The organism is Flavobacterium sp. KS-LB2, assembly GCF_036895565.1.
Classification (GTDB): Bacteria; Bacteroidota; Bacteroidia; order Flavobacteriales; family Flavobacteriaceae; genus Flavobacterium.
In genome coordinates this window covers 173,015-230,685 of the sequence record NZ_CP145904.1, presented here as the reverse complement: position 1 = coordinate 230,685, position 57,671 = coordinate 173,015, and the positions used below count along the sequence as shown (strand labels likewise).

General features: G+C 34.0%; 49 protein-coding genes (2 of these 49 running past the window's edge). 23 read left to right on the top strand and 26 right to left on the bottom strand.

The features are described from left to right. Positions 1-358: the 5' portion of a helix-turn-helix domain-containing protein gene (locus V5J73_RS01045; RefSeq protein ID WP_338646986.1), read on the bottom strand. It extends 1,124 nt beyond the left edge of the window; only the first 358 of its 1,482 coding nucleotides appear in the window; it begins with the start codon at positions 356-358; its stop codon lies beyond the left edge, outside the window. Between the two features lie 118 nt (positions 359-476). On the opposite strand from V5J73_RS01045, the gene aceB reads away from it, so the two are divergent. Both aceB and aceA read left to right on the top strand, forming a co-directional pair. Beyond that, positions 477-2,078, top strand: coding sequence for a malate synthase A (gene aceB / locus V5J73_RS01040; RefSeq protein WP_338646984.1), 1,602 nt, complete (start codon positions 477-479; stop codon positions 2,076-2,078). Positions 2,079-2,125: 47 nt separating this feature from the next. After that, positions 2,126-3,406 (top strand): isocitrate lyase, encoded by a 1,281-nt coding sequence (gene aceA / locus V5J73_RS01035; RefSeq protein WP_338646982.1) that lies wholly within the window; start codon positions 2,126-2,128, stop codon positions 3,404-3,406. A 72-nt stretch (positions 3,407-3,478) separates the two neighbouring features. Here aceA and V5J73_RS01030 read toward each other — a convergent pair whose 3' ends face one another. After that, entirely contained in the window at positions 3,479-6,316 is a 2,838-nt protein-coding gene (locus V5J73_RS01030; RefSeq protein WP_338646980.1) for a WD40/YVTN/BNR-like repeat-containing protein, read from the bottom strand. 203 nt (positions 6,317-6,519) lie between these two features. Here V5J73_RS01030 and V5J73_RS01025 point away from each other — a divergent pair, with 203 nt between their 5' ends. Together V5J73_RS01025 and V5J73_RS01020 are read left to right on the top strand one after the other, a co-directional pair. Next, positions 6,520-7,812, top strand: a complete 1,293-nt coding sequence (locus V5J73_RS01025) for an aminopeptidase P family protein (protein ID WP_338646979.1) — start codon at positions 6,520-6,522, stop codon at positions 7,810-7,812. Between the two features lie 278 nt (positions 7,813-8,090). Beyond that, positions 8,091-8,891 (top strand): TIGR00266 family protein, encoded by an 801-nt coding sequence (locus V5J73_RS01020; RefSeq protein ID WP_338646977.1) that lies wholly within the window; start codon positions 8,091-8,093, stop codon positions 8,889-8,891. Between the two features lie 37 nt (positions 8,892-8,928). Here V5J73_RS01020 and V5J73_RS01015 read toward each other — a convergent pair whose 3' ends face one another. Continuing rightward, positions 8,929-10,134: an AbiH family protein gene (locus V5J73_RS01015; RefSeq protein WP_338646976.1), complete on the bottom strand. Its 1,206-nt coding sequence runs from the start codon at positions 10,132-10,134 to the stop codon at positions 8,929-8,931. 129 nt (positions 10,135-10,263) lie between these two features. Between V5J73_RS01015 and V5J73_RS01010 the strand changes: the two genes are divergently transcribed. Continuing rightward, positions 10,264-11,046, top strand: coding sequence for an alpha/beta fold hydrolase (locus V5J73_RS01010; protein ID WP_338646975.1), 783 nt, complete (start codon positions 10,264-10,266; stop codon positions 11,044-11,046). On the opposite strand, the gene V5J73_RS01005 is transcribed toward V5J73_RS01010, so the two are convergent. From V5J73_RS01005 to V5J73_RS00980, 6 genes are all read right to left on the bottom strand, one after another. Beyond that, a complete protein-coding gene (locus tag V5J73_RS01005) occupies positions 11,043-11,714 on the bottom strand; it encodes an ATP-binding cassette domain-containing protein (protein WP_338646973.1) in 672 nt (223 codons plus the stop codon). The two genes, V5J73_RS01010 and V5J73_RS01005, sit on opposite strands and share 4 nt — an antisense overlap. Further along, positions 11,711-11,950, bottom strand: coding sequence for a hypothetical protein (locus V5J73_RS01000; protein WP_338646971.1), 240 nt, complete (start codon positions 11,948-11,950; stop codon positions 11,711-11,713). The genes V5J73_RS01005 and V5J73_RS01000 overlap by 4 nt, the downstream gene beginning before the upstream one ends. A 66-nt stretch (positions 11,951-12,016) precedes the next feature. Continuing rightward, positions 12,017-14,782, bottom strand: coding sequence for a PD-(D/E)XK nuclease family protein (locus V5J73_RS00995; RefSeq protein ID WP_338646969.1), 2,766 nt, complete (start codon positions 14,780-14,782; stop codon positions 12,017-12,019). Positions 14,783-14,846: 64 nt separating this feature from the next. After that, positions 14,847-16,280, bottom strand: a complete 1,434-nt coding sequence (locus tag V5J73_RS00990; RefSeq protein WP_338646968.1) for an OmpA family protein — start codon at positions 16,278-16,280, stop codon at positions 14,847-14,849. Positions 16,281-16,413: 133 nt separating this feature from the next. After that, on the bottom strand, positions 16,414-17,607 hold the full coding sequence (gene kbl, locus V5J73_RS00985; RefSeq protein WP_338646966.1) for a glycine C-acetyltransferase: 1,194 nt from the start codon (positions 17,605-17,607) through the stop codon (positions 16,414-16,416). Between the two features lie 45 nt (positions 17,608-17,652). After that, positions 17,653-20,820, bottom strand: a complete 3,168-nt coding sequence (locus V5J73_RS00980) for a UvrD-helicase domain-containing protein (RefSeq protein ID WP_338646964.1) — start codon at positions 20,818-20,820, stop codon at positions 17,653-17,655. 263 nt (positions 20,821-21,083) lie between these two features. On the opposite strand from V5J73_RS00980, the gene rbfA reads away from it, so the two are divergent. The 3 genes from rbfA to V5J73_RS00965 all read left to right on the top strand — a co-directional run bounded on the left by rbfA (position 21,084) and on the right by V5J73_RS00965 (position 24,272). After that, a complete protein-coding gene (rbfA, locus tag V5J73_RS00975) occupies positions 21,084-21,476 on the top strand; it encodes a 30S ribosome-binding factor RbfA (RefSeq protein WP_338646961.1) in 393 nt (130 codons plus the stop codon). A 3-nt stretch (positions 21,477-21,479) separates the two neighbouring features. Beyond that, the gene (locus V5J73_RS00970) at positions 21,480-22,679 is read left to right on the top strand and encodes an ABC transporter permease (protein ID WP_338646959.1); all 1,200 of its coding nucleotides are present in this window, start codon (positions 21,480-21,482) and stop codon (positions 22,677-22,679) included. A 165-nt stretch (positions 22,680-22,844) separates the two neighbouring features. Then, positions 22,845-24,272, top strand: coding sequence for an MATE family efflux transporter (locus tag V5J73_RS00965; protein WP_338646958.1), 1,428 nt, complete (start codon positions 22,845-22,847; stop codon positions 24,270-24,272). A gap of 36 nt (positions 24,273-24,308) precedes the next feature. Here the strand turns inward: V5J73_RS00965 and dusB are convergent, their stop codons facing one another. Next, positions 24,309-25,301, bottom strand: coding sequence for a tRNA dihydrouridine synthase DusB (dusB, locus tag V5J73_RS00960; protein WP_338646956.1), 993 nt, complete (start codon positions 25,299-25,301; stop codon positions 24,309-24,311). Positions 25,302-25,406: 105 nt separating this feature from the next. Here dusB and V5J73_RS00955 point away from each other — a divergent pair, with 105 nt between their 5' ends. The 5 genes from V5J73_RS00955 to lepA all read left to right on the top strand — a co-directional run bounded on the left by V5J73_RS00955 (position 25,407) and on the right by lepA (position 30,188). Continuing rightward, on the top strand, positions 25,407-26,612 hold the full coding sequence (locus V5J73_RS00955) for a helix-turn-helix domain-containing protein (RefSeq protein WP_338646954.1): 1,206 nt from the start codon (positions 25,407-25,409) through the stop codon (positions 26,610-26,612). A 116-nt stretch (positions 26,613-26,728) separates the two neighbouring features. Further along, positions 26,729-27,433, top strand: coding sequence for a GIN domain-containing protein (locus V5J73_RS00950; RefSeq protein ID WP_338646952.1), 705 nt, complete (start codon positions 26,729-26,731; stop codon positions 27,431-27,433). Between the two features lie 2 nt (positions 27,434-27,435). Further along, positions 27,436-27,918, top strand: a complete 483-nt coding sequence (locus tag V5J73_RS00945; protein ID WP_338646950.1) for a DoxX family protein — start codon at positions 27,436-27,438, stop codon at positions 27,916-27,918. 2 nt (positions 27,919-27,920) lie between these two features. Beyond that, positions 27,921-28,280, top strand: coding sequence for a hypothetical protein (locus V5J73_RS00940; RefSeq protein WP_338646948.1), 360 nt, complete (start codon positions 27,921-27,923; stop codon positions 28,278-28,280). Positions 28,281-28,391: 111 nt separating this feature from the next. After that, on the top strand, positions 28,392-30,188 hold the full coding sequence (lepA, locus tag V5J73_RS00935; protein ID WP_338646947.1) for a translation elongation factor 4: 1,797 nt from the start codon (positions 28,392-28,394) through the stop codon (positions 30,186-30,188). A gap of 80 nt (positions 30,189-30,268) precedes the next feature. On the opposite strand, the gene V5J73_RS00930 is transcribed toward lepA, so the two are convergent. Beyond that, positions 30,269-31,201, bottom strand: coding sequence for a 1-phosphofructokinase family hexose kinase (locus V5J73_RS00930; protein WP_338646946.1), 933 nt, complete (start codon positions 31,199-31,201; stop codon positions 30,269-30,271). A gap of 150 nt (positions 31,202-31,351) precedes the next feature. On the opposite strand from V5J73_RS00930, the gene thiL reads away from it, so the two are divergent. Continuing rightward, positions 31,352-32,398: a thiamine-phosphate kinase gene (gene thiL, locus V5J73_RS00925; protein WP_338648637.1), complete on the top strand. Its 1,047-nt coding sequence runs from the start codon at positions 31,352-31,354 to the stop codon at positions 32,396-32,398. Between the two features lie 63 nt (positions 32,399-32,461). On the opposite strand, the gene V5J73_RS00920 is transcribed toward thiL, so the two are convergent. The 5 genes from V5J73_RS00920 to V5J73_RS00900 all read right to left on the bottom strand — a co-directional run bounded on the left by V5J73_RS00920 (position 32,462) and on the right by V5J73_RS00900 (position 38,464). Next, positions 32,462-33,148: a response regulator gene (locus V5J73_RS00920; protein WP_338646944.1), complete on the bottom strand. Its 687-nt coding sequence runs from the start codon at positions 33,146-33,148 to the stop codon at positions 32,462-32,464. Between the two features lie 20 nt (positions 33,149-33,168). After that, entirely contained in the window at positions 33,169-35,193 is a 2,025-nt protein-coding gene (locus V5J73_RS00915) for a tetratricopeptide repeat protein (protein WP_338646943.1), read from the bottom strand. A gap of 105 nt (positions 35,194-35,298) precedes the next feature. Beyond that, complete coding sequence (locus V5J73_RS00910; protein ID WP_338646941.1) at positions 35,299-35,583, bottom strand: 3-oxoacyl-ACP reductase; 285 nt, start codon at positions 35,581-35,583, stop codon at positions 35,299-35,301. Between the two features lie 175 nt (positions 35,584-35,758). Continuing rightward, positions 35,759-36,571: a LytR/AlgR family response regulator transcription factor gene (locus V5J73_RS00905; RefSeq protein ID WP_338646940.1), complete on the bottom strand. Its 813-nt coding sequence runs from the start codon at positions 36,569-36,571 to the stop codon at positions 35,759-35,761. A gap of 351 nt (positions 36,572-36,922) precedes the next feature. Continuing rightward, the gene (locus V5J73_RS00900; protein WP_338646939.1) at positions 36,923-38,464 is read right to left on the bottom strand and encodes a glycine--tRNA ligase; all 1,542 of its coding nucleotides are present in this window, start codon (positions 38,462-38,464) and stop codon (positions 36,923-36,925) included. A gap of 97 nt (positions 38,465-38,561) precedes the next feature. On the opposite strand from V5J73_RS00900, the gene V5J73_RS00895 reads away from it, so the two are divergent. Both V5J73_RS00895 and V5J73_RS00890 read left to right on the top strand, forming a co-directional pair. Beyond that, entirely contained in the window at positions 38,562-39,245 is a 684-nt protein-coding gene (locus tag V5J73_RS00895; RefSeq protein WP_338646938.1) for a ComF family protein, read from the top strand. Between the two features lie 282 nt (positions 39,246-39,527). After that, entirely contained in the window at positions 39,528-40,136 is a 609-nt protein-coding gene (locus V5J73_RS00890) for a superoxide dismutase (RefSeq protein ID WP_338646937.1), read from the top strand. A gap of 303 nt (positions 40,137-40,439) precedes the next feature. On the opposite strand, the gene V5J73_RS00885 is transcribed toward V5J73_RS00890, so the two are convergent. The 4 genes from V5J73_RS00885 to purN form a co-directional block, all read right to left on the bottom strand. Continuing rightward, positions 40,440-42,338 carry an amidophosphoribosyltransferase gene (locus V5J73_RS00885; RefSeq protein ID WP_338646936.1) on the bottom strand — a complete coding sequence of 633 codons (1,899 nt, stop codon included), beginning with the start codon at positions 42,336-42,338 and terminating at the stop codon, positions 40,440-40,442. A gap of 129 nt (positions 42,339-42,467) precedes the next feature. Further along, positions 42,468-43,391, bottom strand: a complete 924-nt coding sequence (locus V5J73_RS00880) for a PfkB family carbohydrate kinase (RefSeq protein WP_338646935.1) — start codon at positions 43,389-43,391, stop codon at positions 42,468-42,470. 95 nt (positions 43,392-43,486) lie between these two features. Next, a complete protein-coding gene (rnhA, locus tag V5J73_RS00875) occupies positions 43,487-43,966 on the bottom strand; it encodes a ribonuclease HI (protein WP_338646933.1) in 480 nt (159 codons plus the stop codon). Positions 43,967-43,973: 7 nt separating this feature from the next. Beyond that, on the bottom strand, positions 43,974-44,543 hold the full coding sequence (purN, locus tag V5J73_RS00870; protein ID WP_338646932.1) for a phosphoribosylglycinamide formyltransferase: 570 nt from the start codon (positions 44,541-44,543) through the stop codon (positions 43,974-43,976). 176 nt (positions 44,544-44,719) lie between these two features. Between purN and V5J73_RS00865 the strand changes: the two genes are divergently transcribed. The 6 genes from V5J73_RS00865 to V5J73_RS00840 all read left to right on the top strand — a co-directional run bounded on the left by V5J73_RS00865 (position 44,720) and on the right by V5J73_RS00840 (position 50,128). Beyond that, a complete protein-coding gene (locus V5J73_RS00865) occupies positions 44,720-44,956 on the top strand; it encodes an acyl carrier protein (RefSeq protein ID WP_007137004.1) in 237 nt (78 codons plus the stop codon). Positions 44,957-45,137: 181 nt separating this feature from the next. Then, positions 45,138-46,391: a beta-ketoacyl-ACP synthase II gene (fabF, locus tag V5J73_RS00860; RefSeq protein ID WP_338646931.1), complete on the top strand. Its 1,254-nt coding sequence runs from the start codon at positions 45,138-45,140 to the stop codon at positions 46,389-46,391. 9 nt (positions 46,392-46,400) lie between these two features. Further along, on the top strand, positions 46,401-47,141 hold the full coding sequence (locus tag V5J73_RS00855) for a ribonuclease III family protein (RefSeq protein WP_338646930.1): 741 nt from the start codon (positions 46,401-46,403) through the stop codon (positions 47,139-47,141). Between the two features lie 114 nt (positions 47,142-47,255). Continuing rightward, complete coding sequence (locus tag V5J73_RS00850; protein ID WP_338646929.1) at positions 47,256-47,744, top strand: IPExxxVDY family protein; 489 nt, start codon at positions 47,256-47,258, stop codon at positions 47,742-47,744. Between the two features lie 5 nt (positions 47,745-47,749). Beyond that, positions 47,750-49,180, top strand: coding sequence for a pyruvate kinase (pyk, locus tag V5J73_RS00845; protein ID WP_338646928.1), 1,431 nt, complete (start codon positions 47,750-47,752; stop codon positions 49,178-49,180). 177 nt (positions 49,181-49,357) lie between these two features. After that, positions 49,358-50,128, top strand: coding sequence for a Bax inhibitor-1/YccA family protein (locus tag V5J73_RS00840; RefSeq protein WP_338646926.1), 771 nt, complete (start codon positions 49,358-49,360; stop codon positions 50,126-50,128). Positions 50,129-50,181: 53 nt separating this feature from the next. Here V5J73_RS00840 and V5J73_RS00835 read toward each other — a convergent pair whose 3' ends face one another. The 3 genes from V5J73_RS00835 to V5J73_RS00825 form a co-directional block, all read right to left on the bottom strand. Next, positions 50,182-50,697 (bottom strand): PAS domain-containing protein, encoded by a 516-nt coding sequence (locus V5J73_RS00835; RefSeq protein WP_338646923.1) that lies wholly within the window; start codon positions 50,695-50,697, stop codon positions 50,182-50,184. Between the two features lie 96 nt (positions 50,698-50,793). Continuing rightward, positions 50,794-51,876 (bottom strand): DNA polymerase IV, encoded by a 1,083-nt coding sequence (gene dinB / locus V5J73_RS00830; protein ID WP_338646922.1) that lies wholly within the window; start codon positions 51,874-51,876, stop codon positions 50,794-50,796. Between the two features lie 53 nt (positions 51,877-51,929). Next, complete coding sequence (locus V5J73_RS00825; protein ID WP_338646920.1) at positions 51,930-54,008, bottom strand: recombinase; 2,079 nt, start codon at positions 54,006-54,008, stop codon at positions 51,930-51,932. A gap of 407 nt (positions 54,009-54,415) precedes the next feature. On the opposite strand from V5J73_RS00825, the gene V5J73_RS00820 reads away from it, so the two are divergent. Further along, positions 54,416-54,883, top strand: coding sequence for a CYTH domain-containing protein (locus V5J73_RS00820; RefSeq protein ID WP_338646918.1), 468 nt, complete (start codon positions 54,416-54,418; stop codon positions 54,881-54,883). A 1-nt stretch (position 54,884) separates the two neighbouring features. Here V5J73_RS00820 and V5J73_RS00815 read toward each other — a convergent pair whose 3' ends face one another. From V5J73_RS00815 to V5J73_RS00805, 3 genes are all read right to left on the bottom strand, one after another. After that, on the bottom strand, positions 54,885-55,367 hold the full coding sequence (locus V5J73_RS00815) for a septal ring lytic transglycosylase RlpA family protein (RefSeq protein WP_338646917.1): 483 nt from the start codon (positions 55,365-55,367) through the stop codon (positions 54,885-54,887). Between the two features lie 82 nt (positions 55,368-55,449). Next, positions 55,450-55,884 (bottom strand): hypothetical protein, encoded by a 435-nt coding sequence (locus tag V5J73_RS00810; protein ID WP_338646915.1) that lies wholly within the window; start codon positions 55,882-55,884, stop codon positions 55,450-55,452. 92 nt (positions 55,885-55,976) lie between these two features. After that, a protein-coding gene (locus V5J73_RS00805; RefSeq protein ID WP_338646913.1) for a TonB-dependent receptor crosses the window boundary here: on the bottom strand, positions 55,977-57,671 show its 3' portion. The gene runs 1,551 nt beyond the window's last position; the window shows 1,695 of its 3,246 coding nt (coding positions 1,552-3,246); the start codon falls outside the window, past its right edge; the stop codon is at positions 55,977-55,979.

Genomic DNA, 57,671 nt, shown 5'->3' with positions numbered 1-57,671 from the left:
ACGCATTGACTTTTGCAGGAGCGTTAGCAATAATATCGATAAGGTCATTTTCCTGAATCCCAAAAATCTCCAGAGGAATTTCTTTTAGAATTCCCGATTTTAGAATTTCTCCAATGGGTGCCAGATTATTATCCAGCTTCAATGAAACCATATTATCATAGGAAACATCTAACTTTTCAGATAACAGAATGATTTTATCCGTTTTAGGATATTTTTTGCCTTTTTCAATTTCGTTCAAATACGATTTTGACAGGTCCGTGATTTTCGCCAAACCAAACAATGACAGATTCTTATTGGTGCGAGCCTGCTTCAGTTTTAATCCAAAAATTAACTTGATATAATCCTTTTCTATGTTCATATCTCAAAGATATACTAAAAAAATATTTTCGCCAAAAAAAATATTTTTAATTTTTAGCGTACGTTCGCTTGTTTTGTAAAAAACTTTTTGTAACATTGTCGTGTAAAACATTTTAACCATGAAAACTAATATTGAAATAACCGAAAAAACGTTACAGTTTTCAACTGAAACAAAAGAACATTATCCAGAAATTTTGACGGATGAAGCTATTGATTTAATAACGGAATTGCATCACAGATTCAATGACAAAAGACTTTTGCTATTAGCCGAAAGAAAAAATCAACAGCATTTATTTGATGCAGGCACGTTACCAACATTTCCTTCTGAAACAAAAAGCATCAGAGAAAGTAATTGGGAAGCTGCAACAACACCCGAGGATTTATTAGACCGAAGAGTCGAAATAACCGGACCGGTCGATAGAAAAATGGTTATCAATGCATTGAATTCGGGGGCAAAAACATTCATGGCTGATTTTGAAGACAGCACTTCTCCTACTTGGAGCAACTTAATGACGGGTCAACAAAACCTGAAAGACGCGGTAAATAAAACCATTGCTCTTGAAGATACTATAAAGAATAAAAAATACAGTCTGAACAACGAAACTGCCGTACTGATTGTTCGACCAAGAGGCTTGCATTTGCCGGAGAAAAATATTTTGATTGATGGAGAACAAACTTCGGGTTCCTTAATTGACTTTGGTTTGTATGCTTTTCACAATCACAAACAACTTATTGAGGATGGAACGGCACCTTATTTTTACATTCCAAAACTGGAACATTATCTGGAAGCAAGATGGTGGAATGAAGTTTTCGAATTCACGCAGGAATATTTAGGCGTGAAAAACGGAACATTCAAAGCCACGGTTTTAATCGAAACTATAACTGCCAGTTTTCAATTGGACGAAATCATTTTTGAATTGAAAGATCATATTGTTGGCCTTAATTGCGGGCGATGGGATTACATTTTTTCATACATCAAAAAACTAAGAAAAAACCCGGCTTTCATTGTTCCAAACAGAGATCAGGTGACGATGACTGCACCATTTATGAGTGCATATTCCCAATTGGTTATTCAAAGATGCCACAAACGAAATATTCATGCAATTGGTGGAATGGCGGCACAAATTCCAATAAAAAATAACGAAGAAGCTAATAAAATTGCTTTCGACAAAGTAATAGCCGACAAAGAACGGGAAGTAAAAAATGGTCATGACGGCACTTGGGTCGCACATCCGGATTTGGTTTCACTTGCCATGACGGTTTTCGATAAATACATGCCGACCAAAAATCAGATTCATGTAAAAAGAGAAGATGTACACGTTACCGAAAGTGATTTGCTCGAAACTCCCAAAGGAACTATAACTGAAGAAGGTGTTCGAAAAAACATCAGTATTTCAGTTTTATATATCGCTTCATGGCTCAACGGACAAGGTGCAGCAGCGTTACATAATTTAATGGAAGATGCAGCTACTGCTGAGATTTCGAGATCACAATTGTGGCAATGGCTACAAAACGAAGTCGTTTTAGACAATCAAAAAGTCCTGACCGAAAAATACTATCACCGACTAGCGATGGAAGAATTTGAAAAAATCAGAAAACTTGTTGGAAACGAAAATCACGAAAAACATAAATACAGATTGGCCGAACAATTATTAGACATTTTGGTCGTGAACGACAATTTTATCGAATTTTTGACAATTCCAGGATACAAATACATTTAAAAAATCAATTGCAATACCTATTAACAAACAACCAAAAAAAAAGAAAAATGAAAACTACAGAAACAAGAATTCAAGAATTAGTTACCGACTGGATTACGAACCCAAGATGGAATGGCATTGAGCGACCTTACACTGCTGAAGAAGTGGTAAAATTGCAAGGTTCGTATCAAATAGAACATAGTGTTGCCAGAATTGGAGCGAATACTTTATGGAATAAACTAAATTCTCAGGATTTTGTAGCCGGACTTGGCGCACTTACCGGAAACCAAGCCATTCAAGAGGTAGAAGCAGGATTAGATGCTATTTATTTGAGCGGTTGGCAAGTTGCAGCTGATGCAAACGTAGCCGGAGAAATGTATCCTGACCAATCTTTATATCCTGCTAACAGTGTTCCATTAGTAGTAAAACGAATCAATAATGCCCTGTTGAGAGCAGACCAAATACAAGTAGTAAACGGAACAACTGATAAAAAACAATATTTAGTTCCTATTGTTGCTGACGCCGAAGCTGGTTTTGGTGGAAACCTGAACGCTTTCGAATTAATGAAATCGATGATTGAAGCGGGAGCTGCGGGAGTTCACTTTGAGGATCAATTGAGTTCTGCTAAAAAATGCGGTCACTTAGGCGGAAAAGTATTGGTTCCTACACAAGAAGCCATCAACAAATTGATTGCGGCTCGATTAGCGGCTGACGTAATGGGAACGCCAACTATTGTTGTTGCCCGTACAGATGCAGATGCAGCTAACCTATTGACTAGCGATATTGATACAAGAGATGCTAAATTCATCACGGGTGAAAAAACCGGAGAAGGCTTTTTCTATGTAAATTGTGGTGTGGAGCAAGGAATTGACAGAGGATTGAGTTATGCGCCTTATGCAGATTTAATTTGGATGGAAACCAGCAATCCGGATCTGGATTACGCAAGAAAATTTGCCGAAGGAATTCACGCAAAATTCCCAGGAAAAATGTTGGCTTACAACTGTTCGCCTTCTTTCAACTGGGCTGCAAAATTATCCGTTGCTGAAATGGAAACGTTCCGCGAAGATCTTGCTGCAATGGGATACAAATTCCAATTCATAACATTGGCAGGATTCCACGCGTTGAATACGAGTATGTTCGAATTGTCTAAAGCCTACAAAGAAAGAGGAATGGCGGGCTATTCTGAATTACAGGAAAGAGAATTTGCTTTGCAAAAACACGGCTTCAAAGCCGTAAAACACCAAGGTTTCGTAGGAACTTCTTATTTTGATGCGGTACAAAATACCGTGACAATTGGAAAATCTTCTACAACTGCGATGAAAGATTCTACAGAAGTAGCACAGTTTTAAGAAAGCAGCAACCATAAAAAAACACGATTTCATCTAGAATCGTGTTTTTTGTTTTTAAAATAAAAGGATTGTTTATTTTGATTCTATAATTTCAAGATCAGTAACCACTTTCTCGCTTCCTTTTTGAATACTTATTTTATTCACTGAGACTGGAAGGTAATATTTGCCGTTTTTAGCTGCTTCCAATTTTAGTTTTTTGTCTTTATTTTTCCAATTATCAGCTATTGCTTTACTTATAGAAAGATCATAAACGTGTTTGTTTAGTCCTTTTGACGCTTTCACTTTCTGAGAATAAACGACTTCTTTAAAGCTGTTTTCAATTTGTAAAAGCACTTCTGAATCCCCATTCGAATAAAACCAAATCTCCGCTTTTGGCTCTGAAGCTTTAGCCCAAGAACTCCAGCTATTTCCCCATTCTCTTGATTTTTTTATCTTTTTTAATTCAAAAACATGAAGATTTTCTGCTACTACTTTATCGCTCAATTGCTGCACTTGTTCTAAATTGACTTTATACACCGAGCGACCGTGAGTTCCTACCACTAAATCTTTGACTTTCTTTTGAATCACTAGATCGTGAACGGCTACATTTGGGATTCCGTTAGAAAAATCATTCCAGCTCGTTCCTTTATTTAACGAAACATACAATCCGTTATCCGTTCCCAGATACAAAACATTCTCGTTGACATTATCCTCAACAATTACATTCACAGGACTTGCAGGCAAATTACTGGCGATATTTTTCCAACTTTGTCCAAAATCATCTGATACATACACATAACTCGTGAAATCATCATTTCGATATCCGTTTAAAGTTGCATAAACTCTTTCTTTCTTATGCGCCGAAGCCACGACTCTGGAAACCCAACGATTCTGAGGTAAATTTCCCGAAATTTTGTTCCAAGTTGCACCGCCATCTTTCGAAACATGAATCAATCCGTCATCACTTCCCGTGTAGAGTAAACCAAACTGCAAAGCACTTTCGCTGATCGTAGCGATGGTCCCAAAAGCTACATTTCCTTCTTTCACTCCTTGTGTCAAATCAGGCGAAATAGCGGTCCAAGTTTGCCCTTGATTCATCGAACGGTGCAAGAAATTAGACCCCATGTATAAAATATCCTGATTGTGCGAAGACAATAGAATAGGCGTTTGCCAATTGAATCGGAACGGTTTTTCGTCCTTTTTTGGCTTTGGAGAAATATAATCCCGTTTGTTATTCGCACGATCAATTCTATAATAGTTTCCAAACTGAAAACCTGTAAAAACAATATTTGGATTTCTTTTATCAATTTGAGTTTGCATTCCGTCGCCTCCCATCAAATTTTCATAAGGATATTTTCCAGTTTGGTACCATTCTGAGGAATATTTATACGTACTTGGTCCAACCCAAACACCATTATCCTGCATCCCTCCATAAATATTATATGGCTCTTGCTCATCTACATTCACTGCATAAAACTGACTTACTGAATGCGAATTACTTTTTACCCAATGCGCTCCATCATCATACGAAATGTTCAAACCACCGTCATTTCCATTAATTAAATACCCGGATTTATTTGGGTTCACCCAAACTACGTGATGATCTGCGTGAACATTTTCTTCGCTTATGGAGGTAAATGTTTTCCCGCCATCATTCGATTTGATAATCGGCACACCTGACAAATAAATTTTATTCACATCGTTTGGATCAACAGAAATGACGCTAAAATAATAGCCGTACGAATAAAAGAAATCATCAATAAAATCTTGGTGGGTCTTACTCCAATTTTTTCCTCCATTACTTGATTTGTATACTTCGGCGCCAATAACTTCTGTTTCGGCTAAACTATTTATCGCATCCAGAACCACTTTTGCGGCTTCATTAGGTTGCAAATACCCATTTTGAACCCAGTGTTTGATATTTTCTGCTCTGTATTTCTCGGTCAATCCGTAATTCTTTAAAATAGAATTCAGACTTTTATTCGGCAATTTCAAAAATTCGTCTCCCGGCATAGAAAATGCAACCGGCAACGAATTGCTTTTTTTAGATTGCAACGGTCTTTTGAATTGATTATCCAAAATGGCATACACGTTATTATCATCATACACCGCTAAACCAATTCGCCCAACGCCTTCGCCAACAGGAAATCCGCTTTCAGCATTCGTAAAAAGTTTCCATGTCAATCCCGCATCTTCACTTTTATAAATTCCAGAAGTAGCGCCACTTCCAATAAAATCCCACGCTTTTCTGTCTTTGCTCCATGAAGCCGCAAATTGAACCTTAAAGTTTTTTGGCGAAACAGCAACATCTATAATCCCTGTTTCATCATCGATATAAAGGGTTTTACTCCACGTTTTTCCGCCATTAATCGTTTTATAAATTCCTCGTTCTTCGTTTTTCGAATACAAATGTCCCACTGCGCCCACAACAACTTCATCTGGATTTGATGGATTTATTAGGATTCTGCTGATGTGATGGCTGTCGTGCAATCCCATATTTTGCCAAGTCTTTCCTTTATCTTCGGATTTCAAAACTCCAATTCCTGCATAAGATGATCGGGACGAATTCACTTCACCAGTTCCTACCCAAATCGTTCCTCGTTTCCAATCTATCGCGATATCACCCACATTTTGCGTAGGCGCCGCATCCATAACCGGCGAAAAACTCATCCCATTATTATTCGTGTACCAAAGTCCGCCCGAAGCATATCCCACATAAAATTCGGTTGGATTTTCCGGATTTACATCCACATCCACCACTCTTCCACTCATCACCGTTGGCCCCACATTTTCGAAAGTAACCTGCTGAAAAATCGATTGATTTTCCATTTGTTTTTTGGATTCCAATGATTGCTGAATCGCTTCGGTAGAAACCTGTCCCCAAGAGACACTTTGTACGATAAGGGCAGAGAAGAGTACTATTTTTTTCATGTAAACTGATTTGAATTGGAAAATTAATCATAAAAATAGTTATCTAAAAATTTTATAGTGTAATTAACATCCGTTTCTCTCAAAGTTAGTATTTTTGAATATTCAATATAAAAAGTAAGGATTGTATAATGTTATTTATATTTATCCATAAAAACGCCCATTAAGATTGCATTTTACTACAATTAAATAAAAAAAATCAACATATGAAATACCACCAAATTGACCGAGATTTATTTATAAAAAATAGAGCAAAGTTCATGGCTCAGATGAAGCCAAAAAGCGTTGCCATTTTCAATTCTAATGATATTTATCCCGTTTCTGCAGATAGTACGTTGCCATTTGCACAACACCGTGATATCTTTTACTTAAGCGGAGTCGATCAGGAAGAAAGTATTTTATTGCTTTTCCCAGATGCGCCATACGAGTACCAAAGAGAAATGGTTTTCTTGAAAGAAACCAGCGAACACATTGCAATTTGGGAAGGTGAAAAACTGACTAAAGAGCGTGCTTTTGAAGTAACAGGAATCAGAACCGTACATTGGTTACAGGATTTTGAAAAAGTTTTATTCGAAATGATGACTCATGCTGAAACAATTTACATCAATACTAATGAGCATTACCGTGCTACCGTAGAAACTGAAACGCGCGAAGCCCGTTTTGTAAAATGGTGGAAAGAGAAATATCCTGCACATGCTGTCGCCAAAAGTAACCCGATATTGCAACGCCTTCGTTCTGTAAAAGAAACCGAAGAATTGGATTTAATCCAAAAAGCCTGTAATATTACCGAACTTGGTTTTAGAAGATTATTGCCTTTCGTGAAACCAAACGTTACCGAATACGAAATCGAAGCCGAGTTGATTCACGAATTCATTCGCAACCGTTCCAGAGGTTTCGCTTACACGCCAATAATCGCTTCCGGAAACAATGCCAATGTGTTGCACTATATCGAAAACAACCAACAATGCAAAGCCGGTGATTTGATCTTACTAGATGTTGCAGCTGAATATGCGAATTATTCCAGTGATATGACGCGTACCATTCCAGTTTCAGGAAAGTACACCAAAAGACAAAAAGAAGTGTACAATGCCGTTTTAAATGTAAAAAACGAAGCGACCAAAATGCTGACTACAGGAACACTTTGGAAACAATACCATATCGAAGTAGGTAAATTAATGACTTCAGAACTACTAGGTTTGGGTCTTATTGACAAAGCCGATGTGCAAAACGAAAACCCAGAATGGCCCGCTTATAAAAAATATTTCATGCATGGGACATCACACCACATGGGATTGGACACGCACGATTACGGAATCCTGACCGAACCCATGCAAGCCAATATGGTATTTACCGTAGAGCCTGGAATTTACATTCCTGCCGAAGGTTTCGGAATCCGTCTGGAGGACAACATTATCGTTCAGGAAAGCGGTGAACCGTTCAACATGATGCGCAACATCCCAATTGAAGTGGACGAAATCGAAGAATTAATGAACAGTTAATTCCTTGAAAACATACAATCAAATCGGTTTACAGCAATGTGAACCGATTTTTTTTTTGGGCGCAACCCAGCTTCCGTAAACTCCAGCTACGTCGGGCTATACGCTGCAAGTCCTCGTCTCGTCAAAAAAGACAAGACTGCGGGCTTTCCGCTGCTATCCCTTGCGCACTAGAACGAGAAAACATATAGTTCCAAAACATCAATTCCAAAATTCATGGTAAAGCTGTAACTTTATTATCACGCTTCCGACATATTTAAAAAACTTAAAACACAGAAATCATGCAAGCACACGAAATAGACTACCACATTTACGGCGAGGAAATGCAATATGTGGAAATAGAACTGGACCCACAGGAAATTGTAATTGCCGAAGCGGGAAGTTTTATGATGATGGACAATAATATCCAAATGGAAACCATTTTTGGAGACGGTTCCGGGCAGGAAAACGGATTATTTGGCAAGCTTTTAAGCGCCGGAAAAAGAGTACTCACTGGCGAAAGTCTTTTTATGACTGCGTTCATCAATCAAAACAATACCAAAAGCAAAGTTTCATTCGCATCGCCTTATCCCGGGAAAATAATCCCAATAGACTTGACACAATTTGGTGGAAAATTCATTTGCCAGAAAGATTCTTTCCTTTGCGCTGCCAAAGGTGTTTCTGTGGGAATCGAATTCTCTAAAAAACTCGGTCGTGGATTGTTTGGTGGCGAAGGTTTCATCATGCAAAAAATAGAAGGCGACGGAATGGCGTTTGTACATACCGGCGGAACATTAGCCAAAAAAGAATTAGCCGCAGGCGAAATACTAAAAGTCGACACCGGTTGCATCGTAGGTTTTACCAAAGATGTCGATTATGACATTGAGTTTATTGGCGGTATTAAGAATTCTATTTTTGGTGGCGAAGGTTTGTTTTACGCTACACTCCGCGGTCCAGGAACAGTTTATGTACAATCCTTGCCTTTCAGCCGACTTGCGGACAGAATCATCGCCTCTGCACCAAGAGCAGGCGGAAACAGTCGCGACGAAGGAAGTTTATTAGGCGGATTAGGAAGTTTGCTAGATGGAGATAGAAGATTTTAAATTTTATTAACGGCTTTCAGAAATGGAGGCCGTTTATTTATACCATATAATTTTCACCATACTTTTGCCAAAGTTTTTTACTAAATTCCCTTTCAAGATTTGCTTTAGTAATTTCTACGAAAGCTAATCTTCCGGAAGCATTTAAATCAATTATTATATCTTTTTTAATGAAAGAAAAAAGGTTTTTCACTTTACTTTTATTATCATTTTCATCATAATAAAAGACAACTATACCAGATGTTTGGGTGTAATCTTTTTCTAAAAAACAAAATATATTTTCAATATATTCTTTATCCGATTTATCTAAAGAATGTCCAAAAACATAAAAAACATTTTCTTCTGAAATCTGTGTGTCCTTGTTGGGAATTTCAAACAAAGTATTATTTGTTCTTTTTATTATTTTTTGATAATATTTCGAGAATTCGAAAGCTTTATTTGAAACAATCTCATTTGGAATTTCATCCACTCCTAAAACAATATTTTGAATTGAATTATCAATATTTGTTTCACCGTGTAAATAAACTACATTGGTATTATGAATATATAATTTCTCTAAACTTGGCGTGTAGTTAAACGAGTAAAAGAAGTCAATAAAATGGATAGGAATCTTCAAATTACCTGTGAAATTATCATAAAACTGCATTATAATATAAGATAAATAGATATTAAAAATAGTTGTAAATTCATCCAATGAAAATGCCATTTTTCTTAACACTTCTTTTCCATCAAATTTACCTGTTCTTATATTTATATATTTATCATCTATATTTACAGCACCCTCAACTCCTTTATCACAAAAATCAAATTCTGAAAAATCAATATAAATATTCAAATCATCATTTTTGAAAAATTTTTCTCCTGTTCGTTTTTTTTCTACGAGCCTGATCAAAGACGATATCTGAATTAATACATTTTCTATTTCACTTTCAAAATCAATCCAAGTCTCGATTTCAGATATCTTATTAAAATGTTTATACCAAGTATTATTTTTTAATAATACATCTAATTCTTTAATTTTAAAATAATCAAATCTAATATCATTAACTTTGTAGTTGTCTATAATTAAGTCATAATCAACAGGGAATTTATCCTTAAAAATTCTACCAAACAAATCCTTAAATGATATTTCTTTTTTAAACTCAAATTTCTCAACAGTCTTCATTATAGCCATAAAATGGTTATATTTTGTTGGTAAATGGTGAAATAAATCAAATCCGTTTCCTGTAATTAAAATCTTGCTCATATTTTCTCAAATCCTTTTCTCAAATATACTATTTTTAATACAAACGCATTCATCAATTACTTATATGCCCTTATATTTCTTAAATGGTTAAAAAAATAAAATGCTACTTTTGTAGACTAAATTTCCATTTTGAAACAAATTCTCTTTAAAAACACCAACATCTCCTATTCCGATACTGGGAAAGGAACCGCTATTGTCTTGCTTCATGGTTTCTTGGAAAACAAAGGCATGTGGGATTTTTATATTCCAGAATTTGCTAAAAAAAACCGCGTCATTACTATAGATTTATTAGGGCAGGGCGAAACGGAATGTTTGAGTTACGTGCAAACGATGGAAGATAATGCCGATGCAGTCCACGCTGTTTTATCGGAATTACGCATCCGAAAAGCCATTTTTGTCGGGCATTCTATGGGTGGTTATGTTGCTTTGGCTTTCGCCGAATTGTATCCAGACACGATAAAAGGATTGGTTTTATTAAACTCTACCGCAAGAGCCGACAGCGAGGAACGAAAAACAAATCGGGATCGAGCTATTAAAGCGGTGAAACAATCTTTTATGAACTTTGTTTCGCTTTCTATTGCAAACTTATTCAGCGAATCCAACAGAGAACGACTTTCATACGAAATTGAAAGTGTAAAAAAAGAAGCTTTAAAAACACCGCTTCAAGGAATCGTTGCGTCGCTGGAAGGAATGAAAATACGACAAGATCGGGAAGTGTTATTGCATCTTACACCTTATCCAAAATTATTGATTCTGGGGGAAAAAGATCCAGTTTTAAATTACGAAGAAACCAAAGAACAGATAGAAAACACTGCAGTAAAACTGGTGACTTTTCCGGACGGACACATGAGTCATATTGAAAACCAAGACCAGTTATTGATTGTATTGTTGGCTTTTTTCAAAAGCATCTAAATCATTCCTGATTTCAAATACCCTTTTTCAACCAATTCGCTTTTGTCTTTCAAGTGGTGCATTTTTCCTTCTTTCATCAACGCTAGTTTTGTGGAAACCTTAATCACATTTTCATAGTTATGATCCGTGATAATAATGCCTTTTACACTGGACATTACAGTGATTAATTCATTAATTTTTTCAATCATTATGGGCGACAAACCATTGTAAGGCTCGTCCAGCAAAACAAATTTTGACGCATTATTCAGGATTAATTTAATCTCTAAATACCGTAATTCTCCGCCGGATAAATGTTTTATTTTTTTGTTCAGCATTGATTGAATCATTTCATCATCATAAAAATCCTGCAATTTCTCTTTGGCAATCGATAATAAGATTGTCTTTTGTATCGAGAATGAATTTGGAATAAAATTATCTTGAGGCAAATAACTAATTTCATTTAGCAAATCGCTGGTTTTTGATTTCACGACGCCATCCACCCGAACAAATTTAAAATCAGCAGCTACAATTCCAAAAATGATTTTCAACAAAGTAGATTTTCCGGAACCATTTCTTCCTAAAATACCAATGATATCTGTGGTTTCACATTTCAAATACACATCGGAAACTATGATTTTACCATCATACTGTTTTTGAACACTGTCTACTTCTAAAATATTTTTAGTCATACGAGTTTCAGTACTACATTAATGAATAAAATCAGCACCATCGAAAAAACAAAATTCATCAGAAAACCATACACAAACAATTGCATTTTTGAAATTCCGTTGTTGTAATAAAACAGGTATCCATTTTTAGCATTCACCTCTTTTATCAAAATGCTAATGAAGAAACCAAAAATAATAAGTACATATTTGAAGGTTTCAAATCCTCCAAAAACCCATGCCAAAGCACTTATTGACATGTTTATTGTCAATGTACTTTTGTAAAACTCAAAAATGTTGGCTAATTTTCTGATTTTGAATTCTGTTTAAATTATTTTCTCTTCAAAAGGAATGTTTTGATCTAAAATTTCGCCTAGTAAAAGAACCATTTGTTCTAAATAATTACTCAAAATTTCTTCATTTATAATTGAATTTATTTCTTTGTCTTCTTTAAAATTAAACGGAAGAAAACCCGCTTTTAAATTCTTGAAAGAGATAATTCCGGCTTCAATTGGCTTTCCTTTTGCTTCGTGCTCATACATAAAAGCATAGGCGAGGACCTGAATGATTTTATCGCTTTTAATATCTTCCGTTAATCGGTTCCAGGATTTCAAAGTAACATTTCCCTTTTCTACTTTACCGGTTTTATAATCAATAATTCGAATGACTCCGTTGCGCTCTTCAATTCTATCTACATTTCCTTTTATCAATACCGGAAAAGGCAAATTTGGATGATTTAATGTTCTTCCAAAAGTTTGTTCTAAAGCTAGAATTTTTATCGCATCGCCATTTTTAATACTTTCCAGTTCCACTTTCAGGAAATTCGAAACATTACGTTTGGCTACTTCAAACGCTAATAAATTTCGACCTTTTTTTATTTCGCCTTCTTTATAAACTAATTTGAATTGCTTCAAAACCTCAGCATCTATTTGTTTGAAACAATTTAAAATATCGCTTTCTGAAATAAATTTACCAATGAAAGGCTCGTACAAAACTTTTAGAGTTTCGTGGATAATGGTTCCCAACGTATTCAAAGCAATATTTTCCTCTACTTCTTCAACTTCGCTGATGTGTAAAATCTTCTGGAAATAAAACTGAATCGGATTCCGGATATAACTCGTCAATGCCGATGGAGAAAAACCTTTTTCGGCAATTTCTTTCAATCGTACCATCACACTTTCCGACTTTGGAATCACCATCGGTTGATACGCTGTTTCGGGTAAAACAGCATTATATATTTCGTGAGTCAGCGTATGATTTCTTTGCTTTTCGACTTCCAGTTGGGTGATGAATCGGCTTTTTTCACCCGCATCCAGACCTTCACTTTCCGTATTATAAAGCAAATAAATGTTTTTGGCGCGTTGCAACAAATGATAGAAATGATAGGTGTAAATCGCATCTTTTTCTTTGAATGTAGGCAAACCTAATTCGCGTTTCACATCATACGGAATAAACGAATTTTGCGATTTTCCCGCCGGAAATTTCCCTTCATTCATCGAAGTGACAATCACGGTGTCAAAATCCAAAACACGACTTTCTAAGACTCCCATAATCTGTAACCCATTCAACGGTTCTCCTTCAAAAGAAACTTCCGCTAAATCAATTACTTGTTTGTAAATGGCATAAAGCGTTTCTATTTTATCGATATGTTCATGTTTCGAATAATAATTAATCAGTTTGTTAATGACTTTGAAAATGGCAAAAACAAAAGCTTTGGTGATTTTTTCTTCTTCGTTATCGTTGCTTAAATTTTCTTTTATGGTTTGCAATAATTTAGAAATAGTCTCTAATACCGGAATCGAACCTTCTTCCCATTTTTGGAATAATAGAAGAAACAATTCACTCGGAATTACATTCAATTCCATCAATTTATGATGCGTAATAAAAGTATAATTATTTTGATTGATGGTATGGACAAGCGCGCTGGTTTTCGCATACGGTTCCACCAAAGGATGCGTCAAAATATCCAATACATCTTTGTAATACAACACATAACTTTTGGCATTTCTAGACAATGCATTTGTGTGCATTTTGAATAATTTGGCAATCAAAATCTGCGCTGGATTATTCTTACTCGAATACCCCATCGTAATATTCAAAGCGCCAACAGTAGACGGCAACGAATATAAAAGTGGCACCAAAAGATTTTCCTCGCCTAAAACCACAGCTACTTTATCCAACTTGCCATTTGGATTTTCATTGATGACGTTCTCGATAATACTTCCGGCTATTTTTGCCTGACCAATTGTTTTGGGTGTACCAATTACCTGAATGTTTTTTGTCTGCGAAAAATCATTTACAATCCATTCAAACGGATGCTGCTTATAATGTTTCCAACTTTCTTTGAAACGGCGCACAAATAATCCTGCATCGTGATACGGATCATTGAGAAAGGTTTGGTCAACATCCCAATATATTTTGGCTTGATCGGTAGTAATAAGGTGTTGAATTATTTTTTCTTCGGCTGCATTCAACGCGTTAAAACCTGCAAAGACAAATTGTTTCTCTTGGACTGAATTCGAAAAATGATTTAAATTATTTACTGCCTCGCGATAAATCAAGCCTTGATATCCGATTCCTTTGTTCAGCAAATGTGTATAAAGCGATTGATAGTAATTGGGAAGTAATTTCCAAAAATCAATATATTTTTCTAATAATGCCGTTTTATTTTCGACTTCAATTCCCCATTTTTTGATATCCTCGATATCTTTCAGGTATGAAAGTACGTGAGAAGGATCTAATAAATAGCGGTCAATCTCATTAAAGTCCTGTAGCAGTGTTTTAGCCCAATTGGCAAACAATTCAAACGTTTGTTGGTTTGCTTTATCGGTAATGGATAAGTAGACTTCATAGAATTCAAATAATAGTTCAATGGGATCTATATTGCGAATACCTGCAATATTTTGAACAAAATCTTCAATACTTATAATTTCAGGAGAAAGTATATTTGTGGTAACTTGATTTTTTAACGCCTCAATCAGAAATATTTTAGCTCGTTTGTTTGGTAAAACTACAATCGTATTGGAAAGATTGCCTAAATAATTTTCAATTAAAACTGTGGCTATTTTATCTAAAAAAGAAGTATTTGTCATTCTATAAAAATAAAAAAAACGCCCCGATAAATCGAGGCGTTTTAATAAATATTTTAGAAAGAAATTATTCTTTAATCAAAGATATTTCAACTCTTCTGTTCATTGCTTTTCCTTTTGCAGTTTTGTTAGTTGCAATTGGTTTAGTTTCTCCGAAACCTGTAGATCTAAGTCTATCAGCAGCAATTCCGTTTTCAATTAAATAATTTTTAACTGCAGCAGCTCTGTTCTCAGATAAAGTTTGGTTAAGTTCATTACTACCATCACTATCACAGTGTCCTTCGATCATAAATCTTGAATAAGGATATTCTTTTAAGATTGAAGTAATTGACTGTAAAACTGTGTAAGTACCTTTTTGGAAAGTAGATTTACCAGAATCAAACAAGATTATTTTACCATAGTTATTTAAAGTTTTCATAACTTCTTCAGAAACTTCTGGACAACCTTGATTAGCAACAGTACCTCTTACTTCTGGACATTTATCATCTTTGTCTAAAACACCATCTCCATCAGTATCTGGCCAAGGACAACCCGCGTTTTCTTTAGGACCTGCAACAGTTGGACATTTGTCATCTTTATCAGCTACTCCGTCTCCGTCAGTATCAGGACAACCTTTCAATGCAGCTAAACCAGCAACTTCTGGACAAGCATCATCTTTATCAGCAATTCCATCTCCATCTGTATCAGGACATCCGTTCAATGCAGCTAAACCAGCAACTTCTGGGCAAGCATCAGCACTATCTTGAATTCCATCTCCATCAGTATCAGGACATCCGTTGAATTCTTTTAAACCAGCAACTTCTGGACAAGCATCATCTTTGTCATATATTCCATCACCATCTGTATCTTTACCTCCGAATTTGAAGATAAGACCCGCTGAATGTTGAAAATGAGATGGAGCGTCTGGAGTACCAGAAGCATCTTCTCTATCACCAAATGATTTTTTGTATCTTGTAGAAAGTTCAAATCCAACACTTTCAGTAAACCAAAAAGTTAAACCAGCACCAGGATTCAAAGTTCCGAAACTACTATCTCCGAAGAAAGTATAACCTCCACCAACAGATAAAGACGGATCAACAACTTTAGAACCAATCAAGTTCATGAAACTATATTTAATAGTTGCATCAACACCATAATACATTAGGTCTCCTGGGTTCGACACTACATACCCACGTGAATCGCTACCAACTGTAGCTGGAGAAAATCTTACAAATTTATCAATTTTATTCACAGAACCAGAAAGTCCAAATGAGAAATTATCACCAATGTATTTCGATACACTAAGGTATGATACTGATGGAAGAATGTTCCAATTGTCTTTTACTGCAAAAGGTTGAGAAAAATGTTGATCTAGCCAATTATGTCCTCCACCAGCACTAGCTTTAGTGTCAACGGCATTAACTCCAAAAGAGATTGCCCATGGATTGTTACTATCTTGTGCATGAGAGCTTAATCCCATGACCATCATTACAGCAACAAAAAGTTTGTTAAGATGTTTCATACTTGTTTTTTTTAATTACAATTTAGTTAATTATAAACAAAAGTAATGCGTAAATTTTTAACTACAAAACTAAATGTTAAAAAAAACCTATAAAAACCACCAAAAGTGGAAATTATATAACTTCAATTCATAATTATATAACATTTAACATTCTCCCAACTTCAACAAAAGCACTGATAGCCTTGTCTAGATGAGCTTGTGTGTGTGCTGCAGACAACTGTACTCTAATTCTCGCTTTATCTTTAGGAACTACTGGAAAAAAGAAACCTATAACATAAATGCCTTTTTTCAAAAGCTCCTCTGCCATTTTTTGTGACAATTTTGCATCATATAACATAACCGGAACTATAGCAGAGTCACCATCAATAATATCAAAGCCTGCCTCTTTCATTCCTTTTTTAAAATAATTAGTATTCGATTCCAATTTGTCTCGTAATGAAGTGTCCTTTTCTAGTAATTCAAATACTTTTATAGATGCACCAACAATTGCAGGTGCCAAAGAATTAGAAAATAAGTATGGTCTAGATCTTTGACGTAATATCTCGATAATTTCTTTCTTGGCAGTGGTATAACCTCCCATTGCTCCTCCGAGTGCTTTCCCAAGTGTCCCTGTAATGATATCAACACGACCCATCACCCCTTTTGCCTCTAGTGTTCCTTTCCCAGTGGCTCCAATAAATCCAGCAGCATGACATTCGTCTACCATAACCATCGCATCATACTTATCAGCTAAATCACAAATTTTATCCAAAGGTGCTACGAGGCCATCCATAGAGAAAACACCATCGGTAACAATTAATTTAAAACGAGTTCCAGCTTCTGTAGCCTTAATTAATTGTTGCTCCAAATCTTCCATGTTACTATTTTCATAACGGTAACGAGCCGCTTTACACAAACGAACACCATCTATAATAGAAGCATGATTCAAACTATCCGAAATAATACAATCTTGCTCCCCTAATAAAGGCTCAAAAACACCACCATTAGCATCAAAAGCCGCTGCATAAAGAATAGTATCTTCTGTGCCGTAAAATTCAGAAATTTTTCTTTCTAATGTTTTGTGAATATCCTGAGTTCCACAAATAAAACGTACCGAGGACATTCCGAAACCATGCGTGTCCAAAGCGTCTTTTGCAGCCTGAATCACTTCTGGATGTGATGATAATCCTAAATAATTATTGGCACAAAAATTTAAAACCGTTTCTCCAGTAGAAATAGTAATTTCTGCTCCTTGAGGCGAGGTGATAATTCTTTCTTTTTTAAAAATCCCGTTGTCTTCTATAGTTTGTAATTCTGCTTGAAGATGTTCTTTTATTTTTCCGTACATTTTTTATATTTTAAAGTTCAATATTGCGAATTATTCATTTTATCGTTACAAATTTACTACTTCGATTCCTTTTCCGATATAAATTAGTGCTTTTTTTATCACTTTATAACCCATTAACTCAATTGCTAATTGATAGTTTTCCAGTTGCTGCTGGTATTTCACATTATGTGTCCCTGTCTTATAATCAAGTAACAAAACTTCGTTATTTTTTGATATGACCATACGATCCGGTTTGATTGTTTTTCCTTCTTTTTGAATAATTGTTTGCTCATTCAAAACTTTATTCTCTTCAGCAAAGCAAATTTCCAACTCGCTATGATTCACTATCTGTTGAATAGTATTAAAAACGGTTTCTCTTTGTCCAAAGGTGATCAATCCACTTTCAATAGACTTAGTAATAGCCAAATCAACATCGCTTTTAGTTTTGACAAAAGAAAGAATTTCGTGAATTACATTTCCATACTCTATAGCTTCCTGTTGATGCGTCCCCCACATTAATGCTTCTCGCTTCGCTATCTTTATATTCTTTGGATTCAAAATTTCAGCAACTAAAGGAATCGTTTTTGATGTATCGACATGAAGTTTTGCCAAAGATAATTTAGTTGCATTTCCAAATTCATATTCCAATTTATCTTCATTCCAAATCCCTTTGCTAGCTACATAATTAATAAAAAAAGTACACATGTTGTTTTCAGGAACCACTCCTTTGCTAGACAAATTCATATTCGAAATCACATACAATTGCTCTTCAGCTCGGGTTAAAGCCACATACAAGACATTGATATTGTCCAATAATTCTTCTTGTTTTTTTTGATTGTAAACCTCCGCCGCTTCTTCTCCAAAACCTTCTACCGCACTGCTATTATCAATTAAAACCTTTGGCAAACCAAAATCCTGTTCTTCCGCATTCAGCCATAACTTATCTTTTGGCTTTCTGTTGTAATCTTCCTCCGCAAAAGGAAAAATCACGACTGGAAATTCCAATCCTTTCGATTTATGAATCGTCATAATCCGCACAGCATTAGTTCCTTCGGGAGACGGAATACTGAATTTTTCCGCATTTTTATCCCAGAAATTCAAGAAATCTGAAATTCCCGCTTGATTACGAATGTCGCGTTCGAGAACGATGTCAAGAAAATATTGGACGTAAGCATTACTTATTTTTGGATTTAGGAATTTCGAAATAATAACCTCTACAGCCTCATACAATGATTTCTTTCGAATGTTTTGAAACGAAAGCGAAACATCAAAACTCATCAACCAGTTTTCAAAATCCGTTTCTTGAAACAACGACATTCCTTTGGCAATAAAATCATGAACAGGTAATTTATCCTGACCATTTTGAGCTAAATATTGAAGAAAGTTTGCTTTGGACTCCAAGTCGGAACTATTTTTCAAATATTTTAATAAATGAATAATCAGCCGTACTTCGGTTGCGTTTTGAATCATTAAGGTTTCCGATGACAAAAGCGGAATTTTTTGCTCAGTCAAATAATTAGCAATCGCAATTCCTTGGCTTCGTTTTCTAGTCAAAATAACGATGTCTTTATATTGAAACCCTTGTTTCAACGTTTTCTGAATCGTGTTTAAAGTGGCTAAAACATACAATTCCGTTTTATCCAAAGCTTCTTCATCTCCTGTAAATTCTGGACTACTATCCATTTTCTCCACTTTTGGAATGAAAGAAATGTTTACGTATCCACCCGTTTTATCATTCGTTTTTTGATGGCTGTGATTTTCATACAAATCTTTATAATCCAAGTGCTGAAATTCATTCGATAACAACTTAAAAAAATCATTGTTGAATTCGATTATTTGCGAATAACTTCTATAATTTTTATCCAAATGCTCGAGAAGTTTCTCAGGATTATTAAATGGATTTTGATCTTTACTTAAATCAATAAATTGTTCTGCTTTCCCGCCACGCCATCTGTAAATAGATTGTTTTGGATCGCCCACAATCATCAAAGTTCCTTTTTCGCCATCAATCTCACTGGATGTCGCATTATCAATTAGTGGAATTAGGTTTTGCCATTGCATCTCAGAAGTATCCTGAAATTCATCAATAAAAAAATGGCGGTAGCGCTCTCCCAATCGTTCATATATAAAAGGTGCCGGCTGATTTTGGATTTCGCGATGGATAATCGCATTAAATTCCGATATGGAAAGTACATTTTGTTCTTCCTGAATTTTGGCTAATTCATTACTAACTGTATTCAGCAATGACAAAGGTGTAATATTTTTCAGGAACGCTTTGTAGAAATTTATCTTTTCGAAAGCAGTATAAACTTTAGTCAGAATTTGCAAAAATTCAGGAATAAGGTTTTCAATAATCGCTCGGTCTTTTGCCGTTTTATTGATTGCAATATCATCAAACTCATGAAACATTTTATTCTTAGGATTGAATTTCCCTTGCTGAATGCTATTAATATGATTTGGAAAAGTACCTCTAGAAAAGGATTTGGTGTCAATTCCATTTTTGTCAATTAATGATAGCACTTCTTCTGCAAAAACAATAGTTTGCTTTTCTAAGTCTTTACAGGCTTCAGAAAGTTTGGTTTTGATTTCGACAAACTCAGCGATGGATTTATCTTGAAAATGCGTGATTTCGTTTCTGTTATTTTCGTTTAAAACCAAACGACCGGTTTCGAAAATTTCCCGTGAAATATCCCAAGATTTGTCATCATCGGTTTTTTCCATCGTGAAATCGATGAGTAATTTAGTCAAGGTTTCATCTTCCCCAGCTTGGGCAATAATAGCATCAACGGCTTCAACAAGCAAGTTTTCGGTATCCAAAGTGACTTCAAAAGTCATAGGCAAACCCAAATCATGGGCAAAAGCTCGAATCACTTTGTGTGTGAATTTATCAATCGTTGAAATATCAAAAGCGGCATAATTATGAATGATGTGCTTGATTATTTGTTGGGATTTAGTTTTGATTTGAATGATTGAAAGTTGCGTATCAATAGCCAAATCCTGCATTAAATCCTGTGCTTTTGCGCTTGGTTCCTCTTTGGCAAACTCAGATAAACTACCTACGATTCGAGATTTCATTTCATGAACCGCTTTATTGGTAAAGGTAATGGCGAGAATGTTGCGATAGGCATCATTCTTTTTGGAGACAAGGATAATTTTTAAATATTCTTTGACAAGCGCATAGGTTTTTCCAGAACCGGCTGAAGCGTCGTATATAGAGAATGAAGGTCTTTGCATTACATTTTTGATTTCTGATTAACGATTTTAGATTTCTGATTTCTGATTTAGAATTAGCGTCCTAATTTCTCAAATCTCCTAACTCTGATTGAAACGACATCCTTTTTATAAGGTGATTTTTCATCATCTTATAAAAAGATATAGTAAACAGCAGTACACGAGCGAAGCGAACTGACGAAGTAAATAGCTTCTAAAAACTTAACAATTTTTAGGTTGTTTTTAAAAATTGTTCGTATAAAACTTAAAAGTAGTATTTTTGCACCATGGAAACAAATAGACAGAAAAAAATAGGTGGAGTTATCCAAAAAGATTTGGTTGACATTCTGCAAGGTGAAGTGAGAAAAAACGGAGTAGCTAATTTAATTATTTCGGTATCCAAGGTTACGGTAACTACAGATTTATCAGTAGCTACAGTGCATTTAAGCGTTTTTCCTCAAGATAAAGCAAATGAGATTTTAGAGGCAGTTAAGTCGAATTCTAAAAATATAAAACACGAGTTATCGCAACGTGTTCGTTTGCAATTGCGTAAAGTACCTAATTTAGTTTTCTTTATTGACGACTCATTAGACTACATTGAAAAGATTGATAATGCCCTAGCAAATAGAGATAATCCTATAGAAAATAGAGATCTCCTAGACAAACGCAGATTTCAATAAAATTTGAATTTCCCCCTTTACATAGCCAAACGCTACATTCTTAGCAACAGTAAAAACAATGCTATCAATATCATCAATCGCATTGCCAGCATGGGAATTATTGTTGGTGCAATGGCTTTGTTTGTGGTTTTATCCGTTTTTAGCGGGTTGAAAGTTTTTAGTCTTTCCTTTACTAATGAGATTGATCCCGATTTAAAAATAAGCAGCACTTTAGGTAAATCCTTTTTGATTTCTCCAAATCAGGAAGACCAAATCAAGAAAATTGATGGTCTGGTTTCGTATACTAAAATTATCGAAGAGCGTGTTTTATTCACTTTTGACGGAAAACAAGAAGTGACGTACTTGAAAGGAGTTGATGCTAATTTTAGCAAAGTTAACGCAATAGAAACAAAACTTTTCAACGGACAATGGTTGAAACCAAATACGTATCAAGTGGTTGTGGGTTACGGAATTTCCCAAAAATTTTCTATGGGATTGCTGGACTTTAATCGTCAACTAGAAGTTCTGGTTCCAAAACCAGGAAAAGGCGCTATCGAAAATCCAGAACAAGCTTTTAACAAAACGGATCTAATTCCTGTTGGAATTTACGCCATCAGCGAAGACCTTGATTCGAAATATGTTTTTGCTGATTTAGGTTTAGCCCAAGAACTATTAGAATACAAAACCAATCAGGTTTCTGGAATTGAAATCAAAACAAAAACTGATGCTGATGAAACAGCTATTATTGCCCAACTTCAAACTATTTTCAACAATAAAATTACGGTCAAAAACAGAGCACAGCTCAACGAATCACTCTATAAAATGTTGAATACCGAAAATATTGCCGTGTATTTAATATTTACTTTGGTCATTGTTGTGGCACTTTTCAACTTGATTGGCGCATTGATAATGATGATTTTAGATAAAAAAGGAAACCTAAAAACCCTTTTTAATCTGGGAACTGAAATCAAGGATTTGCGAAAAATATTCTTGCTTCAAGGCACTTTACTGAGTGTTTTTGGTGGAATTATTGGCTTAATTCTAGGAATCATAATCGTGTTGCTACAAGAATATTTTCAGTTGGTTATGATTACTCCTACACTTGCGTATCCAGTAATTTTTTCTCTCGAAAACGTACTAATCGTCATGGGAACTATCGTTGCACTAGGCTTTATTGCTTCCTTAATTGCAAGTAGTCGCGTGAGTAAAAAACTATTGGATTAGTTTTTTAAATTAAAAAGAATATTTACATTTACTTTCCTTAAATTCAAATCACTATGATAGTTTCTGTCTAGTTCCTTTTTATTTTTAACTATTTAGGAGCACTTTATCTACTTTTAAGTTCAGCTAATAAGTCTGGACTGATTTCCTTATTAATCCTAATTAATCATGACAGAAACAACATTAGAAAAAAACATATTTTCTCGAATTTTCATAATATTAAAGCAAGCAATTAAAGGAGATGAATCTTTTGATTATACCTCTGGAAGCATCAAAAAAGGGGTAATTCTTTTAGCCATTCCGATGGTATTGGAAATGCTTATGGAATCCGTTTTCGCGCTAGTCGATTTATATTTCGTCGGTCATTTAGAGCAAAGCAGTTATGCTATTCAAGCGGTTGGCTTGACCGAATCAGTAATCACGATTGTTTATTCTATTGCCATCGGAATTAGTATGGCCGCTACTGCGGTTGTTGCTCGTAGAATAGGCGAAAAAGATCCTGTTGCTGCTGCAAAAGCCGGAATGCAAGCCATCATTATTGCATTTGTTATCAATACAATAATCAGCATTTTGGGTTTGATTTACGCCAAAGATATTTTGTTATTTATGGGAGCTTCCGTTGAAGCTGCTGAATACGGAGTTAACTTCACTCGAATCATGATGGGCGGAAGTTTATGCATTATGCTTTTATTCCTTATCAACGGAATATTCCGTGGCGCAGGAAATGCTGCTATTGCCATGAAAAGTCTTTGGCTAGCTAACATTTGCAACATTATTTTATGTCCTATATTAATCAATGGATTTGGACCTATTCCTGCTTTTGGATTAATGGGTGCCGCAATGGCAACAACTATCGGAAGAAGTATTGGTGTTTTGTACCAATTGTATCATTTATTTAATGGTAGAGGAATTTTAAAAATCATCCCTTCTTATTTCATTCCAGATTTGGAACAAATAAAAGCATTGGTAAAAATCGCTGCTCCTGGAGTATTACAGTTTGTAATTGCTTCCTGCAGTTGGATATTTTTGGCACAATTAGTCGCCACAACCGGCGGAGATCATGGTTCTGCGGGATATCAAACGGCATTGCGCATCATGATGTTTTTTATTCTTCCTGCTTGGGGATTAAGTAATGCTGCAGCAACTTTGGTAGGTCAAAATTTAGGTGCCAAAAAAATTGAACGTGCCGAAAAATCAGTTTTTACCACTGCAAAATACAATGTGATTTTTATGGCAATTATTACGGTTATCACATTGTTTTTTGCCAGTTCCCTGATTTCATTTTTTACAAATGATCTTATTATTCAAAAGATTGCCGTTGAAGCATTACAAACCATGTGCTTGGGATATGTTTTTTATGGAATAGGAATGGTGTTAATTAATACATTCAATGGAGCCGGTGATACCTGGACTCCAACAATGATTAATTTTTTCGGATTCTGGTTGTTCCAAATTCCATTGGCTTATTTATTATCCAAATACTATAAAATGGGACCAACAGGTGTTTTTATAGCGATTCCTATAGCCGAAACCGCAATTACTTTGGCAAGTATTGTTCTCTACAAAAGAGGAAAATGGAAACGCATCAAAGTATAATACAAAAGGCTTAACAATTGTTAGGCCTTTTGTATTTTAAACAACTTCATATCCTACGTACGCCTCTTCAATATCATTCAAAGCGGCGAACAATTCTTCAGGTCGATCTAAGGTTACTAATTTTTGTTTGTGAGTTTTAAAAGAATGTATTCCTTTAAAATAATTGGTGTAATGCGGACGCGTTTCAACAATTCCTAATCGTTCGCCTTTCCATTCCATCGCCCAAGTCAAGTGATTTCGAACCGCTTCAACTCTATCAATAACTGTCGGTTTAGCCAAATGTTCTCCCGTTTTGAAGTAATGTTTGATTTCGTTAAAAATCCACGGATAACCAATGGCCGCACGACCAATCATGATTCCATCGATGCCGTATTCGTTTTTATAAAGCAAGGCCTTTTCTGGAGAATCGATATCACCGTTCCCGAAAATAGGCATTGTAATTCTTGGATTATTTTTTACTCGGGCAATGTGTGACCAGTCCGAATGACCTTTATACATTTGGGCACGAGTTCTGGCGTGTATGCTCAAAGCTGCCACACCAATATCTTGTAAACGCTCTGCAACCTCATCAATATTAATGGAATTATCATCCCAACCCAAACGCGTTTTTACGGTTACTGGCAAATGCGTGCTATCAATAACAGCTTGTGTTAAGCGAATCATTAAATCTACATCTTTCAACACTCCTGCTCCGGCACCTTTGCAAACGACTTTTTTGACAGGACAACCAAAATTGATGTCAATAATATCTGGATTAACCGTAGAAACAATTTTAGACGACAGCGCCATTGCTTCTTCATCACCACCAAAAATCTGGATTCCTACAGGTCTTTCATAATCGAAAATATCTAATTTCATTCGGCTTTTGATGGCGTCACGAATTAATCCTTCGGAAGAAATAAACTCGGAGTACATCATATCAGCTCCATGGGCTTTACACAATCTGCGGAAAGGCGGATCGCTCACATCTTCCATAGGTGCGAGAAGTAAAGGGAAATCAGGTAATATTATGTTGCCAATCTTGATCATCAATTTATTTTTTTGCAAAGATAGTTAAGAAAGTTCGGTTATGAAATTTAATCTTATGTGTGACAATCATTTAAAATTAATAATTATTTTTACGAAAACTTTGCAATGCTTTATCAATTTGGCTTCTACAGTTCCGTTTTACTTATTTCGTTTACGCAAGGGATCATTTACAGCTTACTCTTACTTGCAAAAGCCGTTAAAACCGAAAACAAGTCAAATTATTGGTTGAGTATTTTTATTTTCCTCTGTAGCCTGTATATTGCGCCTTGGATGCTTGGTTTTGCTGGTTGGTATGACAATCAACCATACAGGGATTTTTTATTTTATACTCCTTTTCAACATTTGCTTTTTCTTGGTCCGCTTATCTTTTTTTACACGCAAAGTCTTTTAAATCCATCTTTCAAATTTTCAAAAAAAGAAGCACTTCATTTACTTCCTGGATTTTTTTACCTTATCTATATTGTTGCCATTTGGATTTATGATAAGTTCATTTTAGGCGAAAATTATTTCTATGAAAACGGAATGGATAAGGATTTTGACCAATGGTACCAAAAGCTGGGTTTACTTTCTATGATTGTTTATTTTATTTTAAGTATCCGATACTATAATGTATACAAAAAACTAATGTTTCAAGTAGTTAGTTATGCCGATTCTATTTTATTTAAATGGGTAAAAACCTATCTGATGGCTTTTTTAGTCATGCTTCTTCTTCCCGTTTTTTTTGACATTTTAGGATTCTTTTATCCCGAAATAAAATCGTATCAAGGCAGTTGGTGGTTTTTTCTGTCCTTTTCGATAGTTATGTATTACATTGCAATTACAGGATATTCCAATCCTATAAATACCACAATTCCTTTTAAAATGTCGTTTTTTGATAAAAATCCGATTCTTTTATTGAATGAAAATAATTCAGATGAATTAGAAACCATAATTGATATTCAGCACGAAACTTTTAAAGAAAAAAAATCGCCCGAAATTGAACTTTGGAAATCAAAAATTACAACCTTAATTCAAACTGAAAAATTGTATAAAAATCCCAAATTAACGCTTACCGATTTAGCAAAAAAATTAGAAACAAATGCTCCTGTGATTTCTAAAGCTATCAACCAAGGTTTTCAAATGAATTTTAACGATTGTATCAATAATTACCGAATTGAAGCCGTAAAAAATAGTTTTACAAATGGCGAACAAAAAAAATCTACCTTATTAGGAATTGCTTTTGATAATGGGTTCAATTCAAAAGCTACTTTCAACCGCTCTTTCAAAAAAAATACTGGAAAAACTCCGAAAGAATTCATCGAAACGCTATAACTTATTTATTTACAGCCTTATTAAATTCAAATATTAGTCTCAAATCATAATTTGAAGCGATTGGCTATGATTTATAGCGCAATTTTGTCTTGTTATTAATCATTATAACAAGAAACATGGCAAAATTAATTATCGCAATTGTATTGACATTAACTTCAACTATTGCAAACGCACAACTGAAAGGTTCGGGAAAAATTAGTACTAAAAATTACGATTACAAAAACTTCGACAAAGTTTATTTTGAAGATTTAGATGGAAAAATTGAAATTGAAATTGGAAAAACTTGGAGTGTTTTAATAACTATTGATGACAACCTAGAAAGCCTTTTAAATTTCTCAGAAAACGTTTCAGAAAATGAATTAAAAATTCAATTCAAAGAAAACAAAAACAATAAAATGTATGTTGAAGATTCCAATATCATAATTAAAATTACGATGCCAGAAGCGAGTGTCATTAAAAATTCCGGAAACAGTGACTTGAGAGTTCAGAATATTTCAGGGCGTTACTTTATACTGGAAAATACTGGAAATGGTGATAGCAATGTTAGTGGTACAGTTGATGTTTTGGACATTATCAAAATTGGAAATGGTGATATTGATGCTTCGAATCTTAACGCTAGAAAAGCGGAATTAAAAAGCACTGGAAACGGAAACTTGACTGTCAATGTTTCTGAAATACTTTCAGCTAGATTAACCGGAAATGGAGATGTCATTAATACAGGCAAAGCAAAATTTGATTCGGGTTCAAAAAAATCTGGTAATGGAGAATTAATTCTAAAAAATACCAAATTCAAAAATCAAACTCAGTCGCTAAACAAATAACCATGAAACTACTAACTAAAATCACAAAACCCATATTGTTGCCTCATTGGTCACAAGATTTATTTTTAACAATTCCCCGAATTGTATGTGGCTACTTGTTAGCCTTTAATTTTGGAGCAGCAAAATTCGGAATGCCTTGGTCGCCAACCGATGCTAATTTAAGATTTTTTGAAGTCGCTTTTTGGTTTCCAAATGATGTGGCAAATTATGGTGGAATTTTTGCTATTGCTCCAATATTTTTTGCTTGGATGGGTGCCTTTGCAGAAGCCATTGGCGGATTATTGTTATTGTTCGGATTTCAAACTCGAATTGCTTCTTTTTTTATTATCTGTACTATGCTGGTTGCTATTTTTATACAACAAATCAACAACGGATTATGGAATTGTCTTGCCGCCATGGGATTTCTTTGGGTGGCGATGTTCTATTTAATTCTAGGTTCAGGAAGATTTGGAATTGATTATCTACTAACTAAACATAAAGTATAATTATGAAAACACTAGTAACAATAATCGCATTAGTACTTACTTTATTAGTAACAAGTTGCGTGCAGAAATCGTATAAAAAGACTATTGTTTTTACTTTGGATGCATCCAAAATAAAAAATAGTAAAAAAGTGGGAATAAGAGGAAACGACAAACCTTTATCTTGGGATTATAACACCAAAATGAATGAGATTAAAAAAGACAGTCTTTATGAAATAACCGTAACATTTGAAACTGGATATAAATTTACTGAAGTAAAATTTGTAGTAAATGACGACTTCGAATTCAAAAATGAAGACAACAGAAGAGTAGTTTTTTCAAAAAAAGACACCACTTTTTACAATGCAAAATATAATATGAGGTAAAATATAATTTTTTAAAATACCTGAAAATGAATTCCAATTCAACTGTCAAACTTTTACCCTATATTTGCAGATTAAATGCGTAAGCATTAGTAAAATTGACAGATACAGAAGATGAAGCATATTAGAAATTTTTGCATTATTGCACATATTGATCACGGAAAAAGTACGCTTGCTGACCGATTACTTGGCGCAACACAAACTGTTACCGCTCGTGAAGAAAAGGCGCAATTGCTTGACAACATGGACTTGGAACGTGAACGTGGGATTACGATTAAGAGTCACGCGATTCAGATGGAATACACGTATAAAGGACAAGAATATATCCTGAATTTGATTGATACTCCGGGACACGTGGATTTTTCGTATGAAGTTTCTCGTTCGATTGCAGCTTGTGAAGGCGCACTTTTGATTGTAGATGCAGCGCAAAGTATCCAGGCACAAACGATTTCGAATTTATATTTGGCTCTAGAGAATGACTTGGAAATTATTCCCGTTTTGAATAAAGTGGATTTGCCAAGTGCCAATCCTGAAGAAGTAAGCGATGATATCGTGGACTTGTTAGGTTGCAAACTGGAAGATATTATTCATGCTTCAGGTAAAACTGGTTTGGGTGTTGAAAATATTTTGGCAGCCATTATTGAAAGAATTCCTCCTCCATCAGGGAATGTTGACGAACCTTTACAAGCTTTAATTTTCGACTCGCATTACAATCCGTTTCGAGGAATCGAAGTTATTTTTCGTGTGAAAAATGGACAGATTAAAAAAGGTCAGAAGATAAAATTCATGGCTACCGGAAATGAATATTTTGCAGATGAAATTGGAACCTTGAAATTAAACCAAGTTCCGAAACAAGTAATTTCAGCAGGTGATGTTGGATATTTAATTTCTGGAATTAAGGAAGCGAAAGAAGTAAAAGTGGGCGATACGTTGACAGACGCGAAAAACCCAACTACAAACATAATTACTGGTTTTGAAGATGTGAAGCCAATGGTTTTTGCTGGAATTTACCCTGTAGATACTGAAGATTACGAGGAGTTGAGAAACTCGATGGAAAAACTGCAGTTGAATGATGCGTCATTAGTGTTTTTACCGGAAAGTTCAGCAGCTTTGGGATTTGGTTTCCGTTGCGGATTTTTAGGAATGTTACACATGGAAATCATCCAAGAACGTTTGGAGAGAGAGTTTAACATGACTGTAATCACTACAGTTCCCAACGTTTCGTATTTGGCTTACACCAAAAAAGATCCTACAACACCGCTTATCGTAAATAATCCTTCGGACTTGCCGGAGCCTTCTCGTTTAGACCATGTTGAAGAACCTTTTATAAAAGCAACTATCATTACTAAGGCTGATTATGTTGGAAATGTAATGAGTTTGTGTATCGAAAAACGTGGATTGATTACCAATCAAACATATTTGACTACGGAACGTGTTGAGTTGACTTTTGATATGCCATTAGCAGAGATTGTATTTGATTTTTATGACCGTTTGAAAACTGTTTCTAAAGGATATGCATCCTTTGATTATACGCCAATTGGAATGCGAACTTCTAATTTGGTTAAAGTGGATATCTTATTGAACGCAACTATTGTTGATGCTTTATCCTCTTTAATGCATGCGGATAATGCCTATTCCATTGGTAAAAAAATGTGTGAGAAGTTGAAGGAATTGATTCCGAGACAACAATTTGATATTCCTGTTCAAGCAGCGATTGGAGTAAAAGTAATTTCTCGCGAAACCATCAAAGCATTGCGTAAAGATGTTACTGCCAAATGTTATGGTGGGGATATTTCCCGTAAACGTAAACTTTTGGAAAAACAGAAAAAAGGTAAAAAACGTATGAGATTAGTTGGTAATGTTGAAATTCCACAAGAAGCGTTTATGGCTGTTTTGAAATTGAACGATTAGATTTTTTTTAGAAAATAGAAGAAAGAACAAAGAATAAAGAGAGAACCTGATGATGTAAAAATTATCAGGTTTTTTTGTTTTTATTTATTCTTCAACCATTCAAACAATCGTTGTGCATCTTCAAATTTAAACAATTGGGTTCCTTCATTCATGGTTGCTGCCGATCCGCAGGCAACTCCCCAACGGATGACTTCTTTCAGACTTTTATTTTGCGAAAGTGCCCAAACCATGGCACCAACCATACTGTCACCGGCACCAACGGTACTTTTTTTGACCACATTAGGAGCTGGCACAAATTCATACGAATCTTTCGTAACCAATACTGCGCCTTGCGGACCAAGGGAAACGACTACGATTTCGGCGCCGCCTTTAGCGATGATTTGTTTTGCGGCCTCATTTACTTCTTCCAGTTCCAATCGTTCTACACCTATTAATTTTGCCAATTCTCCAACATTTGGCTTGATCATATAAACACCAACTTCTAATGCCTTTTTTAATGCTTCGCCTGAAGTGTCCAAAATTAATTTAGCATTTGATCTTTTTGCAATTTCTGCAATTTTTTTATAAAAATCAGTTGACAAACCTTCATTCAAACTACCGCTTGCTACTAAAAACTTTGGTTCTAAATCAGTTATGATTTCTAGTATATTATCACTTTCCTCTGCACTGATTATTCCTCCTGTAAATCCAAATCGGTATTGAGAATTTGTATTATCATCCACGGCAACAAAACTTTCTCTAGTCCATGATTGAACGGGAACAGCTTTATAAGCAATTGACTCTTTTTTTACTAATTCTTCTAGCATTTTACCAGTAGGTCCACCAGAAGTAAAAACCGCTAAAGAAGTTCCTCCTAAACGCGAAATCGCCTTAGACACATTAATTCCTCCACCTCCAGCATCAAAACGTGGTTCCTCACATCGTATTTTCTGTTCTGGGACTAAGCCTTTAAAATGAGTGCTTTTATCCAAAGCCGAGTTGACTGTGATAGTAACAATATTAAATGATTCCATTTTTTTTAAAATTTAAAAACCTAAATATCCGAAAAAAATGATGAAAACACACCTCATTCAAGGCGAATATTTCTTTGTATATTTGCAACCTCAAAACATTGTTAATTAACATTAATGAATGAAGCGACTGCTTCGTTCCTCTCAACAATCATGATCGAAGATAAAAACCCACAACGCACAAGTATAGCACAATTAGGAGAATTTGGATTGATAGACCATTTGACAAAAAACTTTGAAATCAGCCAATCTTCAACCTTAAAGGGAATTGGAGATGATGCGGCTGTTTTGGATTTCAAGGACAAAAAAGTAGTTGTCTCTACCGATTTATTGATTGAAGGTGTACATTTTGATTTGGCTTATATGCCTTTAAAACATTTAGGCTACAAAGCAGTAGTTGTCAATATTTCAGACATTTGCGCAATGAATGCAAAAGCAACACAAATCACGGTTTCCGTTGCAGTATCTAATCGTTTTCCGTTAGAAGCTTTAGATGAGTTATTTGCAGGGATATCTCATGCAGCACGTGAATATAATGTTGATGTTATTGGTGGCGACACTACCTCATCACAAAAAGGATTAATCATTAGCATAACCGCTATTGGCGAAGCTAATGAAGAAGAAATCGTTTATAGAAATGGCGCTAAACAAACCGATTTATTAGTGGTTACCGGCGATATTGGAGCTGCTTATATGGGATTGCAAGTTTTAGAAAGAGAAAAGCAAGTTTTTCAAGTGAATCCAAATTCACAACCTGATTTAGATGCTTATACCTATTTAATAGAACGTCAATTGAAACCGGAAGCTAGAAAAGATGTGCGCACTTTATTACATGCATTAGAAATAAAACCAACTTCTATGATTGATATTTCTGATGGGTTGTCATCGGAAATTATGCATTTATGCAAGCAGTCTAAAGTGGGTTGTAATTTATATGAGGATAAATTACCAATAGACCCTCAATTTATTAATGTTTGTGAAGAATTCAATATCGACAGCACAACTGTTGCCATAAACGGTGGTGAGGACTACGAATTGCTTTTTACCATTGCCATGGAAGATTTTGTAAAAATCAAAGCAAATCCAAATTTCACCATTATTGGTCACATGACACAAGAAAGCGAAGGGATTCATTTAGTAACTCGTGCCAATACCAAAATTGCCTTAAAGGCTCGTGGTTGGGATGCTTTGACTCAATAAAACAACCCGAGGTTAACAAAAAAACGACACTATTAAGTGTCGTTTTTTGTTTATCTAAGAAATTTAAAAAAGTAAACCTTTATTTTTTGCCTCTCGAACTAAGTCGATATCAGTACCCTCTTCAACTTTTAATAATTCTTTTAAGTCTAATTTTCTTCTCTCAATTGCTCCTAAAGAAATTGGGATATATTGCGGAATATCAGTCAACTTGGTTCCTCTTGAAATATGAAATAAAATTTCTTTGTCAAATTGATCTATTTCTATACTATTCCCCTCAGATTGGGCTAACATTTTTAGAACGGACTGGCTGTAATATGTCTCATTTCTTATAACTTTATCGAAAGCAAAAAGCAACTCATCAAATGTTAAATCATTTTTTATTACTAAACCATTAGGATTTATAGTACTTATAATCGTTTTTATTTTCAATAATTCTGTGTACATAGTAAGCAAAATTATTTTACAATTTGGCATAAATTCTAATATCAATCTTGCCAAATCCTCTCCTGAATAAATATTTTTTTCTTCATAAGGTGGCATACTAATATCTAGAAAAGCGATGTCAAACATCAAAGTATCCGGATTTGTAATAATGTTATAAGCTGATTCACAATCTTTAGCTTGTGTTATAAAAAACTCAAACTCATCAGGATTATATCTAGTAATTGCATTTTTGTATCCTTCTATAATAAAAGGGTGGTCATCAACGATTAATATATTATTCTTGTTTGTTGATTGGTCAATTATCATTTTTTATATAAATTTTATATTTATTCTATTGGGACTGTAATTGTTATGATTGTACCTTCTCCTTTTTTCGATTTTATATCAACAACTCCATCACATTCATTGGTTCGAAAAAGTATATTCTGCAAGCCAATTCCTTTTTTCGCTGTTTTAACATTAAATCCTACACCATCATCACTCATAATCAAAATCAGGTGATCTTCTTCTTTTTTAAGTTCAATTTTAATAGTTTCTGCTGTAGCATACTTATTACTATTTTGGAGTGATTCTTGAAGAATTCGATATAGATTAATTTTGACTGAATTAGGAACCATTTCCCATTTTATGCGCGAATCGATACTTGAAACTAGTTTTGATTTATAGGTCTTTTTTTGTTCTTCGAATAAATTATTAACTATTGCGACGAAGTTATTAATTAATTCTGATTTCTCTCTATTTAGATCATGAGAAATTTCACGAATATCTTGTTCAATATTTTTCAACTCTGATAAGTAGTTTGTTCTTTGGTTAATCGCTTGCTCATCTTGAAAAGTATTTAACCCATCTAAATTCATTCGCACACCAAACATTCGTCCCAAAACACCGTCGTGTAATTCGCGAGCCACTCTTTTCTTCTCTTCGACCCTACTACTTTCTATTGAATTTTGTTGCGATAGCATCAAACTATAGATTTCCTCATTGGCTTTTTGTTGTTGTTGTTTGAACAGTAACTCTCTATTTTTAGCTTTCTGCGTTTTAATTACAAAAGTAAACAAACCCAACATTGCTAATCCACTGAAAATATAAACTAGATTCCTGTTCTGCTCTACTAGATTAGTATTTTCGCTCTTAATTTGATCCGTTTCATATTCAATACGAGTGAATTTTTCACCTATTTTTCGCTCTGCTTTTTGCAAGCTGTCGTTGATATGAATGTATTGCTTGTTATATGTAGACGACTTTTCTGGCTCTATAATGGAGAGTTGTTTAAGAATCAATAAAACACTTTTGTAGTTTTTTACTTGCTTAGCTAAAACAAGAGACTCTTTTGCATATTTCAAAGATTTAACAGAATCTTTTTTTGATGCAAAATATTCTGACAATCGCATTTTACTGACAAGAATACCAGATGTTAATTGTAAACTTTCACGAAGTTCAAGTGATTGATAAAACTGTTCTGGTAAGTCAATAAAATCAGCTGTTTTAAATTTTGAATAGGCTAAATTATCAATTAACATCGCATACACAAATGGTTTGTCTGTTTTTAAATCTTTTTGATTTAAACCTTCTCTAAAATAGCTGATGGCTTTTTCATGCCGGTTCATATTTTGATACACATACCCCATATTGTTTAGCGAAGTTGCTTTAGACTGAAAAACTGATGGAATTGTTTTATCATCTATACTAGCTAACGCCTTGTCATTAAATTCAATTGCTTTTTCATAATCCCCAAGCTCATTATAAATTAACCCCAAATGATTGTATGATTCATATACTATATCACTTGCTTTTTCCCCTTTCACAACTCGCAAAGCATTAAATACAGCTATTTCACTTCCTAGAAAATCCCCCGCATTAAATTGCAGTATTGCTTTATTCAATCGAGTTCTTGCCAAATTATAAATATCATTGCGCTGCAAATACATTTTCTCTGCTTTGAAATAATAAATAAAAGCACTATCCGAAACAGCCTGTGATGCATAAAAATCCCCTAAATAGGTATAAGCTTTAGCGATATTGATTGTATCTTGGGTACTTTTCGATTTTTCTAAAACAATATTTACTGTTTGTTTAAAATCAGCCCAATTATCCATATTATAATAGCGATTCGCTACTTTGAACAAATTAGCTTTATTTAAAGAATCATTTGGTTGGTCTACAATAATCGCAAAAGCTTTTTGATTAAATTCTTTTCTTTTTTCACGTGACAAATTGAAGTCGTTTGCCATAGAAAGATAAGAAGATAGACTGTCCTCTGAAGAATTAATTATAGTATTGAATTCATTCTTTTTGGAACATCCAAAAAAAACCAACAAAATAATTAACAATATAAGATAAATACTTTTCAACAGTTCTTTTTGAATTTTATCAAAAATAGTAAAACTATTCACATAAAAAAAGGCTATCAACAAAATTGACAGCCTTAAGCTATTTAAATTAAGATAAAATCTTAATTAATCTACTTTTTTATTTCCTCCTGTTGCACCAGCTCCAACTATATCTATTTTTTTATTTCCTCCTGTTGCACCAGCTCCAACTATATCAATTTTTTTATTTCCTCCTGTTGCACCTGCTCCAACTATATCTATTTTTTTATTTCCTCCTGTTGCACCTGCTCCAACTATATCAACACTATTAGTTTTATCTGTACTAATTGTTGTGTTAGATTCTGGTGTAGTAAAAGATGTTAATATCATTACTAAAGAGAATAATCCGATTGTTAAGATTGCTTTTTTCATAATTTGGGTTTTTATGTTGTTGTTTTATTTGTCTTGTTTTGGAACCACAATCAGCTGCGATTCTTTTGTAAAACTACACAGACAACTTTAAAATTTCCTACAAAAAAAGGGGTTTATGGTAGAATGTGGCCTTTTGAGAGTGAATGACTACCAAATTAGAGTGAATGACTATTTTTTAAATTTCTAAGTAATTTCCATTAGAAAAATCAGAAATAATAAGGTCAATATTTACCTTATACGATTTGGAGAAAGGAAGCTTTACAGCACTATTCTTAATATAACATACTGAGTTTCCACTGTGAATTCTAGAAATATAATTACGATTTACGATATAACTGTTGTGAATTCTAATAAATGGAAAGGATAAGACTCCTTCGAAATGCTTTAATGTTTTGAAAGCTGTTATCATTTCACCAGTATTTAGATATATATCCGTAGAATTATTATCCGCTTGAAAATAGCAAATATCTCTGGCAGCAATATATCTGTAATCACCATAGGATTTAATACACAAAATTAGAGAATGATCTTGATTGGGTATTTCTTGTCTCGCTAAAACTGTCGGCTCTGCATCTACAACTAATGTTTGTTCTGAAACAATTTCTTTAGGAACAATTGATTTATTTAATTTTAAAACTGACTTTACAACATCTATTCGTTTCAACGGCTTTAATAAATAATCAAAAACCTCATATTTTATAGCTTCAAAAGCTAAATCTTTCCCAGCCGTGGTAATTATAATTTTAGGAATTACCTTTAAATATCGGTACAACTCATTTATTAGAGCTAACGACAAATTACTAGCAGTATTAGCTGGATCAATCTCTAAAAAAACTAGTTGTGGAGTATGCTCGAGTATTAGATTTAAACCATCTTCATAATTATCAGCCGATGCTACAAAATCAAGTTCTGAAAAACTATCAGCTATAGCTTTAGTCTTCAAAACACTTTCTTGATCGTCGTCAATAATAATGTACGAATAATTCATCAATGGTTTTTCCTGGAATTGTTAGGCATTACATTATGCGTCCAAAGTAAAATATACTTTAAATTATTAAGTAATAATGGTAGTTTTGGGAAACTAGTTAAACAAAAAACTCTTATTTAACATTCTAAAAATAAGCATTTAACCTTTTTTTCATATATGTTGTTAATATGTTTTTAACAAATGTTGACATGTTAAGATGAAGTGCAAATAAATCCGATAAAGAGCGTAAATCAATAATGCCAATAACTCTTTTTTATTAATTCAATGTCTAATAAAAATTATCCCATACTATTCTCCAAACAAAAAAGCTTTCCAAATTGGAAAGCTTTTCTTGTATAAAAAAAAAATTAATTACATCTTCATCAACCAGTTTTTTATTGAAACCTCATTCTCGATAATGGATTTCAAGTCTGCAATAGCAACACGGTCTTGTTTCATAGTATCTCTGTGACGAATCGTTACGGTTTGATCTTCGATGGTCTGATGATCAACTGTAATACAAAACGGTGTTCCTAATGCATCTTGTCTTCTGTAACGTCTTCCTACTGCATCTTTTTCATCATAAGAAACATTGAAATCCCAACGTAAATCATCAATGATTTTGTGTGCGATTTCTGGCAATCCATCTTTTTTAACCAAAGGTAAAATTGCTGCTTTTGTTGGCGCCAAAACAGCTGGTAATTTCAGCACTGTTCTTGTCGAGCCATCTTCTAATGTTTCTTCCTTTAATGAAGTAGCAAAAACCGCTAAAAACATTCTATCTAATCCTACTGAAGTTTCCACAACATAAGGAACATAATTTTGATTCAATTCAGCATCAAAATACTGTAATTTTCTACCAGAAAACTGTTCGTGTGCTTTCAAGTCAAAATCAGTTCTGGAGTGAATTCCTTCCAATTCTTTGAATCCAAAAGGGAAATTAAATTCAATATCAGCCGCAGCATTCGCATAATGCGCTAGTTTTTCATGATCGTGGAAACGGTAATTTTCTTTTCCTAAACCAAGAGACAAATGCCATTTTAAACGGGCTTCTTTCCAGAATTCGTAATGCTTCATTTCTTCGCCTGGACGTACAAAAAATTGCATTTCCATTTGTTCAAACTCACGCATACGGAAGATAAATTGTCTTGCTACAATTTCATTTCTAAACGCTTTTCCAGTTTGTGCAATTCCAAAAGGAACTTTCATTCGTCCTGACTTTTGTACATTCAGAAAATTTACAAAAATACCTTGAGCCGTTTCTGGTCGCAAATATAAATCCATTGCTGAATCCGCTGAAGCTCCAAGTTTTGTTCCGAACATCAAGTTAAACTGACGCACTTCGGTCCAATTTCTTGAACCAGATTCTGGACAAGCAATTTCTAATTCTTCGATTAATGCTTTTACATCTTCAAGATCTTCATTCCCAAGAGAACGCGCCATTCTTTCTAGAATTTCTCTTTCTTTGGCTTTGTACTCCATTACACGAGCATTTGTCGTAACAAATTCTTGTTCATTGAAAGCATCACCAAAACGAGTTCTTGCTTTTTCGATTTCTTTGATTGCTTTCTGATTTAGCTTTTCGGCATAATCTTCAATCAAAACATCAGCTCTATATCTTCTTTTTGAATCTTTGTTGTCAATTAATGGATCGTTAAAAGCATCAACATGACCAGATGCTTTCCAAGTAGTTGGATGCATCAATATTGCCGCGTCAAGACCCACAATGTTATCGTTCATTTGAACCATTGCTTTCCACCAATATTCACGTATGTTCTTTTTTAATTCTACTCCGTTTTGTGCATAATCATAGACCGCACTTAAACCATCGTATATTTCGCTTGACGGAAAAATAAATCCGTATTCTTTTGCGTGCGAAACTACATTCTTAAATAAATCTTCTTGTTTTGCCATAATGATGCAAAAATATAAAAAGTGAACTTAAAAAAAAGAAAATTGTTTAAGATTGAAGCATTGATTTGTCTATTTTTATAAATAAATCCCTGATTACATGTTTAAAAGCCTTATAAATCTCTTTTTTCCAAAAGTCTGTTCCGGTTGCAGCTCTTTTTTATTGTCCAATGAAAATGTAATTTGCACAGTTTGCAGACATGATATTCCGCTGACGAATCATCACTTGAATCCAGAAAATGAGGCTTTCAAAAAGTTTTATGGACGAATTCCCGTAATGCATACTTCGGCCTTATTTTATTTTCATAAAAAGGGAATTGTACAGGAGCTCATTCATAATTTGAAATACAAAGGACATGAAGAAATAGGGGCAATTCTTGGCGAATGGTACGCTGAAGATTTAAAAACAATCGATTTATTACAATCTGTTGATGAAATTATTCCGGTTCCATTGCACCGAAGAAAACTAAAAGAAAGAGGCTACAATCAAGTTACTGCTTTTGGAAAAGCACTTTCTTCTAGTTTAAATGTAATTTATAATGACTCACTTTTGATTAGGAATGTATATTCAAAAACACAATCTAAGAAAAATTTACTAGGCAGAACAGAAGGAATCGAAAGTACTTTTGATGTTACTTTTACTGAAAAAGATCACAACAAACATTTCCTTCTAATTGATGACGTCATCACAACAGGATCAACACTAGAAGCTTGTTCCAGAGCCTTATTGAAAATTCCAGGCGCAAAAATTAGTATTGTTTGCATGGCAATGGCGCAATCGTAATTTAAAACAGACTAGTAATTTTAGTCACAGACGTTTTTTTGCCCTAATTACCTCACCTAACTTTTATTCTCATAGGATTTCAGTGAACTTCGTTTGAAGTAGAAAGCAGGACACGAGCGAAGTGAACTTACAAGTAAATAGCCCCTGAAAATAAGCCCATTACAACTCCAAAGAGTATACCATCAATTAATTTAATGAAATTATAACGAAATAGAATTTCCGTTTCCAAAGTTTAATGTTTAAATTTGAATAAATTTTTATAAATCATTAAACAATCATATTATGGCTTTTGAATTACCACAATTACCTTATGCGTATGACGCATTAGAACCTCATATTGATGCTCGTACAATGGAAATCCATCATTCTAAACATCACAATGCTTACACTACAAATTTGAATGCTGCTGTTGCAGGAACAGATATGGAAGGTAAGACGATTGAAAACATCTTAATTAATCTTGATATGAAAAACATGCCTGTTCGTAACAATGGTGGTGGTTTTTACAATCATAACTTGTTTTGGACTATAATGACACCTAACGGTGGCGGACTTCCAACAGGAGATTTATTGACTGCTATTGAAGCAGCTTTTGGAACTTTCGAAGAATTTAAAGCTAGTTTCAGCAAAGCTGGAGCAACACAATTTGGTTCTGGATGGGCTTGGCTTTGTGTTCATAAAGGTGGAAAAGTAGAAGTATGTGGTACTCCTAACCAAGACAACCCGTTAATGCCAGGTGTAGGTTGTGGCGGAACACCAATCTTAGCAATGGATGTTTGGGAACATGCTTACTATTTGCATTATCAAAACAGAAGACCTGATTATATCGAAGCTTTTTTCAATGTAATTAACTGGACGGAAGTATCAAGAAGATTTGCTTTAGAGAAATAAAAAGAGAGTCAGATGAAAGAATAAAGACTTCAAAATTACTATTGTCTTTATTGTTATTTCTTTTATCTTAAAACAAAAAGCGCCGATTTCTACATTTAGAAATCAGCGCTTTTTGTTTATGTCATTTTTTCACTTTATTCCAATAAAAAAGGTGGAATCTCTTCCACCCTTTTTGCCCCAAATCTACCATAAACTTAACCTACTAATGTTATGGTGATTCAAATTTATACTAGTTCTTCGTTGCCACCAAATAAATTAGATGAACAACTTAGAAAACCGATTAAAAACTCATAGACTTAATTATTAGTATGCTCTAGCATCTTTCCCTTCATAGAAATTCATGAATGCTCGGTTCACCACACGGTTCCCACCAGGCGTAGGATAATCACCCGTAAAGTACCAATCCCCTAAGTTCTTTGGACAAGCGACATGTAAATCCTCTACTGTTTGAAAAATAATTTTTACTTCGGCTTTTATCTCTGGAGAGCTCAACATTTGTGCAATTTTATCTGAAACCTCTTGTGGTTGAAAAGGTGCATATATTGCCGTTACATAATTTATAACTTCGCTATCCTTGAAATTTTCTTGTGCTTTACATTTCAGATATACTTCATCAACAATATGATATAAATTCCTTTCTTTAAGCAATTCTAATGCCGCTTTAAAAGCCACTAAACCTTCCAGTTTAGCCATGTCAATTCCGTAACAATCCGGGTAGCGTATTTGCGGTGCCGAAGATACAATAACGATTCGTTTTGGATTTAAACGATCCATCATTTTGATAATACTCATTTTCAAGGTTGTACCTCGAACTATACTATCATCTATTATTACCAAATTATCGGTTGGTTTAATTACACCATAAGTAACATCATACACGTGGGCTACTAAATCATCTCGACTACTGTCCTCAGTAATAAAGGTTCTAAGTTTTGCATCTTTAATAGCTACTTTTTCAGTACGTATTTTTACCGAAAGTAATTCTTGTAAAGAATCCTTTGTCAATGTATCTCTATTTTCAAGAATATAATTATTCTTTCTTTGATTCAAGAAATCTTGAGCAGCTTCGACTAATCCGTAAAATGAAGTTTCAGCCGTATTTGGTATGTATGAGAAAACTGTATTATCTGTGTCTTCGTCTATCGACTTTAAAACAGCAGGCAAAATCAATTTTCCTAGATTTTTTCTTTCTTGATATATTTCAGCATCACTCCCTCTAGAGAAATAAATTCGTTCAAAAGAACAGGCTTTTTTAACCGTTGGAGGAAGAATTTCCTTCATTGAAATGGTTCCGTTTTTCTTGATGATTAACGCGTTTCCTGGTTCAATCTCCTGAACTTTTTCAAAAGGCACATTAAAAACAGTTTGAATAACAGGTCTTTCTGAAGCTACCACCACTATCTCATCATCTTGATAAAAATACGCGGGACGAATTCCTGCCGGGTCTCTAAAAACAAACGAGTCTCCATGACCTAAAAGCCCTGCCATCGCGTAACCACCATCTAAATTTTTTGAAGCTCGCGTCAAAATTTTCGCTACATCTAATCGCTCTGCAATTACTGGCGAGGCTTCTCTTTTAGTAAGCCCCTCGTTTTTACATTCTTGGTACAAATCCGTCACTGCATCATCAAGAAAATGACCTATTTTTTCCATTACGGTAACAGTATCCGCCATTTCTTTTGGATGCTGTCCTAGTTCAACCAAACTTTGGAAAAGTTCTTTAACATTAGTCATATTAAAGTTTCCTGCCAAAATTAAGTTCCTATGCATCCAGTTATTCTGACGTAAAAAAGGATGAACACTTTCAATGCTATTTTTACCAAAAGTTCCATAACGAACATGTCCCAAAAACAATTCCCCTAAATATGGGATTTTTTGTTTTTGCAAAGCAACATTATCAGCATATTCGGGATGAGCTGCCATTTCCTCATTGATTCTATCGTTTATTTGAGCAAAAACATCTTGAATAGGTTGAGCATGATTAGAACGCACTCTACTAATGTAACGTTCTCCAGGTTCTACATCTAATTTTATGCTAGCAAAACCCGCTCCGTCTTGCCCGCGATTGTGCTGCTTTTCCATAAGAAGATACATTTTTTGTATTCCGTAGAAAGCAGTTCCGTATTTCTCTTTATAAAATTCAAGCGGTTTGAGTAGTCTAATTAAGGCTATACCACACTCGTGTTTTAAAGCATCGCTCATTGTAAGGTTGTTTGTGTTGTTGTGTTATTCTAAAATAAATTGAACTGATTTAAAAATACCAATAAATCAGATGTATTTCCCTGCTAATTTTATTGAACAAAAAAACCTCGTTTCCGAGGTTTCAGTGCATTATAATTCTATATCAAATTGTGTCAGTGATTTAAATTGTTGCAATCTGGACACCACTTCTTTTTTATCTAAATCCAGCATTTTTTCGGTTCCAAATTTCTCCACACAAAAGGAAGCCAAATTAGATCCTTGAATAATTGCATTCTTCATATTTTCGAATGAAATATTTTCGCTCTGCGTTAAGTAACCTGCAAATCCTCCCGCAAAGGTATCTCCTGCTCCAGTTGGATCAAAAACTTCTTCAAGAGGTAAAGCTGGTGCAAAGAAAACTTCTTTGTTATGAAAAATAAGTGCTCCGTGTTCTCCTTTTTTAATCACGACATATTTAGGTCCCATAGTGTGAATTTTTGCAGCCGCTTTCACTAATGAATATTCTCCCGAAAGTTGTCTTGCTTCCTCGTCGTTAATCGTAATTACATCGACACGTTTTATTACGTCCATCAATTCTGGTAAAGCGCAATCCATCCAAAAATTCATAGTATCCAATACCACCAATTTAGGTTGTGTTTCCATTTGGTCCAAAACACTGCTTTGTACTAGTGGATGTAAGTTCCCTAACATTACTATTTCAGCATTTTTATAATCTTGAGGGACTTTTGGTTGGAAATCAGCCAAAACGTTTAACTCAGTAACTAATGTATCTCTTGAATTCAAATCATTGTGGTAAAGACCACTCCAAAAAAAAGTTTTTCCACCATTTACAACTTCAAGACCTGAAATATCAATGTTTCTTGCAGTCAATAAATCCAAATATTCTTGGGGAAAATCATCACCAACTACAGAAACTATAGCCGATTGTACATTAAAAAAAGAAGCAGATAAACCGATATAAGTTGCTGCACCACCTAAAATTTTGTCCGTTTTCCCAAATGGAGTTTCAATTGCGTCGAAAGCTACTGTTCCAACAATCAATAATTTATTCATTATATACGTTTCGAATTAAGGCGCAAAGATAGTTTATAAGTTGTAAAGTTGCAAAGGGTCTAAAGCGTAAAGTTTTGCCAATTTATATCCTTGAATCATAACAATTTTGCCTCTTCTTTTTCATAGAAAGTATCGACAGAAAGTTGCTTTTGCATCGAAGCCATTACGGCTAATTCATCGCACCTTTCGTTTTGAATATGATTGTTATGCCCTTTTATCCATTTGAAATCAACTTTATGTCTTCTGTAGACTATTAAAAAACGTTTCCACAAGTCGGAATTTTTTCTATCCACAAATCCTTTTTTTTCCCAGCCTAAAACCCATTTTTTCTCTACTGAATCTACCACATATTTTGAATCAGAAACTACTAAAACCCTAGTGTTGGGATTTTTTAATTTTTCAAGACCTACAATAACCGCCAAAAGCTCCATCCTATTATTAGTCGTACGCCGAAAACCTTCATAGAATTCTTTCTTATACGGTTTCCCTACCCATTCCATCACCACCCCATAACCACCGTTTCCGGGATTTCCTTTGGCAGCTCCATCCGTATATATATGTACGTCGTGTTCCATTAATGAATTAGGATTTTTGATTTAGGATTCCTTCAATTACCGTTGGGAAATATTTTTGTTCTAATTCATGTATTTTTGCAGCAACTTCTTCTGGAGTTTCATCACCTGATAAAGCAACTTTTTTTTGGAAAATAATATTGCCTTCATCGTAATTTTCATCAACAAAATGAATGGTAATTCCAGTTTCCACTTCTTTATTTCCAACTATTGCTCTATGAATATACATACCGTACATTCCTTTCCCACCATATTTTGGCAACAATGCTGGATGAATATTTATGATCTTATCCGGATAGACTGAGATGATATTTTCAGGAAATTTTAATAAAAATCCTGCCAAAACGATTAAATCAGGTTGAATTTCATTTAATTTTTGTAATACAATTCCTTCTATTAATTCTTCTTTTGAGAAAATAATTGATGGAACTCCGTAGTTTTTTGCTCTTTCAATCACTTGAGCACTTTGGTTATTTGTAAACACGGCTTCGACAGTTCCAATTTCTGTTTTCTCAAAATATTTTATAATATTTTCAGCATTAGTACCCGATCCAGAAGCAAAAACGACAATTTTTTTCATAACCAGTCAAATTTTAATTGCACAAAAAAAGGCATAAAAATCGAAAATAAATAACATTGCGACAGCTTTGTTGAAATAAATTTCATAAATTAGATGTCACATTTATTAACTAAATAGTTGTTTTAAAATAAAGTTTTTTATTTTTGCCAACAAATTAAATTCTAAAATTAAAGATTATGTCAGACATTGCATCAAGAGTAAAAGCGATTATCGTAGACAAATTAGGCGTTGACGAAAACGAAGTTGTAACAGAAGCAAGCTTCACTAATGATTTAGGAGCTGACTCATTAGACACTGTTGAGCTTATTATGGAATTCGAAAAAGAATTTGACATTCAAATTCCAGACGATCAAGCAGAAAACATCGCTACTGTAGGTCAAGCAATCTCTTACATCGAGGAAGCTAAAAAATAATAAATTACACACCCGTTTGCAATCTTGTAAACGGGTGTTATTATTTTTTTTTAAATTAAATTCGAGATTGAATTTCAATCAAAACTATATTTATTGTAATACCCATGGCTCTTTCGTAATAGTAATACAGTAAAGAAAGCATGGGTTTTATTTGTTTAAAGATAACAAAAATAAAGAATTTATGGTACTAAGACGAGTTGTTGTAACAGGTTTAGGCGCTCTTACACCCATTGGAAATAACATTGAAGAGTATTGGAACGGGCTTATTAACGGCGTTAGTGGAGCTGCTCCAATCACTTATTTTGACGCTTCAAAATTTAAAACTCATTTTGCATGCGAATTGAAAAATTTTAATGCTGAAGATTTCTTAGACAGAAAAGAGGCTAGAAAAATGGACCGCTATGCACAATACGCAATGGTGTCATCTGAAGAAGCTGTAAATGATGCTGGTTTCAACCTAGAAACTTTAGACAAAGACAGAGCAGGAGTTATTTGGGGTTCAGGAATAGGTGGATTAGAAACTTTTCAAATCGAAATGTTGAATTTTGCAGCAGGCGATGGAACTCCTAAATTCAATCCTTTTTTTATTCCAAAAATGATTTCGGATATAGCTTGTGGCCATATTTCTATAAAATACGGATTCAGAGGTCCTAATTTCGCTACTGTATCTGCTTGTGCCTCCTCTACAAATGCTATTATTGACGCTTTCAACTACATCCGATTAGGCCATGCAGACGTTATGGTGACTGGTGGATCTGAAGCTGCAGTAACCATAGCAGGAATGGGTGGTTTTAATGCAATGCATGCTTTATCAACAAGAAATGACGACCCAAAAACAGCTTCAAGACCTATGGACAAAGACCGTGACGGTTTTGTTTTAGGAGAAGGAGCAGGAGCTTTGATTCTTGAAGAATACGAACATGCTATGGCTCGTGGAGCAAAAATATATTGCGAAATTGGTGGTGGCGGAATGTCAGCAGATGCACATCACATTACTGCTCCTCATCCTGATGGATTGGGCGCTAAAAACGTAATGCTAAACTGCTTGAGAGATGCTGGTTTAAAACCAACTGATGTTGATGGAGTAAATATGCACGGAACTTCAACACCCCTAGGCGATATGGCTGAGTCAAAAGCTATTTTACATGTATTTGGTGAACATGCTTATACTATGAATTTAAATTCAACTAAATCCATGACCGGCCATTTACTTGGTGCAGCTGGTGCAGTTGAAACAATTTCTTCTATACTTTCTATGAAACATGGAATAGTACCACCTACCATAAATCATTTAACAAATGACGAAAGCATTGATTCTAAATTAAATTTTACTTTCAACAAAGCTCAAAAAAGAGAAATGAATGTTGTTATGAGTAATACTTTTGGTTTTGGCGGTCACAATGCATGTGTATTGGTGAAAAAATTAGAAATCTAATCATTATATATGCGTATAATCAGAAAAATATTTTCAAAATCCCGTTCTCCAGAAGACGGGATTTTTTTTGATTCTATTCAGAAAATCTTGGGTTTTGACCCAATAAATTTAGACTACTACAGAAAAGCCTTCACACATCGTTCCTCAAATCGCTTGGATGTTTTAGGAAACCCAATTAATTACGAACGATTAGAGTTTTTAGGCGATGCTATGCTAAGCTCTGTAATTGCTGCACATTTATTTAGCAAAGCACCTGCTGGAGACGAAGGTTATCTTACTAAAATGCGTTCAAAAATTGTAAGTAGAGAGCATTTGAATGAATTAGGGAAAGACCTAAATTTAGTACAATATATAGAAAGCAAAGTGCCTATTCAGCATTTTGGAGAAAACATACACGGGAATATTTTTGAATCACTAGTAGGAGCCATTTATCTTGACAGAGGCTATGTCTATTGTGAAAAATTCATTCAGAAAAGAGTTGTAATTCCTTATGTAGATATTGCAAGACTCGAAGGAAAAGTAATTAGTTATAAAAGTTTGGTAATAGAATGGTGCCAAAAAGAAAAGAAAATATTTCATTATGATATTTTCGAAGATAACGCAATTGACGGACAACGTTTATTTGGCGTCAAACTTAGCATTGATGACAAAGTAATTGCAAAAGCAAGAGCAACCTCAAAAAAGAAAGCAGAAGAAAAAGCATCCCAACGCGCTTATTTTGCATTTCAAGAAAAAATGGATAGGAAATAATATCAATTTCCATAAAACTATAACGTTTTCGTTCATAAATTAACAAAAACATCTTATTTTGAGAGGTCTACGCTTCAATAGAAATACTATATTTACATCTTATTTTTTAATGAAATGGCAATTCTTAAATTGAATCTTGACGAATTTGACGAAATAGATTACTATTTGATCGCAATTCACACTTCATTAGAGGACTATAGATTGGCTTATTTTATTAATCAAAAGCTACCTATAAATTTGAGTAAAAGTAAAAATGAAATTCAAATTAATATAAAAGAAGGAGAAACAAATTTTTCGAGATTTCAGTACAGCGACATCGAAAAAGAAATTTCTTGGGATTTGATTCAAAATAAAAATGAAGTAATTCAATATAAAAAAGACAATACTCAAAATTTATTTTCAAATGTAACTATGGAAGTTTCAACAAAAGTTTTTTTACTTCCAGAATTTAAAAAAGTAGATTACTTTTTAAAAATAGAAAATAATGATGATACCGTAAATTTATCAAAAATACAGATACTATTAAATACCATAGATAATGTATCAACAGTTTATACGGTAGATACAAATCAAATAAAATCAAAAAACAATTTAATTTTTTAATACCAATGCTTACAAACAAAAAAACTAAAATTGTAGCCACACTAGGGCCTGCATGTAGTACAAGAGAAATCATAAAAGACATGATTGATGCCGGTGTAAATGTATTTAGAGTGAATTTCTCACATGCCGACTACGAAGATGTAAAAGAAAAAATTAATATCATACGAGGTCTTAATGAAGAATTTGGCTATACAACTGCAATCCTTGGTGATTTACAAGGACCTAAACTTCGCGTAGGAGTTATGGAAGAAGGTGTAGTAGTACATGACGGAGATTTAATTACTTTTACTACTGCTGAGGACATCCTTGGTACAGCAAAGAAAGTATTCATGAAATACCAAAACTTTCCAAATGATGTAAATCCTGGAGAAAGAATTTTGCTAGACGACGGAAAACTTATTTTTGAAATTGTTGAAACTGATAAAAAATCAGAAGTTATAGCAAGAGTAATTCAAGGTGGTGAATTGAAATCTAAAAAAGGTGTAAATCTTCCTAATACCAAAATTTCTCTTCCCGCAATGACTGAGAAAGATATAGCAGATGCAATTTTTGCTATTGGACAAAATGTTGATTGGATTGCATTATCTTTTGTAAAAACACCAAGAGACTTACAAGATCTACAAGAATTAATTGCAGAGCACTCTGAATATAAAATTCCAATTGTTGCCAAAATAGAAATGCCAGAAGCATTAGAGAACATCGACAAGATTGTTGCCTATTGTGATGCTTTAATGGTGGCTCGTGGAGATTTAGGAGTAGAACTTCCTGCTCATGAAGTACCTTTAGTTCAAAAAGAATTAATTCGCAGAGCTAAAACTGCTCGTATTCCTGTTATTGTTGCTACGCAAATGATGGAAACAATGATCACTAGCCTTACGCCAACACGTGCCGAGGTAAATGACGTTGCAAACTCCGTTATGGATGGTGCAGATGCAGTAATGCTTTCTGGAGAAACTGCTACCGGAAATTATCCAGTTCAAGTAATTCAAAAAATGACTCAAATTATTGAAGCAGTTGAGGATTCTCCGCTAATTCAAGTACCACAAAATACACCGCAAATCAAAACAAAACGTTTTATTACTAAAACAATTTGTCATCATGCTGCAACCATGGCCAATGTAATCAAAGCTAAAGCAATTTGTACTTTGACAAATAGTGGCTATACTGCTTTCCAAATTTCGGCTTGGAGACCTAACGCACATATTTTAGTTTTTACTTCTAACAAAAGAATCCTTACGCAACTCAACCTTTTATGGGGTGTAAAATCTTTTATGTACACTAAAGATGTAAGCACTGATGATACTGTAATTGACATAAACGAAATTGTAAAACAAAAAGGTTTTGTACAAAAAGGAGATTTCCTTATCAATTTAGCTGCAATGCCTATTAAAGATAAAGGGATGGTTAATACCTTAAGAGTATCCGAAATAGAATAGTTTAAACACTACTTAAATACTTATCCGTCTTGTCTCGTTTTAAAAACGAAACAAGACGGATTTTTTTATATATAAGCCTAATGCAACATGACTATGCTTCAAAAAAAATTAAGATTTTTTTAAACTGTCTTCTGCAAAATAAAATTTATATTTGAATAACAAATAACCCTACAAATTATGAATTTCAATTCTAAAAATCCATTTTTAAATAACAAAACATTTTCCACTGCTGTTTCAAAAAATGAGGAAGTACATCATGCTACAATCATCGATTATAACAATGAAATGACTTTGTCAGGAACTATAAATAAGAGTTTGATTTTATTTTTACTTCTTACTGCATCAGCAACAGTCATCTGGTGGTTGACTTTTAATGGTATGAACCCTATAGTTCCTGCAATTGGAGGCGCAATTGTTGGATTAGTTTTAGTTCTTATTTCAGCTTTCAAACCACAATACTCTCCCTATTTAGCTCCTGGATACGCTTTATTTGAAGGGCTATTTATTGGTGGAATTTCAGCAATATTTGAAGCCATGTATCCAGGGATTGTAATTCAAGCCGTTGGAGCAACGTTTGTCACATTTATGGTTTGTCTGGGATTGTATAAATTTAAAATCGTAAAAGTAACGGAACAATTCAAATCAGTTGTTGTAGCAGCTACACTTGCTATAGCGACTTATTATCTAATATCTTGGTTGTTTTCTATGTTTACTAGCTTTGTGCCTGTTCATTATGGCAATTCGATTATGAGTATTGGAATTAGTGTTTTTGTAATTGTAATTGCTGCTTTGAATCTATTTTTAGATTTTGACCGAATCGAAAAAGGAGCCGAACAAAAAATGCCAAAATATATGGAATGGTATGGTGCAATGGGATTAATGATTACATTGGTTTGGTTGTATATCGAGTTTTTAAGATTACTCTCTAAATTGAATAGTAAAAATTAAACCCCGCTGATTATAAAAGAGAAAACCTTTCCAAATTGGAAAGGTTTTCTCTTTTAAGCGGCTTTCTCAAAAGCTATATAATGGCTTAATTGTCCTTTAACATTAAAAACGGGAAAGCCTTTTATTAAGCAGGCATATACATCTCCATTTTTTTTATAATTCATAACTGTTTTTTCAAAAGGCTGATGGAGTGAGATAGAATCTCTTATTTCGCGGGAGATTGTCAAATCGGTTACATCTCCTTGAAAAATCTTAGGATTTTTACCCAAAACTTCTGATTCTACATAACCATTCATCTTTATCATATTGTGTGAAGCAAAAACAATATTTAATTTAGCATCTGTCACAATTACAACCTCTTCCCTCAATCGTGTTTTTAAATCCCAATTGTTATCAATCCATTTACTTTGAGTGGCAAATGCTTGAATCTTATTCAAATCTTGAAAGATATTTTTCATCACAATTAAAAAATCATTATGAAAATTCCAAGAAGAAACAGGAACTGTTTTAACACTTAAGCCACCGTGATACTTGGCAATAGCCTCTTCATACTCTCTAAAATTATTCATATCATTATGTATTAAAGAACCAAATATAATTTTATTTATAAAAAGAAAAGCACATATTGTAGACTTTAACCATTGTTGAAGGAGTCAGTTAGGGCATTAAAAATCAAATTTTAACTGTACAACAACAAATTTTTTCTCTTCAGTGTTTAAATTACTAAGTGAAATTCCTAGTAACCGAACAGAATCCTTCATACGTTCCTGATACAACAACTCCTTTACAATTTCTAAAATCAATCCTTTATCTGAGATGAAATAAGGCAAGGTTTTGCTCCGCGTTTGTTGCGTAAAATCACTGTACTTTATTTTTAAAGTGATCGTTTTCCCAGCTACATTGTGTCTTTTTAATCTTTTTTCTAATGCATTAGCAATACTATCCAACTTTTCAATCATGAAAATTTCTGAAGAGAGATTGACATCAAAAGTATGTTCAGCAGCAACTGATTTTGTAATTCGATTAGATTTTACTTCACTATTGTGAATTCCTCTCACGACATTATAATAAAAATTTCCGGATTTCCCAAAATGCTTCTCTAGGAACTCCAATGTTTTGCTTTTCAATTCCACTCCAGTAAAAATTCCCAATTGATACATTTTTTCGGTGGTTACTTTTCCAACACCATAAAATTTCCGAATAGGCAATTCTTCCAAGAATGAAATAACTTCATCTGGATTTACCGTTTTTTGACCATTGGGCTTATTGTAATCACTGGCAATTTTAGCCACAAACTTATTCACTGATATTCCTGCCGAAGCCGTTAAACCCACTTCGTTGAAAATGCGTTGTCTTATTTCCTGTGCCAATAGAGTAGCACTAGGATTTCCTTTTTTATTATTGGTTACATCTAAATAAGCTTCATCTAGCGACAGTGGTTCTACTAGATCAGTATATTCATAAAAAATCTTTTGAATTTTGCTCGAAATCTCCTTGTATCTGTCAAAACGTGGTTTCACAAAAATAAGTTCTGGACAATTTTTTTTGGCCATAACGCCACTGATAGCGCTTCGAACTCCAAATTTCCTAGCTTCATAACTTGCCGCTGCAACTACACCTCGATTTTCTGAACCACCGACAGCGATAGGTTTTCCACGCAATAAAGGATTATCCATTTGCTCTACCGAAGCATAGAAGGCATCCATATCTACGTGTATAATTTTTCTATTTGGAATTAATTCCTGCATCTAAATGATTGAATATCCACTATTCTTTTCGAATAGTTTAATAGTACTAAAAATTATTTTTCATCTTCAACGTGTAAATAATTCTCTACCACTACTGATTTATTTTTCTTTTCTGTTGGAAAAAAGAAGCTCATTGGTCTTGACTTAAAATGATTCCAAATGGAAACTGTTACAAATCGCAATTCGAATAATGAGATGGCTCTTGAACGAAATGCTAGTCCTAGCGAAAGACTAAAACTTACTATAAAGTTAACCAATCCTATAACACCAATACCAAAAATACCCCAGAATAACATGGAGTCACTTACTGCATAATTTGCCCCATATAATGCCAGAGCAAGGTTTCCGCTTCCAAAAGTAATATGTCGAATATCCAGATTCAAACCTAAAAACAAACCAACAGATGCTGTACTTCCCATGAATATTCCAAACCAAAAATTTGAAATAATGCCCGCCCATCGTTTGCTATATAATTCGGCAAATTTAACCGTTCTATCTTTTCCGAAACTCTTTTTCAGTAAAGGATGCTCTGTAATGCGAAAATACACTTGATTGTGCTTATCTCTATTGGCAATACTACCTGAAATGATTCCTGATAAAAATAGAAACACACCAGCAATAGCTGCATGAAATATAGCTAAAGAATGAATAGGACTCAAATCAATAAGCAGCCCTTCCCATTTACTCGCAGCGATATTGTACTGAAACAGATAATCAATACCCCAGATTCCAAGTAATGAAACTGGAAACGCCATGATTACATTCCCCACAAAAGCAACAAACTGAGAACGAAATACGCGCGCAAAAAGAATAGCAAAAGCTTTATACTTTTCAGCATCTTTTCCTTTTTTTATAACACCTTCTTCTAATGCTTTTATCAAAGCCGAAGCGGTCATTGCTGGTTGCTTTGTAGCAAGCGTAAAACCTAAAAGATATATAGTAATAAATCCTAACGCATAATTCATGCTATACAGAAAAGCATGTCCAAAAAAACTAGTATCTACCTTAGAAAGTAACACTTTGACAATACATAAAATCCCTACTATAAATCCTCCGCCTAAAGCAGTTCTAAACATTTTAAAATACTCTTGACGGCTTTCTGTAATATACTGTTCCCCCGTCTTAGCCGTATGTTGCGTTATTTCATAAGAAATCAATTGCGTACTCTCGCTAATAAATTTTCTAACATTGCTCTTATAGCAATTGTACTTAATTAGGTGCAAAACCAATGTAATTCCGTTATTTCTTTTATCACTCGTTTTTTCTACAATCAATAACGGAAATAAAGACTTGAGGCGTACTAATTGTTGTCTGATTTTTAATAAATTCTGATTTACACGAAGTGAAATTCCATACTTTGAGCTGTTGTGAAATGCTTTCTCTACAAAGTCTTCACATTGTTTATGCAAAACCAACAGCTGTGCATAGGACAAATCATCAGGTTTGATATAATGGTTGTTTGAGTTCCTAATTCTATCTTGAATTAGAAATAATTCCTTTTCAAAGGCTGTAAAAGGACTTTCATAATCGTCAAATTCTGGTACCATTTTGATAACATCTGTTTCCAAGGCACGACCACTGATTCGTTGTGTAATTAAATCCATGGCTACTAATACTTCTGATAGCATTGAATTTGGCGCAACATTATCATAAATTGTTTTGAATTTTAAGATGCGATATAATTCCTCTAATTGATTGGATGGAATTTTGTTAATCCAAATTGTATCATTAGCCAAATAGAAAACTTGGTTGAGAATATATTCTAAAGTATCTTTTTGCGGTTGATATGGCAAAAACTTAGCAAATATCCTTTTTTTAACTTCAAAAATAAAGTCTACATCTTGCAAAATTGCCGCATCAGAAAGTATTTTATTGAATTTTTTATCTTTTACTATTTCTTTCAGGTATATTGAGAATTGCTCTCTACAAGTATCATTTGCATTAAAAAAAGAAATGATTTCTTGCAAATCAACTCTTTTCAAGTCTTTAATTTTCAAAGGTCTAATAAGCCTAATTAATTCAATTAAGGGCTCAAGAGGATCCTCTATTTCTCTCCAAGATTGACTCTTATCAAAATACTTGAATAGAAGTGTTGCTGGTGTTGGTTTGGACTTTACTTTAATAATTGACATATATAGAATTCATTCGGTTTTTGTAAAAATACAAAGAGACGCCCTAACATCGTTTAACTTATTCATAAAATAACTGTTAAATGAAGCGTATAAATTACATTTTCTTTAATCATTCAAAATCGTAGCAGGTAGTTGAAAACTAACTAATCCCAATCTACCATTCTCGTTTTGATTTTATACTCTAGACGAAAGGGAATAGAGTACTAAAAATAGAAATATTTAATACCTTTGAAACTCTGAAATAGCCCTGATAGAAGTGAAAATCTTCGATTGAAAACAACTATTTTTTCTTTTTAATAAAGAGCGACCCTAGAAGCTCCTTTAATTAAAAATAGAAAAAAAGTTTTATGATTGAGAAATTGTAACGAATAGCTGGAAATAGCTCTAAATAGATAGACAAAATTAAAATGATTGAAATAGAAAGAAAATTTTTAGTAACCAATGATTCGTTTAAAACAGCTGCTTTTTCACAAAATCATATTGCGCAAGGCTATTTAAGTTCGGTTCCAGAACGTACCGTTCGAGTGCGTATAAAAGGCGACAAAGGCTATTTGACCATAAAAGGGATTTCAAATGATTCTGGGATGTCACGTTTTGAATGGGAAAAAGAAATTTCTGTTACTGAAGCAAAGGAATTACTATTGTTGTGTGAAAAAGGGGTTATTGACAAAACTCGTTTTGAGATCAAACTAGGCAATCATATTTTTGAAGTGGACGAATTTTACGGTGATAACGAAGGATTAATTGTGGCTGAAATTGAACTTAAATCTGAAATGGAAACTTTTGAAAAACCTAATTGGCTAGGTGAAGAAGTGACAAACATTACCCGTTATTACAATTCCTATTTAAGCACTAATCCCTACAAAAACTGGTAATTTAATTGCTTAATACTGCTATTGTCACTTGCATTCCACCACTACTTTTATTGGAGGCAATATCCATAAATGCGCGTTTTGAAAGATCAATCTCTCTAGATTTCACGAATGGTCCTCTATCCGTAATTTCAACAATTACAAACTTTCCATTTTTTTCATTGGTCACTTTTACTTTTGTACCAAAAGGAAGTTTTTTGTGTGCAGCAGTATATTTGTTATTATCGAATTTTCTCCCGCTCGTAGTTCGTCTTCCATTAAATTTATCGGCATAATAGGATGCATGAGCTTCTTTTTTATAGATTTTAAATTTCCCTAGTGAGGTTATCAAAGAATCCATTTTGTTTTCTTGTAATTCTATTGCTGCTTTGCCTTTCTTGATGGTATCTTTTTGTGTTGCTGCTTTTTGTTTTTCTGAGATAGTGCTTTGGCTGCTGACTAAGCTAATAATTGCAAGTAAAAAAAAGAATGTTATTGATTTTTTCATATATATCGTATTAGTTAAATCTATTTTACAAAAACCATACCTAGATAAAAAAAGCCCTATTTCTAGAGCTTTTTTTGGTTTTTTAAAACCAAATTTTCCAAGGAATCCTACTTAAGATTAGCAACAATCCTAAACCAAAAAAAATAGAAAACGTTTTGAATTTTGCTTCACTAGTTAATAATTTTTTATGTTTTGACCAACCAATTGTAATTAATGTTATGGCAATAATATTTATTAATGGATGCTCTAAAGCTAGTAATCTACTTTCAGTTGTTAATCCTCCCATTCCAACTGCTTCAATCATATTCAAACCGTTAGGAGACACAAAATATAAAATGAAACCAACTAATAATTGAGTGTGTATGGCTATTAAAGCAAACAAGGCTATTTTCCTATCTTTAGAAGTAAAGTCTTTTTTTGAAGACAACCCAATTAAGGAATTAATCACTGCAATTACTAATACTAAAAGTGCTAAATAAGCCCAACCCGAATGGAATTTTTGAATAAAATCGTACATAAATGATGTTTTTGTTTTAACAAATATAAGAAAAAAAGGCATAAAAAAACCCTCATTTCAATGAAATGAGGGTTGTTTTATTTTAAACTAAACTAGTTGAACGTGTAACGAACACCAGTTTGCATTTGCCATCTTGAAGAGTTCAAACCTACATCATCAACTTGATTAATGTTGTTTGCTACAGCTGGATTAAAACTAAATGTTGGAGTGTTAGGGCTACCTGTTACGAAACCAACTTGTTGAAGTAATTGCACTTGGTCGTTACTTGTGAAATATCTTTTACCCCAATTTTTGTTTAAAAGGTTTGTGAAGTTAAAAATATCTGCAGTAAATTCAAGTGTGTGTTTCTTTTTACCAACATTGATAGTAAATTCTTGAGCGAATTTTAAATCTATAACGTGACTTGTTTTTAAACGGTCACCGTTGCGCTCTGCATAATCTCCTTTTCTACCTCTTAAGTAATCATTACTCTCAATAAAAGCGCTTAAAGCATCCCATTGTTGTTGTGGAGTTAAAGTATTTGAAGCAGTAGAAACAAGTCTAATTTCGCTTTGTGCAGCAGGAACATAAATTAATGCTGAGTTAGAGAATGTATCTTGTAACAAACGACCAGAATCATTATAAACATAACTAATTGGAGTTCCTTGAGCACCTTCATAAAATACACCAATTCTAGATTTAGTGAATTTATTCCATTTGAATGTTGCATTACCATTAGATACAATTCTTCTTCCTGGATCGAAATCAGATCTAGAAAGTGCTAAATAATTTGCACCATTAACAGTCTCAGTATTATTCCATTGTGAACTGTTTTGAGAAGAAGTAGCATCCAATAAAACAGTAGATTTACCGTAAGAATAAGTTCCAGAAATATTAGCATCAATAAAATCAGATCTAAAGTTTTTAGTCAATGTGAAAGCCAAATTATAAGCTTTTCCTTCACTTGTATTAGACCCTAAGTAAACTCCTAAATATGAGTTATCAACTCTAGTATTTCCATTATAACGTGGTCTTGTATCTGCACCAGTCAAACTACCAGTAGCATTTCCAATATTTAAGTTTTCATAAGTTACAGCACTGATATTATCATTGTATGTAATTTCAGATGTAAAAACAAAACCTAAAGGTAATTTTTGATCAACAGCAAAACTTGCTTTGAAAACTTGAGGTAATTTAAAGTCTTTTGCGAACAAGTCAATATTTCCACCTGTACGTCCTGAACCTGGTCTAGGAAAAGATGCTGGAAGTGGTGCAATTTGGCTATCAACACTTGGATTAGGATTAAAAACAGGCATTTGACCTGCACTAGTAATTTGAATAGCACCTTGAGTTACCCCATTATTGTTATAAGTACCACCTGGCCATACTAATGGCAATCTTGAAGTAAAGACTCCTAAACCTCCTCTAATTTGAGTAGATTTTTTTCCATTTAAATCATAATTAAAGCCTAAACGTGGGGCAAAATGAGCTGTAGTATTAATTCTTTCTCCAACTCTTGCTCCTTGCAAATCTTTTCCAGCTGCTTGCAACAATGGAATTGTTCTGTTGTTAAAATCATCGTTACCTAAACCATTTTCCCAAACTGGTACATCAACTCTTACTCCATAAGATAATTTAAAATTATCTGATACTCTCATATCATTTTGGATGTAGAATCCAAATTGCTTAGTACCAAATTCAGCAGCTCCTTGAGAATCGTCTCCGCTTCCTCCGATTAAAGAGTAGTTTAAGATATATCTGTTCGGTTTTCTGTCAAGCAAGAAATCATCTAAAGTAGCATATCTGTA

What these genes read in the sequence shown, in the direction of transcription:
- aceB (WP_338646984.1), top strand. Translation starts at nt 477, where the DNA reads ATGAAAACTAATATTGAAATAACCGAAAAAACGTTACAGTTTTCAACT.
- aceA (WP_338646982.1), top strand. Translation starts at nt 2,126, where the DNA reads ATGAAAACTACAGAAACAAGAATTCAAGAATTAGTTACCGACTGGATT.
- V5J73_RS01030 (WP_338646980.1), bottom strand. Translation starts at nt 6,316, where the DNA reads ATGAAAAAAATAGTACTCTTCTCTGCCCTTATCGTACAAAGTGTCTCT.
- V5J73_RS01025 (WP_338646979.1), top strand. Translation starts at nt 6,520, where the DNA reads ATGAAATACCACCAAATTGACCGAGATTTATTTATAAAAAATAGAGCA.
- V5J73_RS01020 (WP_338646977.1), top strand. Translation starts at nt 8,091, where the DNA reads ATGCAAGCACACGAAATAGACTACCACATTTACGGCGAGGAAATGCAA.
- V5J73_RS01015 (WP_338646976.1), bottom strand. Translation starts at nt 10,134, where the DNA reads ATGAGCAAGATTTTAATTACAGGAAACGGATTTGATTTATTTCACCAT.
- V5J73_RS01005 (WP_338646973.1), bottom strand. Translation starts at nt 11,714, where the DNA reads ATGACTAAAAATATTTTAGAAGTAGACAGTGTTCAAAAACAGTATGAT.
- V5J73_RS01000 (WP_338646971.1), bottom strand. Translation starts at nt 11,950, where the DNA reads ATGTCAATAAGTGCTTTGGCATGGGTTTTTGGAGGATTTGAAACCTTC.
- V5J73_RS00995 (WP_338646969.1), bottom strand. Translation starts at nt 14,782, where the DNA reads ATGACAAATACTTCTTTTTTAGATAAAATAGCCACAGTTTTAATTGAA.
- V5J73_RS00990 (WP_338646968.1), bottom strand. Translation starts at nt 16,280, where the DNA reads ATGAAACATCTTAACAAACTTTTTGTTGCTGTAATGATGGTCATGGGA.
- kbl (WP_338646966.1), bottom strand. Translation starts at nt 17,607, where the DNA reads ATGTACGGAAAAATAAAAGAACATCTTCAAGCAGAATTACAAACTATA.
- V5J73_RS00980 (WP_338646964.1), bottom strand. Translation starts at nt 20,820, where the DNA reads ATGCAAAGACCTTCATTCTCTATATACGACGCTTCAGCCGGTTCTGGA.
- rbfA (WP_338646961.1), top strand. Translation starts at nt 21,084, where the DNA reads ATGGAAACAAATAGACAGAAAAAAATAGGTGGAGTTATCCAAAAAGAT.
- V5J73_RS00965 (WP_338646958.1), top strand. Translation starts at nt 22,845, where the DNA reads ATGACAGAAACAACATTAGAAAAAAACATATTTTCTCGAATTTTCATA.
- dusB (WP_338646956.1), bottom strand. Translation starts at nt 25,301, where the DNA reads ATGATCAAGATTGGCAACATAATATTACCTGATTTCCCTTTACTTCTC.
- V5J73_RS00955 (WP_338646954.1), top strand. Translation starts at nt 25,407, where the DNA reads ATGCTTTATCAATTTGGCTTCTACAGTTCCGTTTTACTTATTTCGTTT.
- V5J73_RS00950 (WP_338646952.1), top strand. Translation starts at nt 26,729, where the DNA reads ATGGCAAAATTAATTATCGCAATTGTATTGACATTAACTTCAACTATT.
- V5J73_RS00945 (WP_338646950.1), top strand. Translation starts at nt 27,436, where the DNA reads ATGAAACTACTAACTAAAATCACAAAACCCATATTGTTGCCTCATTGG.
- V5J73_RS00940 (WP_338646948.1), top strand. Translation starts at nt 27,921, where the DNA reads ATGAAAACACTAGTAACAATAATCGCATTAGTACTTACTTTATTAGTA.
- lepA (WP_338646947.1), top strand. Translation starts at nt 28,392, where the DNA reads ATGAAGCATATTAGAAATTTTTGCATTATTGCACATATTGATCACGGA.
- V5J73_RS00930 (WP_338646946.1), bottom strand. Translation starts at nt 31,201, where the DNA reads ATGGAATCATTTAATATTGTTACTATCACAGTCAACTCGGCTTTGGAT.
- thiL (WP_338648637.1), top strand. Translation starts at nt 31,352, where the DNA reads ATGATCGAAGATAAAAACCCACAACGCACAAGTATAGCACAATTAGGA.
- V5J73_RS00920 (WP_338646944.1), bottom strand. Translation starts at nt 33,148, where the DNA reads ATGATAATTGACCAATCAACAAACAAGAATAATATATTAATCGTTGAT.
- V5J73_RS00910 (WP_338646941.1), bottom strand. Translation starts at nt 35,583, where the DNA reads ATGAAAAAAGCAATCTTAACAATCGGATTATTCTCTTTAGTAATGATA.
- V5J73_RS00905 (WP_338646940.1), bottom strand. Translation starts at nt 36,571, where the DNA reads ATGAATTATTCGTACATTATTATTGACGACGATCAAGAAAGTGTTTTG.
- V5J73_RS00900 (WP_338646939.1), bottom strand. Translation starts at nt 38,464, where the DNA reads ATGGCAAAACAAGAAGATTTATTTAAGAATGTAGTTTCGCACGCAAAA.
- V5J73_RS00895 (WP_338646938.1), top strand. Translation starts at nt 38,562, where the DNA reads ATGTTTAAAAGCCTTATAAATCTCTTTTTTCCAAAAGTCTGTTCCGGT.
- V5J73_RS00890 (WP_338646937.1), top strand. Translation starts at nt 39,528, where the DNA reads ATGGCTTTTGAATTACCACAATTACCTTATGCGTATGACGCATTAGAA.
- V5J73_RS00885 (WP_338646936.1), bottom strand. Translation starts at nt 42,338, where the DNA reads ATGAGCGATGCTTTAAAACACGAGTGTGGTATAGCCTTAATTAGACTA.
- V5J73_RS00880 (WP_338646935.1), bottom strand. Translation starts at nt 43,391, where the DNA reads ATGAATAAATTATTGATTGTTGGAACAGTAGCTTTCGACGCAATTGAA.
- rnhA (WP_338646933.1), bottom strand. Translation starts at nt 43,966, where the DNA reads ATGGAACACGACGTACATATATATACGGATGGAGCTGCCAAAGGAAAT.
- purN (WP_338646932.1), bottom strand. Translation starts at nt 44,543, where the DNA reads ATGAAAAAAATTGTCGTTTTTGCTTCTGGATCGGGTACTAATGCTGAA.
- V5J73_RS00865 (WP_007137004.1), top strand. Translation starts at nt 44,720, where the DNA reads ATGTCAGACATTGCATCAAGAGTAAAAGCGATTATCGTAGACAAATTA.
- fabF (WP_338646931.1), top strand. Translation starts at nt 45,138, where the DNA reads ATGGTACTAAGACGAGTTGTTGTAACAGGTTTAGGCGCTCTTACACCC.
- V5J73_RS00855 (WP_338646930.1), top strand. Translation starts at nt 46,401, where the DNA reads ATGCGTATAATCAGAAAAATATTTTCAAAATCCCGTTCTCCAGAAGAC.
- V5J73_RS00850 (WP_338646929.1), top strand. Translation starts at nt 47,256, where the DNA reads ATGGCAATTCTTAAATTGAATCTTGACGAATTTGACGAAATAGATTAC.
- pyk (WP_338646928.1), top strand. Translation starts at nt 47,750, where the DNA reads ATGCTTACAAACAAAAAAACTAAAATTGTAGCCACACTAGGGCCTGCA.
- V5J73_RS00840 (WP_338646926.1), top strand. Translation starts at nt 49,358, where the DNA reads ATGAATTTCAATTCTAAAAATCCATTTTTAAATAACAAAACATTTTCC.
- V5J73_RS00835 (WP_338646923.1), bottom strand. Translation starts at nt 50,697, where the DNA reads ATGAATAATTTTAGAGAGTATGAAGAGGCTATTGCCAAGTATCACGGT.
- dinB (WP_338646922.1), bottom strand. Translation starts at nt 51,876, where the DNA reads ATGCAGGAATTAATTCCAAATAGAAAAATTATACACGTAGATATGGAT.
- V5J73_RS00825 (WP_338646920.1), bottom strand. Translation starts at nt 54,008, where the DNA reads ATGTCAATTATTAAAGTAAAGTCCAAACCAACACCAGCAACACTTCTA.
- V5J73_RS00820 (WP_338646918.1), top strand. Translation starts at nt 54,416, where the DNA reads ATGATTGAAATAGAAAGAAAATTTTTAGTAACCAATGATTCGTTTAAA.
- V5J73_RS00815 (WP_338646917.1), bottom strand. Translation starts at nt 55,367, where the DNA reads ATGAAAAAATCAATAACATTCTTTTTTTTACTTGCAATTATTAGCTTA.
- V5J73_RS00810 (WP_338646915.1), bottom strand. Translation starts at nt 55,884, where the DNA reads ATGTACGATTTTATTCAAAAATTCCATTCGGGTTGGGCTTATTTAGCA.